Source organism: Streptococcus constellatus (assembly GCF_902167705.1).
GTDB lineage: Bacteria > Bacillota > Bacilli > Lactobacillales > Streptococcaceae > Streptococcus > Streptococcus constellatus_A.
Map to the genome: position 1 here is coordinate 172,649 of NZ_CABHMZ010000003.1, position 43,124 is coordinate 215,772.

A 43,124-nucleotide genomic window follows, 5' to 3' on the forward strand; every position below is an offset into this window, starting at 1 on the left:
AAGCTAGTGACTTTGTACGGGAAAAAGAAGGTCAGCTAGATGCAGTGGTAGAAACTTTTGGTCGGAATTTTTCCGGTGGTCAACGACAACGGTTGACGATTGCGCGAGCGATCTTACAAAAAGTACCTTTTCTTGTGCTGGATGATTCCACTTCGGCACTTGATTATTTAACAGAAGCCAAACTATTACAAGCGATTAAAGAACAATTAAAGAGCACGAGTTTGATTTTAATTTCTCAACGAACCAATAGCTTGCGGGCAGCCGATCAAATACTTGTCTTAGATAAGGGTCGGCAGGTAGCTCTTGGTGCACATGAAGATTTGCTTCAAACGAGCGCTATTTATCGAGAAATTCATCTCTCACAACATAGTAAGGAGGAAAAGCATGAAAACGAGGTATTCTAAAAGTGGTCTGAAACGCCTTGCAAGTGATTTATTGCAGCAGCAATGGCTTTTCCTACTAGCTACAATTGGAACGATTGTTCAGGTTGCCTTGACTATTTATTTGCCGATTTTGATTGGAAATGCAGTTGATAGTGTTCTACTTCCCGATGCAAGTCAGCATTTGCTTCCAATTCTTTCTAAAATGGGTCTGGTGATTGTTGCCAATACAGCGATTCAGTGGCTCAATCCTTTAATCTATAATCAGTTGATTTATAGCTATAGTCGGAAACTTCGGGATGCTGTCATTCAAAAAATTCATCGTCTTCCCTTAGCTTATCTTGATCGTCAAGGGAGTGGTGATTTAGTAAGCCGTTTGACGACAGACGTGGAGCAGCTAAATAATGGTCTGCTTATGGTTTTCAATCAGTTTTTTGTAGGCGTGTTGACTATTCTTGTAACGATTGTGACAATGGCAAGTATTGACTTTTTCATGATGATATTAGTCTTGCTTTTAACCCCTTTATCTATGCTGATTGCTCGGTTTATTGCCCGTAAAAGCTACAAGCTGTTTCAAAAACAAACGACGGCACGGGGGCTTCAAACACAACTGATTGAAGAAAGTCTCTCTCAAGAAAGTTTGATTCAAAGTTTTAATGCTCAAGAGCAGTTCATTGAGGATTTTACAAAAGGCAATGAGAGCTATGCGGATTACTCTCAAGAAGCGATTTTTTATTCCTCTACTGTTAATCCAGCAACGCGCTTTGTGAATGCTCTTATTTATGCCATTGTTGTAGGATTTGGTGCAGTTCGTATCATCAATGGCTCCAGCTTTACGGTCGGACAATTAGTGACTTTTTTAAATTATGTCAACCAATACACCAAGCCTTTCAACGATATTTCGTCTGTTATGGCTGAACTACAAAGCGCCCTTGCTTGTGCAGAGCGCTTGTACATGATTTTAGATGAAAAAGAAGTTGTGGAAACTGGGAAAGAAGAACTTACGAGTGAGGCAGTACGGGGAGCGATTCGTTTTGAACATGTCCGTTTTGGTTATGAAAAAAATAACCCCTTGATTCACGATTTAAATATGACCATTCAAGCAGGAAGCAAAGTTGCTATTGTCGGTCCAACTGGTGCTGGAAAATCGACTTTAATCAATCTCCTCATGTGCTTTTATAATGTAGATGCGGGTAAGATTAAGCTAGACGACATAGATATTACAGACTACACCAGAGTCTCATTTCGCCAGCAGTTTGGTATGGTTTTACAGGAAACATGGCTGAAGACAGCGACGATTCATGAAAATATTGCTTTTGGGCGACCAGAAGCGAGCCGAGAAGAAGTAGTTGCAGCAGCTAAAGCTGCGAATGCTCATTTCTTTATTCAGCAATTGCCAAATAGCTATGATACCTATCTAGCAGATGCAGGGGATTCTTTGTCCCAAGGACAACGCCAGCTATTGACCATTGCGCGTGTTTTTCTAGCAGTTCCAAAAATTTTGATTTTGGATGAGGCTACTTCCTCTATTGATACGCGGACTGAAGTGCTTATTCAGGAGGCTTTTAATAAGCTAATGGTAGGACGAACCAGTTTTATTATTGCTCATCGCTTGTCTACTATTCAGAATGCAGATATCATTTTAGTGCTTGTTGACGGAGATATTGTGGAACATGGCAGTCATCAAGAGCTGATGCAAGCAAAAGGCGTTTATTACCAAATGCAGACAGCTCAAGGGAGCTTGGCTGTTTAGAGAACAAATTTATAGCTGTTCATTTCTGGCTTGCTCTAGTCCTGTTTCGGTCAAGCGATAGATTTTTTGACAGATTTCTTTTAGAAAAGTACGATCATGTGAAACGGTAATGATAGCGCCGCTATAGTCTGTAAAAAGTTTTCGTACTTGTGGCTGCGAAGTGGGGGAAAAGTTGCGTGTCGGCTCATCTAGCAACAAGACATTTGCTTGCTCTAATACCATTTTTAGAAGGAGTAATTTGGCCTTTTGTCCGCCAGATAGTTGAGAAACGGGATGTTGTACTTCATTGCGCGTGAATTGCAGACTGGCTAGGTGCGTGAGGATTTTTTCTCGCTCAATAGCCTCTCCTGTGGATGTTAGAAAATCTATTGGAGAATCGGCTTCGTTCAACATATCCTGATAATTTTGAGGCATATATCCTAGTGTAATGTCTCTTTTATTTTGCAATAGATTTCGTAGTTCTTTGAGAAAAGTAGATTTACCGACACCATTTTCACCAATAATCCCAATCTTTTCCTGCCCTAAGAGTTCAAAATTTATATTTTTGGCTAAGGTACGTTCCCCTACCTTCAAACACATCTGTTCGAGAATGACTACTCTTTTTGCAGATGGCAGAGGAGTGATAGTAGAAAATTGTAGATTGATAGTATCTGCCTGTGTAGGTAATTCTGTTATCTTGGCGCCTTCTCGTTCAAAACGTTTTTCTTGCGAGAGGACATTTTTCATTTTTTTAGCCACTAATCTTCCAGCCGTGCTATCATGGGTGTTGCGCAGCACATGCTCTACACTTTGCTTGACACGACGATGTTTTTCCATTGTTTTTTCATATTCTTCGCGTTCTTTTCTTGCGTTTTTAGTTTGCTTTTCAAATGCAGCTTGTCGTTGCTGGCTGTAATGTTCATAATCAAGATTCTGTACGGTCGTCCGAGCTTCTTGCTTTTTCTTAACCAATTCCAAATGTACGATTTTTGTCGCTGCATGACTTAAAAGACTTTCATCATGTGAAACAAACATAACTGTTTGAGGTGTATTTTGAAGAAAATTTTCCAGCCAAATCAGAGTATCTATGTCTAAATCATTGGAAGGTTCATCTAAAAAGAGCAGGTCACAAGAACTGGACAATTGTTTCAGTAACTGAACTTTCACAATTTCACCGCCAGATAGAGTTGCTAATATTTGCTGACTAGTAAAACGTTGACTGTCGAAATGTAATTCTTGAGCAAAGCGATAAAGTTTGCTGTAATCTAAATCTATGTTCAAATCTCCAAAGAAATAGTCGTTGAGGGAGAGTTTTCTTTCATTTTCAGGCAAAGTTTGGGGCAAATAAGCATAACGATGATAGTTTTTCTGAATTTCTCCTCTATAACTAACATAGTCTGAAACAAGTGCATCATTCATAAGTAGCTTGAGAAGAGTAGATTTTCCATTCCCTTCCTCCCCGATAATGGCGATTTTATCGCCTGCATTGACCGTGAGTGATAAATCGCTGACTAAGTCTTTCAAGTCTTTTAAATGGGTAATAGTTAAATGTCGAATTTGTAGCATACAAGTCTCCTTTTGATGTTCGTTGTTATTTTAGGGCTAAGAAAAACAGCCCTATTTTATCTAGTAGAGCTGTTCTTGTTTTTGGATTGCCAACAAACATTGCAAAACGGAGTAGTCTGCAACGAATAAATTATTATTGAGAAGTTTGAAAAAATTCTTTTATAAAAATAGGCAAGAGCATGACAAAAAATCTACTAGATAAAGTTTCCTTTAAGCAATAGATTTCTTGTACATAGACTCCTTACCTCCGAATTTTACTGATTTTAGTGTAGCAAAAAAGATATAAAATGTCAAAAGGATACCAAGACAAAAGTTTGTCACTAAGAATAAATGGAATGAAAGTGCAAAAAGGGAGTGGGACAAAAATTGATATTTCGTAAGGAATCGATTTTGTTGTCCCACCCCGCAAGGTTGAGTAAGTCTGTAAAAGCTGATAGATCAGCGCATTAAAGACCACTCAACTACTGCGTTATTGAGTTTTATTCTAGAAAGTAAACGAGTCTGGAACATTTTTGTCCCAGACTCGAAGTAGTATTACACGTTCAAAACTTTATCTAGGAAGTCTTTGAGGCGTGGGTGTTGTGGATTGTCAAAGATTTGGTCAGGTTTGCCGTCTTCTAAGAATTCTCCGTTAGCTGTAAAGATGACACGGTTGGCTACTTGACGAGCAAATCCCATTTCATGAGTCACGATAATCATGGTCATGCCTTGCTTGGCCAATTCTTTCATAACATTGAGAACATCTCCGACCATTTCGGGGTCAAGAGCGGAAGTCGGTTCGTCAAAGAGCATAATATCAGGACTCATAGCAAGTCCACGTGCGATCGCCACACGTTGTTTTTGTCCGCCTGAGAGACTATCTGGCATGGCATCAGCCTTATCAGATAAACCGACTTTTTCTAATAGTTCCATACCAAGTTTTTCCGCTTCGGTCTGTGTCATTCGCTTGTGTTCGACAGGTGCAAAGGTGATATTTTCCAAAACGGTCATGTGAGGGAAGAGATTGAAATGTTGGAAAACCATGCCGATATTTTCACGAACCAAGTCGACATCTGTTTTTTTGTCAGTTAGGTCGAAACCGTCCACGGTAATAGAGCCACTTGTAACTTCTTCAAGCAGGTTTAGGCTACGTAGAAAAGTTGATTTTCCGGAACCAGAAGGGCCGATGATGCAGACCACATCTCCTTCGTAGAATTTCGTTGTAATTCCTTTTAGAACTTCATTTTCCCCGTAGTATTTATGTAAATCATTGACATCAATTTTTAATTTAGCCATTATTTAATCCTCTTTTCTAAGCGTTTTGCAAGTCTCGTTAAAAGAGTGATGATAATCAAGTAAAAGACTGCTAGGATAGCGTACATTTTGAAACTTTGGTAGTTACGAGCAATGATGATTTTCCCAGTTTGGAAAAGTTCGACAAGACCGATAGCAGAGACGATTGTAGTATCTTTCAAAGCGATAACAAATTGATTGACGAAGTTTGGCAACATAATTTTTGTTGCTTGTGGCAAAATAATCTTTCTCATGGTTTTTGAGTAAGAAATACCAAGGCTTCGGCTGGCTTCCATTTGTCCAACTGGAACAGCTTGAATCCCACCACGGACGATTTCTGCAATATAAGCGCCAGCATTGAGAGAAAGAGCAATCGTACCAGCCACAAAATCGTTGATTGGACTTTGATGCCCTGTCATCGATTCGATGAAGTTAGGAATACCCCAGAAGATAAAGGCTGCGAGAATCATAAGCGGGATTCCACGAATAACATCCACGAAGAGTTCTGAAATGATGCGGAGTGCTTTGACGGGACTCACGCTAAACATTCCAAAGATAATTCCAATTACCATAGCAATAGCAAATGATAGAAGCGCAAGAGCAATGGTGATACCAAGTCCACTTAACAATTGTTTATAGTTGTTTTGGAGAAGCCCCCAAATGGTAGTTTCATCAACTGTACTGTCTGAAGAGCTGGTATTTGAGTTTGATTTCTTTAGATACTTATCAAGAATTTTTTGATATTGACCATTTTTCTTGATATTTGCTAAACCATTATTAAACATTTGAATCAATTCAGGATTACTACCTTTTTTCACTGCAAAAGCAGTATCTCCGATAGGGGTTCCCTTGATTGGAGTTTTTAGTTTTTGACCTTGGCTAATGGAGTATTTTACAACGGGTTCGTCGTCCATAACAGCATCCACAGAGCCAGAGTTTAAACTGTCATACATAGAAGAAGCGTCAGCGAATGTCTTGATTTTATAGCCATACTTGTTTTGATTTTCTGTTAAGAAGGTTTGCGAAGCAGTACCATTTTTAACTCCGACTGTTTTGCCTTTCAAGCCTTTGTATGAAGTAATTGTGCTGGATTCTTTGACAGCAAGGATTGCATTGGCTGTATAGTATGGTTCTGAGAAATCAAAGGTCTCTTTACGAGCATCTGTCACAGACATTCCTGCAATCATTCCATCAGCTTGTCCAGATTGTACAGCATTTAAAGCAGCATCAAAACCGGGATTTGTGATTTCAATTGTGAAACCTTGGTCTTTGGCAATGGCTTTTATCAAATCCATGTCAATCCCAGTATATTTGTTATTACTATCTTGAAAAACGAATGGTGCAAAGGAAGAGTCGCTTGCAATCATATATTTAGATTTTACTGGAGTTGCTTTTTGACCAGCAGGAGTAGTGGTTTCTGGAGTAGAACTAGTTGCTTTCGTCGTTGTAGAGCTTGTCCATTTTGTGATGATTTTGTCAAGAGAACCATCTTTTTTCATTTGAGCAAGTGCTTCGTTAAATTCTGTTATCAGATATTCATATTTGCTTCCTTTTTTTACACCAAAGGCAAAGCTACCAACGGCTTCTCCTTTCATAGAGATTTTTAAGTTTTGCCCCTGCTTGATAGCATATTCGATAACCGGTTGGTCGTCCATGACTGCATTAACAGAGCCAGCAGAAAGGCTATTATACATCAAATCTCCTGTATCAAATGTTTTCAGATTGAATTTATATTTGTTTTTGATTTTTTCAAGGAAACGTTGGGCAGCAGTTCCGTTTTTAACTCCAACAGTTTTTCCTTTTAATTGCGAATAACTGCTGATTGTATTGGCTTTAGTCGTTGCAATGACAACTTTTGTATCATAATAAGTATCAGACATGGTGAAGACTTTTTCACGGTCTTTGGTTTTTGTCATCCCAGCCATAATAGCATCTGCTTGACCGGATTGAACGGCGTTAACGGCTGCATCAAAGCCAGGGAAGGTCATATTGATATCCCAACCTTTTAGTTCCGCAACTTTATTGATAATATCCACGTCAATACCTTTGTAAGTTTGATCGGAATCTTTAAATTCAAAAGGTGCGTAAGCTGTATCAGATACTATTTTGATTGTATCAGCATGAATAGTTGTTACAGCAAAGAGTGGTAGTAAAGCTAACAAAAAAGCTATAATTTTTTTCTTCATGAGTCTCTCCTTTAAAGAATATTTTTAAATTATACCAAAAATATCTTCCAAAGGCAAATATTTCGTATTTTTATGTTAGATTTTATAACATACAATTAAAAATTATTTTATATTTTCGTAAAATAAATATGATATAATAATAAAAAATAGAAAGGAAATTTTATGTTTAAATCTCGTATGCTTGATAATGTGGAACAGTCCCGTTACATTCCGTCTATTTGGTTGGCAGTTATCCTCTCGATTGTTTTTGTTTATGGAGGTGAAATTGTCGGCGGGCTTGCACTGGTTCCAATTTCGATACTGCTTGGTCTTGTGCTTGGTCTTGTTCATTCTGGGACAGGCTTTGTAATGATACAAGAACTGATATCGCATTATATGATTTTCATCCAACTCTTCCTCTTTTCCTTTATTTCTTTGGCTCTCTTTCTTTGGGTGAAATGCGTTGAAAAAAGACCTTTTTCAAGTCTTGGTTTTTTTAAGGAAAATTGGTTTAAAGAACTAGCAAAAGGTTTTTTGATTGGAGGGGCACAGTTTTCTCTCATAGTTGTCTTACTTTTGGTGACAGGTGTAGGTAGGTTAGAACTCAACTATCTTAGTTTGGAGCCCTTTCTCTTTATTATCGCCTTGATTCCGTTTTGGATTTTACAAGGAGGAACAGAAGAATTGGTGACGCGTGGCTGGCTATTTCCTACAGTTACTGCCAAGTCAAATATTTTGGTCGGTATTTTAATCTCTGCTAGTCTATTTGGTGCTCTCCATTTATTAAATCCTGGAGTGACGCTTCTTTCAATTGTCAACATTATTCTTGATGGTATTTTTGCTTGTTTTTATATGCTAAAAGCGGACAATATGTGGGGTCTGGCTGGTATTCACGGTGCTTGGAATTTTGTTCAAGGTAACATTTATGGTATTCAGGTCAGTGGTCAGGGAGCAGAAGCTTCTGTCTTTGCCTACAATACGAAATCCAGCGTAGATTGGCTTTCGGGTGGGGCTTTTGGCGCAGAAGGTTCTATTTTCACCAGTCTGGTGTTAATTCTCAGCATTGCTTATTTATATTGGACTCTTAAAAAAGAAGAAAAATTGCCAGCAGCATTGCAATTTAGAAAATCAAATCTCACTTAGTTTTACTAGGTGAGATTCTTTATATCCTAAGTCAGTGATATTTTAAGAATTGTGATAAAATAAGAGAAGATTGTATAGAGGAAAAGAATAATGATAAATAGAATTACGGACAATAAATTTAAATTAGTTTCCAAGTATGAGCCTTCAGGAGATCAACCACAGGCGATTGAGCAATTAGTGGATAATATAGAGGGTGGTGAGAAAGCTCAGATTCTCATGGGAGCGACAGGAACTGGGAAGACCTATACTATGAGTCAGGTCATTCAAAAGGTCAATAAACCGACCCTAGTCATCGCTCATAATAAAACCCTGGCTGGTCAGCTCTATGGCGAGTTTAAGGAGTTTTTTCCTGACAATGCGGTTGAATACTTTGTGTCTTACTATGACTATTACCAACCAGAAGCCTATGTGCCTTCCAGTGATACCTATATTGAGAAGGACAGCTCGGTCAACGATGAGATTGATAAACTTCGTCACTCAGCAACCTCGGCTCTTCTGGAGCGCAACGATGTGATTGTAGTGGCGTCAGTCAGCTGCATTTATGGTCTGGGGTCACCTAAGGAATATTCTGATAGCGTGGTCAGTCTGCGACCTGGTTTGGAGATTTCGCGGGATCAACTTCTCAATGATTTGGTTGATATTCAATTTGAGCGCAATGATATTGACTTTCAGCGGGGAAAATTTCGTGTGCGTGGCGATGTTGTGGAAATCTTCCCAGCTTCTCGCGATGAACATGCTTTTCGGGTGGAATTTTTCGGGGATGAAATTGACCGTATTCGAGAAGTAGAAGCATTGACCGGTCAAGTGTTGGGCGAAGTAGACCATTTAGCCATTTTTCCTGCCACTCACTTTATGACCAATGACGAAAATATGGAAATTGCCATTGGTAAGATTCAAGCGGAATTAGAAGATCAGCTAGCCTTTTTTGAAAGGGAAGGGAAGCTTTTAGAAGCTCAGCGTTTGAAACAAAGAACCGACTATGATATTGAAATGTTGCGGGAGATGGGCTACACGAATGGTGTAGAAAATTATTCTCGCCACATGGACGGACGGAGCGAAGGTGAGCCTCCTTACACTTTACTGGATTTCTTTCCAGATGATTTTTTGATTATGATTGACGAAAGTCACATGACTATGGGGCAGATTAAGGGGATGTATAATGGTGACCGTTCACGGAAGGAAATGTTGGTCAATTACGGCTTCCGTCTGCCATCAGCTTTGGACAATCGTCCGCTACGTCGGGAAGAGTTTGAAAGTCATGTCCACCAGATTGTCTATGTATCTGCGACACCGGGAGACTATGAGCGGGAGCAAACGGATACGGTGATTGAGCAAATTATTCGACCAACTGGTCTGTTGGATCCAGAAGTCGAAGTGCGTCCGACGATGGGACAAATAGATGATCTTTTAGGCGAAATCAACGCACGTGCTGAAAAGAATGAGCGGACCTTTATCACGACTTTAACCAAGAAAATGGCGGAGGATTTGACCGACTACTTCAAGGAAATGGGTGTCAAGGTCAAGTATATGCACTCAGATATCAAGACTCTAGAGCGGACAGAAATTATTCGAGATCTGCGGCTGGGTATCTTTGATGTTTTAGTCGGAATCAACTTGCTGCGTGAGGGAATTGATGTGCCAGAGGTTAGTCTGGTTGCCATTCTTGATGCAGATAAGGAAGGCTTCCTCCGCAATGAGCGTGGTTTGATCCAGACCATTGGTCGGGCTGCCCGTAACAGCGAAGGACACGTCATCATGTATGCTGATACTGTTACTGAGTCTATGCAAAAGGCTATGGACGAGACTGCCCGCCGTCGTCAGATTCAAATGGCTTATAACGAAGAACATGGTATTGTACCGCAAACAATCCAGAAAGAAATCCGCGATCTAATCAGCGTGACAAAAGCTGTTTTACCAGATAAGGAAGAAGTGGTAGATATTGAAAGCCTCAATAAACAAGAGCGTAAGAATATGATTAAGAAATTAGAAGGTCAAATGCAAGAAGCTGCTGGTCTTCTGGACTTCGAACTCGCCGCTCAAATTCGGGATATGATTTTGGAGATTAAGGCGGTGGATTAGAAAGACAAACAAATCAAGAAGGGAAGAAGAATGCGTTACACACTCTTACTCCGCGGCATCAATGTCGGCGGGAAAAACAAGGTTGACATGTCAGACCTGAAGGCTGATTTGGCGGAGCTGGGTTTTGAAAATCTTGTCTCCTACATCAACAGCGGCAATCTCTTTTTTGACAGCAGTGAGCGGGAGGGGGAGATTGGCGAGCGACTGACAGCTTATTTCAGGCGATCCTATGACTTTCCAATCCCCTTTGTCTTGATTAGCTCTGCTATTCTTCAAGAAGAAATGGCAAAACTGCCTGCTTGGTGGCGGGATGAAGCAGCCTATCGGCGCGATGTCCTTTTTTACCTGCCGGAAGCCAATCGCGAGCAGATAGAGGCAGAGGCAGGGCGCTGGGCAAATGACAAGGAGCTGCTGCATTTTGGTCAGACAGCCTTCTTTTATAGAAATAGCGACCAGGCTGACTACCTCAAGTCCAACTACCACAAAAAGCTGCTTAAATCCAGCTTTTACAAGTCTTTGACTATTCGAAATGGGAAAACCTTTCAGAAGATTTTGGAGTTGGCAGATGCGATTCAAAGATGAATAGTTGATTGATTTTTATTCCTTACTCAATAAAAATCAAAATCAGACTAGGAGGTAAACAGTGCGTGCCATCATTTCGATTTTAGAATGTATCAATTATTTTAACTTATATATATTTGTAAAAAGTAGAAGATAGCTTCTTGCTTTTGGTAGTATGATCTGAAAATTTTCAGTAGATAAGGAGAATTTATGATTGAGTTTAAAGATGTTACAAAAGTGTACGATGACAAGATAGCGTTGAATCATCTGAATTTAACGCTTCAAAGTGGAGAAATTGTAGGCTTAATTGGACACAATGGTGCTGGAAAATCAACAACGATTAAATCATTGGTTAGTGTGATTAATCCAACGAATGGTCAAATTTATGTGGACGGAAAGGAATTAGCAGCCAATCGGTTGGAAATAAAGAAAAAAATTGGTTATGTATCGGATTCGCCAGATTTATTTTTACGTCTGACAGCAAATGAATTCTGGGAATTGGTCGGAACTTCTTATGATATGAGTCCTTCAGATTATGAGAGTTGTCTGTCTGACTTACTGGAATTATTTGATTTTACAGCTCATCGCTATGAAGTCATTGAATCATTTTCGCATGGAATGCGACAAAAAGTATTTGTCATTGCTGCTCTTTTATCTGACCCTGATATCTGGGTATTAGATGAACCTCTAACTGGCCTGGATCCGCAGGCTGCTTTTGACCTTAAACAAATGATGCGAGAGCATGCAGATAAAGGAAATACTGTTTTGTTTTCCACACATGTTTTAGAAGTAGCAGAGCAGTTGTGTGACCGTATTGCCATTCTCAAAAAAGGGGAACTGCTATTTTACGGTACGATTGAGGAATTGAAAGGTCAACATCCTGAAAAATCCTTAGAAAGTATTTACCTCAGTTTGGCTGGTCGTAGAGAAGAGGTGAGTTCTGATGCGTCTTAAAGCGATTCGCTCTCTCATTCATGCAAATATCATATATACGACGCAATCAACTAGGCTTGCTAGTTATCGTAAAAAGCAGCAAAAAAATCCACAGAAAAAAGGAAATGTTGCTAGAAATCTAGTGATGAACTATCTCTATGCTGGAATTTTGTATGCTTGTATATTTGGTGTACAGGGTGCTTTTTTACCACTTGCTCAGAATCCAGGCTTATTTTCAAATTTTGTCAGCGTCTTTTATCTATTCATCTTTGCACAAGGATTTCTTTCTTTTTACAATGTCTTTTATGAAAGTAAAGACTTGCAAGCTTACCGGCCTTATGCCTTTAGTGAGAGCGAAATTATGGTTGGGAAAGGATTTTCTGTTCTTTTAACTACTTTAATGGGAGTTTTTCCGATTGTTATTTATTTCATTAGCTTGCAAATGCAATCGGGTCAACCAATCTGGCTTGCAATCCCTATTTTGCTAATTTCGTTAGGGGTTTTATTTTCAACGCTAATTTTCCTTCTTTTGGTTGGTGTTCATTTTATTACGAAAACGGCTATTTTTAGGAAATACAAAAAGCTTGCCTCTAATATTTTATTGGCTCTTGCTACAATAATGGCTTTTGGTGCGATTTTATTAGTGAATTTGCAAAATAACTCTAACGTTAAAAACGCAATATTGCAGGATCAACCTGCTTATTTTCCACCGATAACGATTTTTCATACTTTCAGTATGCAACCTTTTGCTTTGAATTCCTTGCTTGGAATGGGCGCTTGGATAGTCGTAGCTTTATTTTTATTCATTATTGTTAAGCAAAAGGTTTTACCAGAATTTTATGAAGCAGCACTGACGACAACCGCGGTGGTTAATAGACAAAAACGAACGAAAATTTTCAAGGTGAATGGACTTAGAAACTTTCCGCAGTTTGTGTGGCGTTATCAATTAAATCTAATTAGTGATGGCTCCGTCTTATTACAAACTCTTTTGATGTCTAGTGTGTTACCTTACTTTATTTTAATTCCAATGACTGCTGGTTTTTTGCAATATCGAGAGACTATTTCTCCTTATCTAACGACTAAATTCGCTTTTCCTTTGATGTTGATAGCAACATTTGTGGCAAGCTTAAATACGGGTGGCGCAAATTTAACAGGAATTGGCATCTCACTCGAACGTGAAAATTATGATTATTTGAAAGTATTGCCCTTTGACATGGCGCGTTATCTTAAACTCAAGTTTTGGAATTTATTTGTCATTCAATCCATTTTTCCATTCATTTTGTTAGCAATCTTTTCCTTTGTGGTTGGTGTACAACCTGTTGCTATTTTATTGATGCTAATCGCTTGGTTATTGACTTGTCTAGCTTGGAGTGCTTGGGGATATCATCGTGATAAACGCTTGCTAGTGACCAATTGGTCGAATGTGACGGAATTATTTAATCGCGAAAATAATTCACTAAAGATGATTTTGGGCATTGTTGCTATGATTATTTACATAATCATTATTGCAGTGAGCGCTTATTTCATTTTGCTATCACCAGATTTAGTGGGCTATTTGTTAGCGGGTGTTTTTCTGATTGCTCTGGCAATGATGGCATTTTTATTGACAAATCATTATTTGAAAAAAGTTCAAGCTGAAGTGGAAAATTAGGCTGAAAGTTTTTGAATACTTACTATGTTTTTATTGCTTAGCAAAAATATATTGATAAGAGTCTATAAATTTTGGTGTGAACTTTGAAACATCTATATACTAAATTTATGCTATAATAAATACTATGCACACCAAACCAACTTCTGCTTATGTACACATTCCGTTTTGTACTCAAATTTGTTATTATTGTGACTTTTCCAAAGTTTTTATCAAAAACCAACCTGTCGATGCTTATTTGGTGCATTTGATTCAGGAGTATAGGTCTTATGATATAAAAAATCTGCGAACGCTCTATATTGGCGGTGGGACGCCGACGGCACTTTCAGCGCAGCAGCTGGAGTTTTTGCTAGCAGAACTGACGAAAAGTTTGGATTTATCATGTTTAGAAGAGCTAACGATTGAGGCCAATCCAGGTGATTTGGATCCAGATAAGATTGCTGTTTTAAAAGATTCGGCTGTTAACCGAGTGTCTTTGGGTGTCCAAACGTTTGACGATCGCATGCTCAAGCAAATTGGGCGCAGCCATTTAGAGAAAGATATTTATGAAAATATCACCAATCTGAAGCAAGCTGGTTTTGATAATATTTCCATCGACCTGATCTACGCCCTGCCCAAGCAGACCATGGACAATGTGCGGGAAAATGTGGCCAAGGCTATTGCACTAGACATCCCTCACATGAGTCTTTACAGCTTAATTTTAGAGAATCACACGATCTTTATGAACCGAATGCGGCGAGGAAAGCTGCCTTTACCGAAAGAAGACTTGGAAGCAGAGATGTTTGAGTATATCATTGAGGAGTTGGAAAAGGCTGGTTTTGAACACTATGAAATTTCCAACTTTTCCAAGCCAGGCTTTGAGAGTCGACACAATCTCATGTACTGGGATAATGCAGAATACTTTGGTATTGGGGCTGGAGCTTCTGGCTATGTTAACGGGGTTCGTTATAAGAATCATGGACCGATTCGTCATTATTTAGAGGCGGTTGAAAAAGGCAATGCGCGTGTGAATGAAGAACATCTGAGTAAGCAAGAGATGATGGAAGAAGAAATGTTTCTAGGCTTGCGTAAGAAGTCAGGTGTTTCTAAAAAGCGTTTTGAAGGAAAATTTGGTATTTCTTTTGATCAGCAGTATGGTCATGTAGTAACAGAATTGACTGAGCAAGGACTCTTAGTTCCTGATAAAGAAATCGTCCGTATGACTAAAAAGGGCCTTTTTTTAGGTGATACGGTCGCAGAGAAATTTATATTGGGGTAAATCATGGGTTTAACTTATCAAATGAAAATGAAAATTCCTTTTGATATGGCAGACATGAACGGTCACATCAAGCTACCTGATGTTATCCTGCTGTCCTTGCAGGCGTCAGGCATGCAGTCTATCGAGCTGGGCATCAGCGACAAGGACATGCTGGAGCAGTATAATCTGGTCTGGATTATCACTGACTATGATATCGATGTCATCCGCCTACCTCGTTTTGCTGAGGAGATCACCATTGAGACAGAAGCCCTGACCTACAATCGGCTTTTCTGTTATCGCCGCTTTAGCATTTTTGATGAGGCAGGTCAGGATCTGATCCAGATGATGGGGACCTTTGTCCTCATGGATCGGGACAGTCGTAAGGTTCATGCCGTTGAGCCGGAGATTGTGGCTCCGTACCAGTCAGATTTTTCCAAAAAAATGCTGCGCGGTCCCAAGTACTCAGCCCTGGAAGAGCCGGTTTCCAAGGACTATCATGTCCGCTTTTACGATCTGGATATGAATGGCCATGTCAATAACAGCAAGTATTTGGACTGGATTTTTGAGGTTATGGGTGCTGATTTTCTTATGAAACACATTCCTAAAAAAATTCATCTTAAGTATGTCAAGGAAGTACGACCTGGCGGGCAAATTACTTCTAGCTATGATTTGGAAGATTTAGAGAGCAATCATCAGATTTCTAGCGACGGTGATGTCAATGCACAGGCGATGATTACTTGGCAAGAAATTTCACAAGAGAAACAATAGAAAAGAGAAGTATGACCTACAAAGGATATTTAATTGATTTAGACGGGACAATTTATAAGGGAAAAGAGCGCATTCCTGCGGGTGAGGTTTTTGTTCACGAGCTACAACGGCGCAACATTCCATATTTATTTGTGACGAATAATACAACACGTACACCTGAAACTGTTCAAACTATGTTGGCGGAACAATTCAATGTTGAAACACCTATTGAAACGATTTATACAGCAACTTTGGCAACGATTGATTACCTAAATGATAAAAATCTAGGAAAGAAAGTCTATGTCATCGGTGATGTTGGTCTCAAACAGGCCATTGCAGAAGCTGGTTATGTTGAAGATACGGATAATCCAGATTATGTAGTCGTGGGATTGGATTGGGAAGTGGATTATGAAAAATTGTCAATTGCTACGTTAGCTATCCAAAAAGGGGCTCATTTCGTAGGAACCAATCCAGACCTTAATATTCCGACAGAACGTGGTCTTATGCCTGGAGCGGGTTCGATTATTACTTTGATTGAAGTAGCAACTCGTGTTAAACCTGTTTATATTGGCAAACCGAATGCAATTATCATGGAAAAGGCGGTGGAGCATCTAGGGCTGCCGCGCGAGGAAGTGATAATGGTCGGGGATAATTATCTGACGGACATTCGAGCTGGGATTGACAACGGTATCCCTACACTTTTAGTGACAACTGGATTTACTCGTCCAGAAGAAGTAGCAGGATTGCCAATCCAACCCGATTATGTACTTTCTAGCTTAGCGGAGTGGGATTTTGATGCGCACTAAACTGACCTTTTGGCTGAGCATGCTCTGGTTTTTAGCAGCTGCGATTCTGTTGACTATTTATCTTGTTTGGTTGTTTTATCCTTTGGAAATTTCTTGGTTCCAATTAGAAAATCAAGTTTATCTCAAATCCACAACGATTCAGCACAATTTTAATATTTTGATGAATTACCTAACCAATCCATTTCAGCAAAGGCTCGCCATGCCCAATTTTCGCTCATCAGCAGCAGGTCTGCACCATTTTCAAACAGTAAAATATCTTTTTCATCTGACACAAGCTATTTTTCTAGTGACTGCGCCAGCAGTTTACTTTTTGAAAAAAGGGATTATTAAAAAAGGCTATTTACCTGTTTTTTCAAAGGCTATTTTGAGCATCATTTGGCTTCCAATTATGATTGGAGGTATAGCCTTTGGGATAGGATTTGATGCGTTTTTCACTCTCTTTCATCAGATTTTATTTGTCGGAGACAATACTTGGCTCTTTGACCCTGCGAAAGATCCAGTGATTTGGATTTTACCAGAAGAATTTTTCCTCCATGCTTTTCTGTTATTTTTTGCCCTTTATGAAGGATTCGCATTGTTGCTCTATCGTTGGAGTAAAAAAAGTTATTTGAAAAAGGAAGGACACTGATGCAAACAAATCAGCAAGTACGAAAAGACATCGGCCTATTCTCTGCTTTATGTCTACTTTATGTGGTCGTAATGGCAATGATTAGCCTGATTTATCAAACGATTGTAACCTTGTTTCAAGCCATTCGTTATTCTGGCAATCTTGAAAGAATTCAAAAAGCGACGGAAAAGTTTATGGCACAAGATGGCAGTTATTATTTGATTGCTGTCTGTGCAGGGGTTTTTATCTTTTGGTTGTATCGAGATGGAAAATTATTTAAGTCCGATTTACGAACACAGAAAAGAACCATGACTCCAAAAATGTTTGGAATAGTCCTGTCTTTCTTGCTTTTAGGTCAGTTAGGTTTTGTGCTTTTTAGCCAAATTTTTGAAACAATCTTTAATGTGTTTGGTTTTACCATGTTTGAAGCTGTTGAATCAGCCTCAGCAGGATCAGATAGCGTGACCATGTTTTTATATGCAGGCTTTTTTGGACCTGTATCAGAAGAATTGATTTTCCGTGGGGCTGGCTTACGAACATTTGAAAAATATGGCAAAGTATTTGCGATTGTGATGTCTTCGCTTATATTTGGTCTGTTTCATGGGAATCTCCCGCAATTCTTTTTTGCAACTTTTGTTGGAATGATCTTTTCGTATGTGACCTTGGAGTATTCGATTCTCTGGGCAATGGTTTTCCACGTTTTTAATAACTTGGTCATCGGAGATGGGCTAACTTATTTGTATTCGTTTTTGCCAGATGATGTAGGTGGTCTCTTACACTTGTTTATCCTGATAATTGGTGCAAGCATCGCAGTATTTTTCTTGTTTAAAAATAAAATAGATATTCAAATGTATATGCAGGAAAATCGTGCACTTTCAGGTACCTATCAGCAAGCCTTTCGCTCTGTCTGGTTTTGGGTGTTCGCAATTTTTATGTGTTTAACGTCATTGACACTAATAAGTCACTTGTAAAAGAAGATTTATGAAAGGACTTTCAACTTTCTTTCATTTGTGATAAAATAAAGGTAACAAAATAGGAGCGTGTCAATCATGGAACAAACATTTTTTATTATAAAACCAGACGGCGTAAAACGCGGCTTGGTTGGAGAAGTGCTAAAGCGAATAGAACAGCGTGGTTACAAAATTGAACGATTAGAAATGCGAACCGATGTTTCAAATGAGTTAATTGATCAGCATTATGAAGCTCTATTGACGAAAGATTTTTATCCGCCAATCCGTGATTTTATGACAAGTGGGCCTTTGATTATTGGTATTTTGTCAGGAAATCAAGTCATTTCGGGTTGGCGTCACATGATGGGCGCTACCCGTCCAGAGGAAGCTCTACCAGGAACTATTCGTGGAGATTTTGCGCAAGCAGCTAAAGCCGGTGAAACAATTCAAAATGTTGTTCATGGTTCAGACTCTGAAGCGTCAGCCAAACGTGAAATCGCTCTTTGGTTTGGCAAATGAAATAATAATATAAATGTGAAGTTGAGAGAATAGGAACGTTAATCGTTTTTATCCTCTCTTTTTTTACTGTGAGAATCATGCTTGGTGTGTTATAATAAAAAGGAGTTGAAAATGCTTTAATATACTGAAAATTGATTGTTTTATCAAGGAGGAGATATGTCAGATAAAAAAATTCATTTGGTAATTGTAACGGGAATGAGTGGAGCGGGGAAGACCGTGGCCATTCAGTCTTTTGAAGATTTGGGCTATTTTACGATTGACAATATGCCTCCTACACTGGTTCCTAAATTTTTGCAGTTGATTGAAACGACACAAGATAATGATAAGATTGCAATGGTTGTGGACATGCGCAGTCGTTCCTTCTTTTCTGAAATTCAAAAAGTTTTAGATGAGATTGAAAATAACGATGGACTTGACTTTAAAATTTTATTTCTGGATGCTGCAGACACAGAATTGGTCGCTCGTTACAAGGAAACGCGGCGTAGCCACCCCTTAGCAGCAGATGGTCGTATTTTGGACGGGATTAAGTTGGAGCGGGAATTACTTGCGCCGCTGAAAAATATGAGTCAAAACGTGGTAGATACGACTGAATTAACACCGCGTGCACTGCGTAAAACAATTTCTGAGCATTTTTCAGATCCGACGAAACTCCAATCATTCCGCATTGAGGTGGTAAGTTTCGGCTTTAAATATGGTATTCCGCTAGATGCCGACCTTGTTTTTGATGTGCGTTTTTTACCAAATCCTTATTATCAGCCAGAACTTCGCAATCAAACAGGGCTTGACAAACCAGTTTATGATTATGTAATGAATCATACGGAGTCAGAAGAATTTTATCAGCACTTGGTGGCTCTTATCAAACCTATTTTGCCTGGCTATAAAAAAGAAGGAAAATCAGTTTTAACAATTGCGGTTGGTTGTACAGGCGGTCAACACAGAAGTGTAGCTTTTGCACAACGCTTAGCAGATGATTTAGCTAATGATTGGACTGTTCATTCGTCGCATCGAGATAAAGACCGCAGAAAGGAAACGGTAAATCGTTCATGAGACGACCAAAGATTGCTGTTATCGGTGGTGGAACAGGAATTTCTGTAATTTTAGATAGTTTGCGCAAGAAAGATGTAGACATTGCAGCTATTGTAACAGTTGCCGATGACGGAGGAAGTTCAGGTGAATTGCGAAAAAATATCCAACAATTAACACCTCCTGGTGATTTGCGAAATGTTTTAGTGGCTTTGTCGGACATGCCGCACTTTTATGAAAAAGTCTTTCAATATCGTTTCGCAGATGAAGACGGTGCTTTAGCGGGACACCCACTTGGAAATTTAATTATTGCCGGAATTTCAGAAATGCAGGGTTCTACTTACAATGCCATGCAGCTGTTAACCAAATTTTTTCACACAACTGGCAAGATTTATCCGTCTTGCGACACACCCTTGACGCTTCATGCTGTATTTACTGATGGAAGCGAAGTTGCTGGAGAAAGTCACCTCGCAGAACACCAAGGTATGATTGAACGAGTTTATGTCACCAATACCTACAATGACCAAAAACCAACTGCTAGTCGCAAAGTGGTAGAGACGATTTTAGAAAGTGATATGGTCGTTTTGGGACCAGGATCCTTGTTTACCTCTATCTTACCCAATATGGTGATAGAAGAAATCGGTCAAGCACTCTTGGAAACCAAGGCAGAAATCGCTTATGTCTGTAATATCATGACGCAGCGTGGTGAAACCGAGCATTTCACAGATAGTGACCACGTGGCTGTTTTGCATCGTCATCTTGGGAAAGCATTTATTGACACGGTTTTAGTAAATATTGAAGAAGTTCCTCAAAAATATATGAATTCCAATAAATTTGATGAGTATTTGGTGCAGGTTGAGCATGATTTTAAAGGTTTGAAGAAGCAAGTACCTCGTGTCATTTCGTCTAATTTTCTTCGCTTGGAAAACGGCGGAGCCTTTCATGACGGCAAGTCTGTGGTAGATGAACTTATGAAGATTATACAGGTGCGCAAATGAGTTTTACCATTAAAGTGAAAGAAGAGCTGCTCGGTCTAGGCAGAAAAGATAAAACGGAATTATCGGCTATCATTAAGATGTCAGGCAGTTTAGGAATTTCTAGTCAAGGCTTAACATTGTCTATTACGACAGAAAATGCAAAAATCGCTCGTCACATTTATGAATTGCTTGCGGCTTTTTATCAAGTCAAATCTGAAATACGTCATCATCAAAAAGCAAATCTTCGGAAAAACCGCGTTTATACTGTTTTTTTAGACGAAGGTGTGGAACAAATTTTAGCTGATTTGCACTTGGCGGACTCCTTTTTTGGAATTGAAGCAGGTATTGACCAAGCTATTTTATCAGACAATGAAGCGAGTCGAGCTTATTTGCGGGGAGCTTTTTTGTCAACTGGCAGCATGCGTGACCCAGAGTCTGGGAAATACCAGTTAGAAATCTTATCGGTCTATTCTGATCATGCGGAGGATTTAGCAGCTTTGATGCAAAAGTTTTTACTAGACGCAAAGATAATTGAACGTAAAAAAGGCTCGGTGACCTATCTGCAACGAGCTGAAGACATTATGGACTTTTTGATTGTGATTGGTGCTATGAAAGCAATGACTGAGTTTGAATCGGTCAAACTTTTGCGAGAGGCTAGAAATGATCTGAATCGGACAAACAATGCAGAAACGGCGAATATTGCTCGAACGGTGACAGCTAGCATGAAAACCATTCATAATATTAGCAAGATAGTTGATACGATTGGTTTAGAGAGCTTGCCCGTTGATTTGCAAGAGGTAGCTTATCTGCGCGTGAACCATCCTGATTATTCTATCCAGCAATTAGCAGAAAGCCTTAGTAAGCCTTTGACAAAAAGCGGTGTTAATCATCGCCTGAGGAAAATCAATAAAATCGCAAATGAATTGTAAGAAATACAAAAAAGTATAGCTTATATATTATAGGTGGAATCAATTTGAGGATTTCCGTGAAAACTTTACGGTTTTCTCTTGAAGATTTTCAAAAAATGTGATATAGTTATAAAAATTAAATAATCCTTTAAATCTGTCCCGTGAGGCAGACAAGGAGTCAAAGCATAAGATGGTGTAGCACAGTGAGGCTGTTAGCAGTTTCTCTATGCTTGCCTAGATTTTCTGAAGTCTCCTTGTGAAGGAGACTTTTTTATATTTTTAAGGAGGCTTTCTATGAAAACGAAAGAAGTTGTTGATGGTTTGACAATGAAACGTGCGATTACACGGATTACTTATGAAATCATTGAGCGCAACAAAGAGCTAGACAAGATTGTCTTAATCGGCATAAAAACGCGGGGTGTTTACATTGCGCAGCGGATTCAAGAACGATTGGCACAGCTTGAAAAGATCGATGTGCCTATTGGTGAGTTGGATACCAAGCCATTCCGCGATGACTTTAAAGTGGAAGAAGATACGACACATGTTCCAGTTGATATTACAGACTGTGAAGTTATCTTGGTGGATGATGTGCTCTATACAGGACGCACCATTCGGGCAGCGATTGACAATTTAGTTAGTTTGGGACGCCCGTCACGTGTAAGCTTGGCTGTTTTGGTAGACCGTGGTCATCGTGAATTGCCAATTCGAGCAGATTATGTTGGGAAAAATATTCCGACAAGTCGAACAGAAGAGATTATTGTAGAAATGGTAGAACAGGATGGTCAAGACCGTGTCTTGATTGCGGAGGAATTATAAGAAAATGAGTCAAGATGTAAAATACGACGTTCATGATATGCCAAAAGCAGGGTTGCTTGTAGGTTTGTCATTTCAGCATTTGTTTGCCATGTTTGGAGCGACAGTTCTTGTTCCGATTCTGGTTGGAATTGACCCAGCAGTTGCCTTGTTTTCAAGCGGTTTAGGAACCTTAGCGCACTTAACGGTTACCAAGTACAAAGTGCCAGCTTACATGGGGTCTAGTTTCGCTTACATTGCAGCTATGCAAATGTTGATGAAAACAGACGGTATCGCAGCAGTCGCTCAAGGTGCCATTACTGGTGGTTTGGTTTACTTCATTGTAGCTCTTATTGTGAAGTTCGCTGGGAATGCTTGGATTGATAAAATTTTGCCGCCAGTTGTTGTGGGACCAATCATTATGGTTATCGGACTAAGTCTAGCTAGTACAGCGGTGAACGATGTCATGCTAAAAGACGGCAAATACAATTTAACTTATTTTATCATTGGAATTGTCACTCTCTTTGCAGTCATTCTCTTTAATATCTATGGTAAAAAGATTGTGGGAATTATTCCCGTGCTGTTGGGCTTGATTGTCGGATATGTCTTCGCGCTCATTCTTGGAGTGGTAACAGGAGAAGAAATTATTTCCTTTGCAAAAGTTTCTCAAGCTTCATGGTTTCACGTTCCACCTATGCACCTTCCATTCTTAGACTATAGTTTAAAATTCTATCCAAGTGCAATTTTAACAATGGCTCCAATTGCCTTTGTGACGATGACAGAGCATTTTGGTCATGTTATGGTATTGAATAGCTTGACTGGAAAAGATTTCTTTAAAGACCCAGGATTGGATAAAACTCTTGCTGGAGACGGTCTTGCACAAGTTATAGCTGGGATTTTCGGTGCCCCCCCAGTAACGAGTTATGGTGAAAATATTGGTGTAATGGCTTTGAACAAAATCTATAGCGTCTATGTCATTGCAGGTGCGGCAGTGCTTGCGATTGTGATGAGTTTTGTCGGGAAAGTATCTGCTCTCTTGCAATCTATTCCAAGTCCAGTTTTAGGTGGAATTTCCATTGCACTCTTTGGCGTCATTGCCTCTAGCGGCTTGAAAATTTTGATTGAAAAGCAAACAGACTTTGACAATAAGAAAAATCTATTGATTGCTAGTGTGATCTTAGTCGCAGGAATTGGTGGATTAACGCTTCAACTTTCAGGTTTGCAAATTTCAGGAGTTGCCTTGTCAACCGTTCTTGGGATTGTGCTCTACCTTATCTTGCCAGAACCTAAAAACTAGGCTCAGCACATTCTTAAATTTTTGTCTACTATTTTAAAAATAAAAAGGAGTTAACTATCATGTCATCAAATCAAATCGCACTTAAAAATCTTGTTTCTATGGAAACTCTTAGCAATGAAGAAGTAATGGCGCTCATCAAACGCGGAATCGAATTTAAAAATGGCGCAAAAGCTCATTATGACGAACAACATATTATCGCTAATCTCTTCTTTGAACCTTCTACTCGGACACACAAGGCTTTTGAAGTGGCAGAATTGAAACTTGGATGTGACCTGCTTGACTTTGATGTCAAGACAAGCTCAATCAACAAGGGAGAAACGCTTTACGATACAATCTTGACCATGTCGGCAATTGGGGTAGATGTCTGTGTCATCCGTCACCCTGAGGTAGATTACTATAAAGAACTGGTAGAAAGTCCAACTATTACAACTTCTATCGTCAACGGTGGTGATGGTTCTGGTCAACACCCAAGCCAAAGTTTGCTGGATTTGATGACAATTTACCAAGAATTTGGGCATTTTGATGGCTTGAAAGTGGCGATTGCTGGTGACTTAGACCACTCACGCGTGGCTAAGTCCAATATGCAAATTCTAAAACGTCTTGGAGCAGAGCTTTTCTTTGCTGGTCCAGATGAATGGAGAAGCGATGAATTTGCTGATTACGGGAAATTCGTAACTATTGATGAAGTGATTGATCAAGTGGATGTGATGATGTTTCTTCGTGTGCAACATGAGCGCCATGATTACGATTCAATTTTCTCTAAAGAAAATTACTACAGATTGCATGGTTTGACACAAGAGCGTTATGATCGAATGAAGGATACTGCTATTCTCATGCACCCAGCTCCAGTCAATCGTGATGTGGAAATTGCAGATCATCTGGTAGAAGCTCCAAAATCTCGTATTGTAGAACAAATGACCAATGGTGTATTTGTCCGAATGGCAATTATTGAGTCTGTCTTAAATGGACGGAAAAAACAATAAACACTAACATGTTGCTGCAATCATAAACGGAGGGGAAAGATGGAAAAACGCTTGTTAATTCTGGAAGATGGGACAGTATTTGAAGGAGAAGTATTCGGGGCTGATATTGATGTGACCGGAGAAATCGTCTTTAATACAGGTATGACCGGTTATCAAGAATCTATTACAGATCAATCATACAATGGGCAAATTTTAACCTTTACCTACCCGTTAATCGGAAATTATGGAATCAACCGCGACGACTATGAATCGATCACTCCCACTTGCAAGGGAGTGGTCGTTTATGAGTGGGCACGCCGAGCGAGCAATTGGCGCAATCAGATGACCCTAGACGAGTTTTTAAAGGTCAAGAAAATTCCAGGAATTGCTGGTATTGATACGCGGGCATTGACGAAAATCATTCGGCAGCATGGAACGATGAAAGCAACACTAGCCAATGTGGGCGACCAAATGGTGCATTTGCAAGACCAGTTGAAAGCAACTGTTTTGCCGACTGATAATATCAAACAAGTCTCAACGAAAACGCCATATCCAGCACCGGGCTCAGGTCCTAGTATCGTGTTAGTTGATTTTGGTTTGAAACATTCGATTCTTCGTGAATTAGCGGCACGCAATTGTAATGTGACAGTTGTTCCCTATGACACAAGTGCAGCAGATATTCTCCACCTTCATCCTGACGGAGTCATGTTATCCAACGGTCCAGGAAATCCAGATGACGTACCGCAAGTGCTAGAAATGATTCGAGGGATTCAAGGGAAAATTCCTCTTTTTGGTATCTGTATGGGACATCAACTTTTTTGTAAGGCAAATGGAGCTCAGACTTATAAAATGAAATTCGGTCATCGTGGTTTTAATCATGCTGTCAGAGATATTGCGACAGGGCGGATTGATTTTACCAGCCAAAATCATGGTTATGCTGTTAGTCGTGAAAATTTTCCGAGCGAGTTGCTGATTACGCACGAGGAAATCAACGATAAGTCTATTGAAGGTGTGCGGCATCGATTTTTCCCTGCTTTTTCAGTGCAATTTCATCCTGACGCTGCACCGGGACCGCATGATGCCAGTTATCTCTTTGATGAGTTTATGGAAATGATTGATGCTTTTAAACAACAGCATAGTTCATTTTAATCAATGGATTAGGAAATAGGAGAAAGACATGCCAAAACGTACAGATATTCAGAAAATTATGGTGATTGGATCTGGTCCCATTATCATTGGACAGGCTGCTGAGTTTGATTACGCAGGAACGCAGGCTTGTTTGTCTTTGAAAGAAGAAGGCTACACAGTCGTTTTAGTTAATTCCAATCCTGCAACCATTATGACAGACAAGGAAATTGCTGATAAGGTTTATATTGAGCCAATTACGCTGGAATTTGTCACTAGAATCTTACGGAAAGAGCGACCAGATGCACTTCTGCCGACATTGGGTGGGCAAACAGGACTCAATATGGCAATGGAATTATCTAAAGAAGGTATCTTGGATGAGCTAGGTGTCGAACTTTTAGGAACTAAGCTGTCGGCTATTGATCAAGCTGAGGATCGTGATTTGTTTAAGCAACTCATGGAAGAGCTGGAACAGCCGATTCCAGAATCTGAAATTGTAAACACAATCGAAGAAGCAGTGGACTTTGCAACGAAAATTGGCTACCCAGTCATTGTTCGCCCAGCTTTTACCTTAGGGGGAACTGGCGGCGGAATGTGTGCCAATGAGGAGGAATTGCGAGAGATTGCTGAAAATGGTCTGAAATTATCTCCGGTGACTCAGTGTTTGATTGAGCGCTCTATTGCCGGCTTCAAGGAAATTGAGTATGAAGTCATGCGCGATGCAGCTGATAATGCTTTAGTGGTCTGCAATATGGAAAACTTTGATCCAGTCGGTGTGCACACAGGTGATTCCATTGTCTTTGCACCAACGCAAACCATTTCGGATTATGAAAATCAAATGTTGCGGGATGCTAGCTTGAAAATTATCCGTGCTCTAAAAATCGAAGGAGGCTGTAATGTGCAGTTGGCTTTGGATCCTCATAGCTTTAATTACTATGTCATTGAAGTCAATCCGCGCGTGTCTCGTTCGTCAGCTCTGGCTTCTAAAGCGACGGGGTATCCTATTGCTAAATTGGCTGCAAAAATCGCTGTTGGCTTGACACTAGATGAAGTTATCAATCCAGTCACAGGTACAACTTATGCTATGTTTGAACCAGCTCTGGATTATGTGGTAGCGAAGATTCCACGTTTTCCTTTTGATAAATTTGAACATGGTGAACGTCATCTAGGCACGCAGATGAAAGCAACCGGTGAAGTCATGGCTATTGGTCGTAACATTGAAGAAAGTTTGCTCAAAGCCTGTCGTTCTCTGGAAATCGGTGTTGACCATAATGAAATGCCAGAACTAAATCAAGTGGCAGATGATGATTTACTGGAAAAGGTTGTCAAAGCGCAAGATGATCGCCTTTTCTATGTATCTGAAGCCATCCGCCGCGGCTATGCTATTGAAGAAATTGCAAAACTAACCAAGATTGATTTGTTCTTTTTGGATAAATTGCTTCACATTCATGAATTAGAGCAGAAGTTAATCACTCATGTCGGAGATGCAAACCTGCTCAGACAGGCTAAGCAAAACGGTTTTGCAGATACTAAATTAGCTCGGCTTTGGAAAATGACAGCAGAGGAAATACGTCAATTTCGTAAAGAAGAGCGGATTCTTCCGGTCTATAAAATGGTTGATACCTGTGCAGCTGAGTTTGAGTCGAGCACGCCATATTTTTACTCTACCTATGCTTTTGAAAATGAATCAATCAAGTCAGAAAAGGAATCTGTTCTGGTGCTGGGCTCTGGACCTATTCGGATTGGTCAAGGAGTAGAATTTGACTATGCGACCGTGCACTCGGTCAAGGCTATTCAAGCTGCTGGCTATGAAGCAATCATTATGAATAGTAATCCTGAAACGGTCTCAACAGATTTTTCGGTTTCTGACAAGCTTTACTTTGAACCCTTGACTTTTGAAGATGTCATGAATGTCATTGAACTGGAAAAACCTAAGGGAGTTATCGTTCAGTTTGGTGGACAAACCGCTATCAATCTAGCTGAGCCATTGTCAAAAGCTGGTGTGAAAATTTTAGGTACTCAGGTGGCTGACCTTGACCGTGCAGAAGATCGTGATCTATTTGAACAGGCTCTCAAAGATTTGAACATTCCGCAGCCACCAGGTCAGACAGCGACGAATGAAGAAGAAGCGGTAGAAGCCGCTCGTAAGATTGGCTTCCCAGTCTTGGTGCGTCCTTCTTACGTTCTGGGCGGTCGAGCTATGGAGATTGTCGAGAATGAAGCAGACCTTCGTTCTTATATGCGAACGGCTGTCAAGGCTAGCCCTGATCATCCGGTGTTGGTGGACTCTTACATTGTTGGCAAAGAATGTGAGGTAGATGCCATTTCAGACGGTCGTCAGGTCTTAATTCCAGGGATTATGGAGCATATTGAACGGGCTGGAGTTCACTCAGGTGATTCTATGGCTGTTTATCCTCCGCAGACTTTATCTGCTCAAGTCCAGCAGACTATCGCAGATTATACTAAGAAATTGGCAATCGGACTTCATTGTATCGGTATGATGAACATTCAGTTTGTTATCAAAGATGAAACAGTTTATGTCATTGAGGTCAATCCGCGTGCAAGTCGAACCGTCCCTTTCCTTTCCAAAGTGACTAATATTCCTATGGCGCAGGTGGCAACTAGACTGATTTTAGGTCAAACTTTGGCGGAGCTAGAGTATGAAGACGGCCTTTATCCAGAAAGCAAACAAGTACATGTAAAAGCACCAGTCTTTTCCTTTACCAAATTAGCCAAGGTGGATAGCTTACTAGGACCTGAAATGAAGTCGACTGGTGAGGTTATGGGAACGGATTTTACCCTTGAAAAAGCTCTCTATAAAGCTTTTGAGGCCTCTTATCTACATCTTCCAAACTTTGGAAATGTCATTTTTACGATTGCGGATGAAAATAAGGAAGAAGCTCTCGCATTGGCAAAACGTTTTGCAGCTATTGGGTATAGTATTTTAGCAACACAGGGCACAGCGCAGTTCTTTAAAGAAAATGGTGTTTTGACACAATTGGTTGAAAAATTCGGTACAGATGATCGTAATGACATTCCAGCCTTTGTTCGCAAAGGCAAGGTTCAGGCGATTATCAATACCGTTGGAACGAAGCGAACGGCAGATGAACACGGTCAGGCTATTCGTCGTTCTGCTATCGAACATGGGATTCCACTTTTTACGGCACTTGATACAGCCAATGCCATGCTTCGGGTCTTAGAAAGCCGTAGCTTTATGACAGAAGCAATTTAGAGTAGCATTCTTTTTGTCATGATATATTAAGTTCTATGCAAACCTTTTCAATTCTTAAATAATTTGTTATAATGAAAATGAAAAAAAGTTATTAGAGGAGAATAGAATGTCGAAAAAAATTATTGGGATTGACTTGGGTGGTACATCTGTGAAGTTTGCGATTCTGACCCAAGAAGGAGAAGTTCAAGAAAAATGGTCTATTAAGACAAATATTTTAGATGAAGGCAGTCATATTGTGGATGATATGATTGAGTCAATCAATCATCGTTTGCATTTATTAAACCTTTCAGCTGAAGATTTCATTGGAATCGGCATGGGCTCGCCTGGCGTTGTGGACCGTGAAAAAGGAACGGTTGTCGGAGCTTACAATCTCAACTGGAAAACTCTGCAACCTGTAAAAGAAAAAATTGAGAAAGCGACTGGCATTCCTTTCTTTATTGATAACGATGCGAATGTAGCTGCACTTGGCGAACGTTGGAAAGGTGCTGGTGAAAACCAACCAGACGTCGTCTTTATGACACTTGGAACAGGTGTCGGTGGTGGCATTGTTGCTGAAGGAAAATTACTGCATGGTGTAGCTGGAGCAGCTGGAGAGCTGGGACATATCACAGTTGATTTTGATCAACCAATTCTTTGTACTTGTGGCAAAAAAGGCTGCCTAGAAACAGTAGCTTCTGCAACGGGTATTGTTAATTTAACGCGTCGTTATGCTGATGAGTATGCTGGTGATGCAGAGCTGAAAAAACTGATTGATAATGGCGAAGATGTCAATGCGAAAATTGTTTTTGATTTGGCTAAAGCTGGTGATGAATTAGCTCTCATTGTTTATCGTAATTTTGCACGTTATCTTGGTATTGCTTGTGCCAACATTGGATCTATCTTAAATCCGTCAACGATTGTCATCGGTGGAGGCGTCTCTGCAGCAGGTGAATTTTTACTAGACGGTGTTCGTAAGGTCTATGAAGAAAATTCTTTCCCTCAAGTGCGTACGTCAACAAAGCTTGCACTTGCAACTCTTGGAAATGATGCAGGAGTCATTGGAGCAGCTTCATTGGTTCTTCAATAATTCTGCTAAAATAGAAAAATAATCCAAATAAGGCATTTACAATTATTATAAAATTTGTTATGATATTAGTTAGTGCGTAATGGAAGCACTAGAAAACGACTAATCCGCTGTGGTCTTGAACTATAAGATTAGTAAGATAGGAGAAGAAAAATGAATCCATTAATCCAAAGTTTGACTGAAAGTCAACTTCGTACTGATATTCCTGCATTCCGTCCTGGTGATACTGTTCGTGTTCACGCGAAAGTTGTCGAAGGAAACCGCGAACGTATCCAAATCTTCGAAGGTGTGGTTATCGCTCGTAAAGGTGCTGGTATTTCAGAAAACTATACTGTTCGTAAAATTTCTAACGGTGTAGGTGTTGAACGTATCTTCCCACTTCACACACCACGTGTTGAAAAGATTGAAGTTGTTCGTTACGGTAAAGTACGTCGTGCGAAATTGTATTACCTTCGTGCATTGCAAGGTAAAGCAGCGCGTATTAAAGAAATCCGCCGTTAATGTAGAAATAACTCTGTCTCTCGGCAGAGTTTTTCTCTAGTCCCCTTAGTTCAATGGATATAACAACTCCCTCCTAAGGAGTAGTTGCTGGTTCGATTCCGGCAGGGGACATATTCCAAAAGCTTCAAACGTTGATAAATCAGCGTTTCTTTTATTTTTGTTCAAAATTTGTTCAAAATAGTTTCTACTGGCTTAAACCGTGGAAAAAGTCACGGATTTTATTGTCTTCACGGATAGCTTTTTCTTTGATTAAATGCCCGTAAGTCTCACTGATTTGTTGAATATCTTTATGTCCCATATTCTTGGCGATGGCCCAGATGTCTATATCCATTGCTAGAAGTGTGCTTGCGTAAGTATGTCTTAAACCTGTACTAGTCATATTTGAAGGAGTAATAGACAATTCAGATAGTATCTGCTTTAATTGTTTATTGACTGCTGAATTTGTAGGTAGTCCAGATTGTTTATCAAAGAACAAACATTTGTCTGAATTAGAAACTTGATGGCTTCTTAAAACATACCTTTGTTCAGCTTTTAGTTTTTGTAAAATAGAGACTGTAGTATCATCAATCGGAACGTCACGGATAGAAGTTTCTGTTTTAGCTTTTGTCCAGCGTTTTCTTGTGCAATCATAGCGTCTATATGTTTTAATGGTCTTATTTTCAATATTGATACAATCCCAAGTTAAGCCAAGGACTTCTCCAAACCGCATACCTGTTTTCAGTTGGATATATAAGAGGTATGGAATGACGGATTCTTGATAATCGAGGAGATATTCTAGATACTGACAAAGTTTTTTATAATCTTCTAAGCTATGGATATATCTTTCATTCTTAGACTTTGGTGATTCTCTGCCAGATAGTACAACTCCTTCTGTGAATAAATCTATACTGAGCTTATCTTGCCTAGCAAAAATAAGGACACTTCGTATCTCTGCATTTAGGCGGCTGACATTATCACGACAATTTGTTTCAGCGTATTTATTGATAAATGCTTGATATTGGCTTGATGTGATGGATACAGCGGGTGAGTCTCCAAAGTATTTTTGAATAAACTTTCCACGCAAGCGATGCTTGTTTTGTGTAGAATCCATTTTATTGAGTGGGATAATTTTTAAATGGTACCATTTTTCCCACAGTTGAAAGAGACTGATGTTTTTATCAATGACCTTTCCTTGATGTAATTTAATTTCTTGGGTCAAACCTTCAATTTCAGCTTCTCTTTTGGTCTTAAATCCTGATTTTGATGTAATATAGTTTCCTTTTTTGTCAGTGATACGATAAGACCACTTCCCTTTTTTCCCTCCGCGTTGCGTAATGTATAGTGACATGATTACCTCTTTTCTAAGAAATCGATAACCAAGGTTTTATCTTGGTTATCTTATCATAATTCAAAAATTTTTGCAAAATGTTCCTCAAAAAATTCTTTGGCTTTGCTTGCCAGAAAGTAATAGCGTCCACCTTGACTGTTTGGATATTTCACAAAGCCATTGCTATTTTTATCAATGTCAATTTGCTTACGAATTTCAGGCTTATAAAGCACGTTTTCGAGCAGCCATGGACGAGAGACGGAAAGCAGTTCTAAAACCTCAGAGAGCGTTAGATAACGCCCTTTTGAGGAGATTTTTTTGAGTTCTTCATACTCGGAACGGTCAACGATAATTTTATCGGGTGGTAGTTGTATCGTAATATTTTTTAAGTCAATTTGTAGGGTGGTTGGTTTCATAAGCAGTTAGTCCGTATCCATTTCTTGGTCAATGATGGTCACGTCTTTGATGTGTTTACTTGCGCGATAGCGTTTTGATTCTATAAATTTTGTAAAAAAGTAGGTACGGTTCATAATCAATGTGAGCAGGCGAGGGTCATTGTGTCTTGCATAGATTACTAGGTCTTGAAATTCGGTAAAATTGTAATCGTTAATAAGGTCAATGACTTCATTGATAAAGCGCCCAGATTGTTGCTCAACGAGGAACTGATCGAGGTCAAACCCTGCACCACTTTCAATGTCTTCAGCGTTATAAGGTGTTTTGTCTGAGTTTTGTGCATGGGTGAAATAGTCAAGCATCCCCTTTGGAGATAAGACAATTTGCACCTTTTTAGGAGTGTTTAGATTTTCGGTAAGAAGTTCTGATACTTGCGTATAGCTCTTCAAAGAATCAAAGAAGAGAGCCCCGTGTTTGTGGGCTTTTAATAGTTCACCCGTTTTTTTGTCCACGTCTTGGTCGTGCCATGGGCTCAAAATATAAGGGACTTGCATTTCTTCTAAAATGTCAATATAGTTTTCGGGCGCACTTTCTTTGTAGAGGAGAAAAGCCCACTTGTTAGAACGTTTTGTTAGAGGCATAATATATCAACCTTTCTAATGATTTGATTATTGATTATTGAACTCATGGGGGTCGTAGTAACCCCCATGAGTTCCTATCACAATTTCCCGCTGATAGCGGGAACCGCCCTTCTAGCTCGGCGGCTGCGCTAGGAACCGTCACCAGAATAGAAAAGACTACGCTATTTCTATCCTGCTTCCTGTTTGAAATGGGGTGCTTTTCTGCGGCTCTTTGTCTGTTCCGACAAAGCCGCAGAAGCACCTATTTAGTGCGAGTGCCAATGGCTTGATAAACGCGGTAGCTTTCAAGCGTGAAGTCGTTAAAGCTATAAGCCGGGTCTAGCTCTGTCAGATGACTTTTAATGTCGGGCAATAACTCTTTGACCATTTTCATGGCTTTATGATTGGCAGGTAACTTTATAGAAGTGATGATTTTATCTTCTTCACATTCGACTGTTAAAGACCATAAAGAACGATTGGCAAGACGCTTATCAGCAACGCTGTAAGGAATCTTATTTTGTCCGATATTCAGAGGCTTTTCAGAGGTGGTATATGCAAATTTTCTGATTTTATTTGTGTAATAAAGAGATTTCCACATATTGAGTTTTTGATTTGGCAACCATTTTATCGCTGTTATCCCAACAAGTAATAGAATCAGTCTCAATGCGAGAGCTAACAGTTTAGCAGAAAGAAAAGTAAAGATATTGGTGATTAGTATAGGTGTTTGAAAAACAACTAAGAATAATTTGAGTAAAAGACCGCTTCCACCTGTTAGAAGTAGAGCAAGACTTAAAAGATAAAAAGTATTATAGAAATTAAAGTTTTTAAAATAATATTTAAACATAATGTAAATGTACCTCGTTAATAAGTGGGTGTTAGTAATGGCATAATGTGATTGTTGTGCTGATCATCTGTAAACTTGATGATACCCGTCCCAATGCCAGCTGGGACAACAATATGGTCAATATTTGCATGAGGCAATAAGAACTGCGTTGTATTCGTGTTGATGTCACCTAAAATAATAGCGCAATTGATTTGTTCTCGAACGGCTGTATTTCCACCAAAGGCAGTTGCGTCAAAGCGTTGAGAGATAAGAATCAAGCTGACTTGTGTCTCACGCCCTAAAAGGGCAATTGTTCCAAGCAATTGAGAGAAAGTATCTCTTGCTTGCTTCGAGCTACCTTGCACCAATGCAAGGAGTTCATCAATTACAACGTAAATCTTTGAAAAATTTGTAGTAGGATTGATGAGCAATTTTTGTTGCCGCTCATAAATCTTGTTTATCACTCGTCCTAAAAGTTCGTTGACTTCTGTAATAAAGCTATTGAGGTTAGAGCCGAAGGTCGGAGATAGAACTTCTAAGTTTAGCTCTCTTCCTAATTTATAAATTTGAGATAATTTTGGATCAACGAGCAAGAGATGAGTAGCAGTATCAGCGTTTAAGCATCTAATTAAATATTCAGTGAATTTTGATTTTCCCGAACCAGACGACCCGCTAACGGCTAGATGAACAATGTTGTCCATATTGAGGCTGACCTTGTTTGCCATAATCGGAATACGGTTGCTGGTTACTTCTGTAGCGATAAATTGGTCAATATTTTCAATCATCAAGCGCTCTGGAATCCCGTCAACCCAAGGGAAAAAGAGGGCTCGTGCAAGGTTGGGCTCTTCGGGGTCATAAGGAACAAAGTAAGCATTAGTTTGCGGTAAAAGGGTTTTGTAGGGGTATAGAATTCCTGAACAAATCGCATAGATTTTCATATAAAGTTGATTGTCAAGGGAGTAGGAAACGGGCAGATTTGGCAGATAGAGAAAGCCTCGGTCATTGCCAGCCAGACGGATCATAAACGAATTTGTGTAGCTCGTCTCACCGTTCACATCAAGGGCGTTATTTAAGTTTCGTTGAATAAAAGTGCATAACTCATGAGGGTCACGGAAGGCCCCACTAGATGCGGTTGGCTCTAGTGGGTTTCGTGACGGTTGAGCCTGCTTTTGATGTTGCATGCTCAAACTCATGATTTCACCTCATGCACTTCATCAGCGCGGAAGTAGATATTGTAGCGGACTTCGCAAGCTTCCAAGTTGTCAAAGTTGACGGCAGACAAGTAGCTTGGTAGCGCAATCTTTTTAGCGAATTTCACCGTGAAAGGTGGAAGCCCCTCTTGGGTGAACCAAGCACGATAAGCTACAATCTCATCTGTACGATGATTATTTTCAAAACGATATTGCGGTTCTAGCTCTGTACTCAAGAGATAAATCTCTTTGTTTGAATCAAGTGTATGATTAGCGAGTTCTGAACTATAACCGGATTGAGTTATTTTCCTCATAATAAGAAAATCTTCCTTTCTATTGAGTGCTTAGGACAGAATGCCCTTCTAAAGGACTAGCTCCCCTTTCCTTTGACGCTAAAAAAAATAAAAAAACGTCTTCATCTATCATGATAAGACGAGGAAAGGAGAGCATAGTAAGCGGACTGTTGGCATGCCATGTAGCTCGGTTTAACGTCATGAGCTGGACGCAGGAGGGACATAAACTATTTGTAATGAATTTGTAACTTGACAAGTTGGTGAAATCATCTTATAATTCCCTTTAGGGAAATACGATGCATGCGGCATGCGGGCGCGGGCGGCGATGGAATCACTATATATAGTTTAAATTTAATTTTTTTTTAAACAAAGATATTGTTTTTGTATCTGTGATGAATCAGAACGCAATGAAACTTTTACTCTCCATTCATTGATTTAGCGCAAGCTTTGTTGGGCGACTTGAGCCCAACAAAAAAATATGGGTACTCTACCCATATTAAATTCAGTATCTCTGTTTTTTATTAGTTGAAAAATCATTTTGTCTCATACTTGAAAGATGGGCACCCTGCCCTCGGAAACTTATATATTATAGTTTTTGTAAATAAAAATTACCGCCAAAAATGACGGTTTTTTTATTATTCAAAACTCAACTCTCTAATAATACGGTAATGGCATCAATCACTTTCTTTTGTTTTTCTTGTGGGAGTGATTTCAGATGTTGCACCAATTGGGTCAAATCATCTTCTTTTTCCTTATCTGGTACCATATCAAAAAAGGTTTCAATATCAACTTCTAGGGCTTCCATCACCCTTTCAAGAGTGTTGATTTTGACATTTGGGGCAAGATGTTCTAATTTATAGACGTAATTTGTACCCAAATCCGCTCGTTCTTCCAGTTGTTCTTGGGTCATTCCTCTTTCTAATCTTAAAAGGCGGATTCTTTTCCCAATGTAATCTCGTAATAATTCTTTCATATCGTACCTCTTTTTCTCCATGATACCGATTTTTAGGGAGAAAGATAACTTCTCAAAAGGTTGATGAATAACTTTACAAGATTAGTTTTAGGTGCTATAATCAATCTGTGACAACTTTTTAAGGTTGGATAGGGGAGTGTTTTTCTCAAAAATTTTTCAAAAATCATGCTAAATACTTGACAAAAATGCTTGTTATACTACATATAACAAGGCTTGACTTTGTAGTCAAGCCTTCCTAAAAGTTAAAAAACAGGAGGAACTATGGGAAACAAGGTTATTAAAAGTACGGCAACAGGGGCTATAGCACTAGCTGCGTTTGGTGTAACTAGTGGGGCAACTGTGCAAGCAGAAGAATTGACCAAATCGTCAACTACTCTGTCTTCTGATGTAACAGCACCCAAGGCGCACAATATTAAAGTCTTAGACGGTGTTCTATTGACAAAGGATGGTGCTGCGGTCACCACCACCCCAACAGAGAAGACGGTTGAGGAAGCGCATGGGATTAAGCAACAAGCAGACCAAGCGGTGACCGACCAAGCCGGGAAAGTGGCTGAAAGTGCTCAAATTGAAGCGAACAGCCAAAAGGCAGTAGAAGATGCTACCGCAAAAGTAGCCGAAGCGGAAAAGAATAAGGCTGCCGCTACACCAGATGCGATTGCCCAAGCGGAAAAAGGCGTAGCTGATACGCAAAAAGAGATTGCACAAAATCAAAAAGCAAGTGATACTGCAGCTAACGCCACACAAAAAGCGACTGACGCGGCTACTACCCAAAAACAAGCGGTAGAACAAGCCCAAAAAGGGGTAGAAGCTGGACAAAAAGCAGTTGATACGGCTAAAAAAGGTGTCGATACCGCCAAAGCAGCGCTCGATGGCACCGGCGAACAAAAAGCTCTTGATGAACAAAAAGCAGCCAATAAAAGCTTAGAAGATGCCAAAAAGGCAGAAAGCGATGCTACTCAAAAATTGGCAGCCGCTAAAAAGGCAGATGCCGACCGTCATGCCCAAATCAAGGACTTGAAAGACCAAGCAACCACTCAAAGCAAAACGGCAACCGACACCACAACCGATGCTGCTGCGAAAAAGGCAGCCGATAGCGCAGCTAAAGCAGACGTTAACACCGCTAAAAAGGCAGTAGAAACAGCTCAGGCAGCCCTTGACGGGACGGGTGCCCAAAAGGTCTTGGATGAACAAAAAGCTGCTGAGAAGGCTCTTTCTGACGCCAAAACCAAAGAAGTGGAAGCCGCTCAAAAATTGAACGAAGCCAAGAAAGCAGATGCCGATCGTGATGCCAAAATCAAAGACTTAACCACAAAAGAAGCAGAACAAACGGTCACTAAAACAGATGCCGAAAATGCCCTTGCGGAAGCCAAGAAAAATGCCGAAGCCAAAAAAGCAGCCAAAGAAGCAGCCGAAGCCAAACGTGATGCGTTGCGGAAAGAATTGGATGCTAAGAAGAAGTTGTCGACGATTACCGTACCACAATATGTGATTGATGCTTATAAGAAGTATTTGAATTCTGACCGTGAAGAAGCCGATAAAGATGCACTTCAAGAAGTCTTCAATAAGTGGATTGCAGAAGGTGCTTACGATATTGAGCGTAATGGAAATGTACCAATTGATCCATCAACGGTTGATCCAGCTCATATGACACGTGAACAAGCAAAAGCTTTAACCCAATATTATGCACACTTACTGACAGCAGTGCGTCGCCAATTCTGGGGTACTAAGGTGAAGACTTACACCACCGAAGAAGCGATGGATTACGTGCAAAAGGTTGCCGAAGCGTATGCCAAAGAAAACAAACCATGGTCATCTGGTCACAGTCATGCCGCACTGGCTGCTGGTGAAACACCTTCATCAAAACTAACATGGATGAATGAAAATATCTCTGGTATGCGTACTGGTACCACAACCATGACCGAAATGTATCGCTTTATTGCAGGATCAATCATCGGTATGATGGTAGATGATTACCATAGCGATTTTGGTCACATGTCTAACATGCTTGGTAACGAACAAGATGACGATGCAGTCGGTGTCGCATCTAGCGTAACACCAAACGGACTTGGTCGCATGCACTATGTAGGATTCAGTGATAAATATGCTGGTCAAGCCCTTCCAGACCCATATGACACGACACAATTGGAAAAAGACTTGGCACAAGCCGAAAGCGACTTCCAAGCAGCTCTTACAGCCTTCAATGAAGCCAACGGGGTTCTGACTGCTAAACAAGCTGCTTTTGATGCAGCTCATCAAGCACTGAGCACGACACAAAGCGAATTGGCTACTGTACGCAACCAAGCGCTCCAAACACCTAGCGCTGAAATGGCACACCGTGCAGCAGTTGCAACGCGTACTAGCGCAGAAACCCGCAAAGCGAGTGCCGACAAAGCGGTTACCAACCTCAACGCATCGATTCAAGAAAAACAAGTTGCATTGCAAAAAGCGCAAGCGGTCTTGGCTGCCAAAGAAGAAGCGGCTCAAAAGGCTGCTACCGCCCTTCGTGAAGCAGAAAGCAAAGCAGTGGAAGCGCAACAGATGCTCAATGCCACCAAAGCCAAATTGGCAGCACTTACCGGGGTGAAAGACGCTACACCAGCTGCTAGTGAAGCCCTTGAAAAAGCAACGACTGCTCGCAAGGATGCACAAGCTCGTAAAGATGCGGCAGACAAAGCGGTTGCCAACTTGAAAGCATCTATCAAAGAAAAACAAGCGGCACTTCGTACCGCAGAACAAGCCTTGACGGCAGCTGAAAACAACTTAGCAACCCTGAAAGCAAGCAAAGTGAGTGAAGATGCCAAATTGGTAGCCGCTGAACAAGCGGTGGCAGCTGCTAAAGCCGTGGAAGCTAAATTGGTGGCGGAAGCGAGGGCGCTTGAAAGTAAGTTGAACAATCAACAAAACTTGCTGGCCATGTATAAGAATGCTGATAAGCTGTTGAGTGAAGCGGTGTCAAGACATTTAGAAGCAAGTGAAAAGCATAAGGAAGCTGTTGCAGCCACGTTGGAAGCACGTAGCAAGCTGGCTGTGTTGTTGAAAGATCAACGGGATGCGAATAGTCAGTATGAAGCGGTGAAGAAGGCGTATGAGGAGTGGGTTGCCTCTAAGAAAGCAGCAGAAGAAAAAGCACAAGCTCTTTCAATGCGTCAAGCTGCTAAACCAATGACCTCAAGCAAAAAGATTCGCCCAACCATTCACTCAAACTATATTTATAGCCGAACTGACAAACAACTCCCACAAACTGGAGAAAAAGGCTCATGGCTGGCATTGTTAGGCATGGGTATCTTAGCAAGTCTCAGCTTTGGGGCACGTAGAAAACATGGAAGAAAAGGATAAAGGAATATGACAGAAGAAAAGTTAGCTGTTAGTGATTTTAATAGAGAAGAATTGCTTAATATTTTGACTTTGCTTTATGTACAAGGGGATAAAATTGTAACTCTTAACAATAAAATGCAAAACACAATTAAAGCAAACCGTCAACTGAGACTACAACAAGCAACTAAAAGAAAAAAGAACAGAATAGCCAATATAACTGGAATTGTTTTTGTTGTAGTATTTTTTGCCAGTTCAGAGAGCAATTTCTTTATTACTATACTACAGCTCCCAATAGGATATATAATAGGGCAGGTGATTGCGAGAATATTCATGTTTGTAACTGAAAAGATAAATGAAATAGCTAAAAATGAAAAACAATCTCCTTTTTTCCCAAAAATTACAATTAGTTATGGTTTAACACGTAAACAAGCTGAGAAAGTGTCAGAAGAAGCAACTCTTGAAGCAACAAATACAACGCAATATCAATCGTATAATCAAGAAAAACAAGATTTGGAAAACGATCCAACCTTCTCATATTTCATTTCTCTTATTCCTGATAATTTTTGTAAATTAGAAGACTTTGCAGGAATGATTGTTCTTTTGAAAGATTACCGTGCAATGAATTTTCAAGAAGCAGCTAATCTATGGCGTACAGAACAACATCAACAACAAATGTTACAACAACAAAAACAATTAGAGAGACAATTGCATCAAAATTATGATCAAGTCATGGCAGAGGTTCGCGAATCTGCGAATCGCTTACGGCAAGACATGCAAAATGCTCGAAATGAATCTTCAAAAATCAATAGAAACCTTGAAGATATTAGACGTAGTGGGGTAGGTATTAAATCAAGATTGATATAGCATGTAAAATAAAACTGACTTAATGTGGGAAAAAGTCAATAAAAAAGCTCTGGTATCTAAAAATACTAGAGCTTTTAAAATATAATAAAAATTTTTAGCATTCTCATTGGTTACTAGGCCCAATGTACTCATAGCCTTCATATTGATTTTCAACTAATATTCAACTCCTTTCATCTATTGATAGCATAAGTTTTTAAATCCATCACATCTTGAATAGTTGGTTCATAATTTTCAATCATTGATGACCCGATAGCATACCAGACGATATTAAAATCTGAAAATTATCAAAGGGAATTTATAAAATAGGATAAATCCATCCTATATTTTTGCTTTTGTTGCTTAAAAATGGTATGATAAACAAAAGGAGGCGATGACAATGCAAATTAATCTTGAAAATTTAATTCCAATCACGGAGGCAAATCAAAATTTTTCTAAAGTTGCTCGTATGGTTGATAGTAAGGGTACAGCTGTTATTTTGAAAAACAATAAACCTAAATATGTTTTAGTTGACTATAATACCTTGGTTCAAGAAGAACAGACAGAAGCTGTTGTTGCTGATCAAGCTAGTGTTGATGAGGTGGCAAGTTCTATCTTATCACGCCACCTAGAAGCCTTTAAGGAATTAGCCAAATGAAGCGATTAACCGTTGAACAGGTTGTTGCCTTACATAGTCAATTGATTATAGCTTCGGGAGGAATGGATGGTGTACGAGACAAGGGGTTAGTTGAGGCCTCACTTTCAAATGTTTTTGACACTTATTTTGGAGTTGATCAATATCCAACTATTGAAGAAAAGGCTTCTAGACTTTGTTATTCTTTGATTAAGAATCATGCTTTTTTAGATGGAAATAAGAGCATAGGTATTTTTGCAATGCTTGTGCTACTAGAACTTAACGATATTGTGCTTGATTGTACTGATGAAGAGTTGGTTCATCTCGGATTAGGTATAGCAGCATCAGAATTAACCTACGAAGATATTTTAGATTTTGTAAAAAATCATTGATATAAAAGCAAGTGACTACTAAAAATCACTTGCTTTATTTTTTTAATTATTCTAAGATAATAATGGTGTGGACTTTTGGTATTTTTAGTTCAATTCGTGTATTCGTTCTCAATTTCGTCTAAGCCGCCTCTCCAATTTTTCCCCAAAATTTCATCAACAGTCAGATTTTTACGAATACTAATTTCAAAAGGTATCTTTTGCTCGGTTAAAATTTTTCTGAAATAGATATTGATAGCAGTTGTGTAGTCTAGTCCCATTTCTGATAAAATTTTCCCTACATTTTCTTTTAGGTCGGAATCAATATTTAAATTTAATCTTGACTTATTTTTTGCGAGAGCTATTTTTGCACCTCCTTTTATATTACGAGGACACTATACACCCAATATTTTCATCTGTCAATTTTAACATAAAAGACCCTTGAAAATGTTATTCATAGGCCTTCTTTATACGACATCTAAAAGCTGATATTAGCCAATGTTAATGGTGAGTTTTTGATTCAGTGCAAAAGCAATCTTGCTCATGGTTTCAATGCTGGTATTATGTCCCCGTTCAATTCTAGCAATGGTGGATTGCGGGACATGAGATAGGTCAGCTAGTTCACGTTGTGTCAGTCCAGCATTTTGTCTAGCGTTAAAGACGGCAATTGCACTTTCTAAGATGCTTTTTTCTGCTAAGTAACCAGCCTTAAAATCTTCTTGTTTTAGTTCATCTTGTAAAAAATCATCAAATTTAATAGTTGTCATGATTATGCTCCTCAAATTCTTTTTTCAGTTCTTTAGCATGCTTGATTTCACTAGTAGGTGTTTTCTGTGTCTTTTTGGTAAATCCGTGTGTGATGATGTAGCGGTCACCAATCACATGGAAGTATAAGGCGCGTTGAATATTAGAAGATACTTTTGAGCGAATTTCAAAAATATCATTATCAAGTTTCTTCACCCATTCCATGCGTTGTGCGATAAGCAAACCGTGCTCTTGTATCAGGCTAATCGTAGCAAGAAGCTTTTGTTTGTCTTTTAGAGGTAAGGTTTGTAAAAACTCAATAAATTCAGTACGCCCATTTAAGCGCGTATAAAATTCAAATTTTGGTTGTTTCATTATGTCTCCATGATAGCATATATTGTTCAAAAATGCAATTGATAATACTAAACTATTGTTAGCAATTTTGCCAGCTCTGTTTTTACTTTTTGAGAATTGATAGTTTACAAAGTTTGTTCAAAATCTGTTCAAAAAATTGTTTTTTTATATTCTAAAGCAAGTGATAAAACCTTGATTTCATGCGATTTCTGTTTTTTATTTTAACTTAGTTTAACGTAATTTTACTGGCAGGGGACATAATGTGCCCACAAAAGTCCTTGTTGTTAAAGGGCTTTTGTGTTTTTGAGTTCAATATTTGCTTATTATTATCAATAAAATATAAAAGTAAAGTTTGCTTTGGAAACATCTGACTGAAAGGATGAGAATATGAAGGCTTATTTTATTGGAGGACTAGGCTGCAATTGCTATTATCCTCAGGACTTTTTTAATGCACTGTCTTTTCCAGTTACTTATCTAGATATCTATGATTCTAGGTTGGAAGAGCAACTGATTTCATTAGAAGCATTGAAAGATTGGTTTATGGCACAAGTTGATATGGATGATGATATTCTGTTAATAGCCCATTCTTTGGGAGCAGATTTAGCAGTTTATCTAACAAGTATTTATGATAAAATTACACATCTCGTCTTGCTAGACGGTGGATACATTAATATGGACAAAATTTGCCCTTTGAATGTAGAAATTGAAGATTCTCTGAATTACCTTCAAACGAATGTTTACGAGAGCCTAAAGAAAGCTGTTATAACTGAAAAACAAAGCTCTGCTGTATGGTCAGAAAATTTGGAGAGGGCGGCCAAAGAAAGTTTTGCTTTTGATAAAGTTCAAAAGCATTGGTATTTAAGCTTATCTGAAAAGTTAATGATTCATTTATTGACAATAAGACGGCAAGCTTTTAGAGATTTATCTTTTTTGAAAAGATAAATTGTAAAATATAGTTCAACAAAAAATCTCATAGCGTTTCATTGGTGTAAACTGTAAGTAACCACACAAACAGAACCCGAGGAAAAACTATGAGCTACTCCCAT

Annotated in this window: 41 protein-coding genes and 1 tRNA gene (1 of these 42 cut by a window edge); 29 read left to right on the top strand and 13 right to left on the bottom strand. The window is 39.4% G+C overall.

The annotated features are described in order from the left end of the window. Positions 1-404 carry the final stretch of an ABC transporter ATP-binding protein gene (locus FQ204_RS01100; RefSeq protein WP_144207573.1) on the top strand. It extends 1,342 nt beyond the left edge of the window, so 404 of the gene's 1,746 nt are visible here — the last part of the coding sequence; its start codon lies beyond the left edge, outside the window; the stop codon is at positions 402-404. Then, positions 385-2,133, top strand: a complete 1,749-nt coding sequence (locus tag FQ204_RS01105) for an ABC transporter ATP-binding protein (RefSeq protein WP_144207576.1) — start codon at positions 385-387, stop codon at positions 2,131-2,133. Before FQ204_RS01100 ends, FQ204_RS01105 begins: the two co-directional genes overlap by 20 nt. A 9-nt stretch (positions 2,134-2,142) precedes the next feature. On the opposite strand, the gene FQ204_RS01110 is transcribed toward FQ204_RS01105, so the two are convergent. The 3 genes from FQ204_RS01110 to FQ204_RS01120 form a co-directional block, all read right to left on the bottom strand. Beyond that, positions 2,143-3,678, bottom strand: a complete 1,536-nt coding sequence (locus FQ204_RS01110) for an ATP-binding cassette domain-containing protein (RefSeq protein ID WP_144207579.1) — start codon at positions 3,676-3,678, stop codon at positions 2,143-2,145. A 534-nt stretch (positions 3,679-4,212) separates the two neighbouring features. Further along, positions 4,213-4,953 carry an amino acid ABC transporter ATP-binding protein gene (locus tag FQ204_RS01115; RefSeq protein WP_144207582.1) on the bottom strand — a complete coding sequence of 247 codons (741 nt, stop codon included), beginning with the start codon at positions 4,951-4,953 and terminating at the stop codon, positions 4,213-4,215. Beyond that, positions 4,953-7,136, bottom strand: a complete 2,184-nt coding sequence (locus FQ204_RS01120; protein ID WP_144207585.1) for an ABC transporter substrate-binding protein/permease — start codon at positions 7,134-7,136, stop codon at positions 4,953-4,955. Before FQ204_RS01120 ends, FQ204_RS01115 begins: the two co-directional genes overlap by 1 nt. Before the next feature lie 162 nt (positions 7,137-7,298). Here FQ204_RS01120 and FQ204_RS01125 point away from each other — a divergent pair, with 162 nt between their 5' ends. The 22 genes from FQ204_RS01125 (at position 7,299) to FQ204_RS01230 (ending at position 30,336) form a co-directional block, all read left to right on the top strand. Continuing rightward, complete coding sequence (locus FQ204_RS01125; protein WP_144207588.1) at positions 7,299-8,258, top strand: CPBP family intramembrane glutamic endopeptidase; 960 nt, start codon at positions 7,299-7,301, stop codon at positions 8,256-8,258. Between the two features lie 90 nt (positions 8,259-8,348). Beyond that, entirely contained in the window at positions 8,349-10,337 is a 1,989-nt protein-coding gene (uvrB, locus tag FQ204_RS01130) for an excinuclease ABC subunit UvrB (protein WP_144207591.1), read from the top strand. Between the two features lie 30 nt (positions 10,338-10,367). Beyond that, on the top strand, positions 10,368-10,919 hold the full coding sequence (locus FQ204_RS01135; protein ID WP_144207594.1) for a DUF1697 domain-containing protein: 552 nt from the start codon (positions 10,368-10,370) through the stop codon (positions 10,917-10,919). A gap of 189 nt (positions 10,920-11,108) precedes the next feature. After that, entirely contained in the window at positions 11,109-11,852 is a 744-nt protein-coding gene (locus FQ204_RS01140) for an ABC transporter ATP-binding protein (RefSeq protein WP_144207597.1), read from the top strand. After that, positions 11,842-13,482, top strand: coding sequence for a hypothetical protein (locus FQ204_RS01145; RefSeq protein WP_144207600.1), 1,641 nt, complete (start codon positions 11,842-11,844; stop codon positions 13,480-13,482). Before FQ204_RS01140 ends, FQ204_RS01145 begins: the two co-directional genes overlap by 11 nt. A gap of 124 nt (positions 13,483-13,606) precedes the next feature. Then, positions 13,607-14,737 (top strand): radical SAM family heme chaperone HemW, encoded by a 1,131-nt coding sequence (gene hemW, locus FQ204_RS01150; protein WP_144207603.1) that lies wholly within the window; start codon positions 13,607-13,609, stop codon positions 14,735-14,737. A 3-nt stretch (positions 14,738-14,740) separates the two neighbouring features. Further along, positions 14,741-15,484 (top strand): acyl-[acyl-carrier-protein] thioesterase, encoded by a 744-nt coding sequence (locus FQ204_RS01155; RefSeq protein ID WP_144207606.1) that lies wholly within the window; start codon positions 14,741-14,743, stop codon positions 15,482-15,484. Positions 15,485-15,495: 11 nt separating this feature from the next. Next, a complete protein-coding gene (locus FQ204_RS01160) occupies positions 15,496-16,269 on the top strand; it encodes a TIGR01457 family HAD-type hydrolase (RefSeq protein ID WP_144207609.1) in 774 nt (257 codons plus the stop codon). Beyond that, positions 16,259-16,897: a TIGR01906 family membrane protein gene (locus FQ204_RS01165; RefSeq protein ID WP_144207612.1), complete on the top strand. Its 639-nt coding sequence runs from the start codon at positions 16,259-16,261 to the stop codon at positions 16,895-16,897. The genes FQ204_RS01160 and FQ204_RS01165 overlap by 11 nt, the downstream gene beginning before the upstream one ends. After that, positions 16,897-17,847, top strand: coding sequence for a CPBP family intramembrane glutamic endopeptidase (locus FQ204_RS01170; protein WP_144207615.1), 951 nt, complete (start codon positions 16,897-16,899; stop codon positions 17,845-17,847). The genes FQ204_RS01165 and FQ204_RS01170 overlap by 1 nt, the downstream gene beginning before the upstream one ends. Before the next feature lie 78 nt (positions 17,848-17,925). Then, complete coding sequence (gene ndk, locus FQ204_RS01175) at positions 17,926-18,345, top strand: nucleoside-diphosphate kinase (protein ID WP_144207618.1); 420 nt, start codon at positions 17,926-17,928, stop codon at positions 18,343-18,345. Positions 18,346-18,501: 156 nt separating this feature from the next. Continuing rightward, positions 18,502-19,392, top strand: a complete 891-nt coding sequence (rapZ, locus tag FQ204_RS01180) for an RNase adapter RapZ (protein ID WP_144207622.1) — start codon at positions 18,502-18,504, stop codon at positions 19,390-19,392. Then, on the top strand, positions 19,389-20,366 hold the full coding sequence (locus FQ204_RS01185) for a YvcK family protein (RefSeq protein ID WP_144207625.1): 978 nt from the start codon (positions 19,389-19,391) through the stop codon (positions 20,364-20,366). The genes rapZ and FQ204_RS01185 overlap by 4 nt, the downstream gene beginning before the upstream one ends. Next, positions 20,363-21,274, top strand: a complete 912-nt coding sequence (gene whiA, locus FQ204_RS01190; protein WP_144207628.1) for a DNA-binding protein WhiA — start codon at positions 20,363-20,365, stop codon at positions 21,272-21,274. Before FQ204_RS01185 ends, whiA begins: the two co-directional genes overlap by 4 nt. A 273-nt stretch (positions 21,275-21,547) precedes the next feature. Next, positions 21,548-22,069, top strand: a complete 522-nt coding sequence (gene pyrR, locus FQ204_RS01195) for a bifunctional pyr operon transcriptional regulator/uracil phosphoribosyltransferase PyrR (RefSeq protein ID WP_144207630.1) — start codon at positions 21,548-21,550, stop codon at positions 22,067-22,069. Positions 22,070-22,073: 4 nt separating this feature from the next. Continuing rightward, positions 22,074-23,342, top strand: coding sequence for a uracil-xanthine permease family protein (locus FQ204_RS01200; protein WP_144207633.1), 1,269 nt, complete (start codon positions 22,074-22,076; stop codon positions 23,340-23,342). A 59-nt stretch (positions 23,343-23,401) separates the two neighbouring features. Beyond that, on the top strand, positions 23,402-24,325 hold the full coding sequence (locus FQ204_RS01205; protein ID WP_144207637.1) for an aspartate carbamoyltransferase catalytic subunit: 924 nt from the start codon (positions 23,402-23,404) through the stop codon (positions 24,323-24,325). A gap of 39 nt (positions 24,326-24,364) precedes the next feature. Beyond that, positions 24,365-25,453, top strand: coding sequence for a carbamoyl phosphate synthase small subunit (locus FQ204_RS01210; RefSeq protein WP_144207640.1), 1,089 nt, complete (start codon positions 24,365-24,367; stop codon positions 25,451-25,453). 28 nt (positions 25,454-25,481) lie between these two features. Further along, positions 25,482-28,661, top strand: a complete 3,180-nt coding sequence (gene carB / locus FQ204_RS01215) for a carbamoyl-phosphate synthase large subunit (RefSeq protein WP_144207643.1) — start codon at positions 25,482-25,484, stop codon at positions 28,659-28,661. 106 nt (positions 28,662-28,767) lie between these two features. Then, positions 28,768-29,727, top strand: a complete 960-nt coding sequence (locus tag FQ204_RS01220) for an ROK family glucokinase (RefSeq protein WP_144207646.1) — start codon at positions 28,768-28,770, stop codon at positions 29,725-29,727. A gap of 150 nt (positions 29,728-29,877) precedes the next feature. Continuing rightward, positions 29,878-30,225 carry a 50S ribosomal protein L19 gene (gene rplS / locus FQ204_RS01225; RefSeq protein WP_144207648.1) on the top strand — a complete coding sequence of 116 codons (348 nt, stop codon included), beginning with the start codon at positions 29,878-29,880 and terminating at the stop codon, positions 30,223-30,225. A 39-nt stretch (positions 30,226-30,264) separates the two neighbouring features. Continuing rightward, a tRNA-Arg gene (locus FQ204_RS01230) sits at positions 30,265-30,336 on the top strand. A gap of 73 nt (positions 30,337-30,409) precedes the next feature. Here the strand turns inward: FQ204_RS01230 and FQ204_RS01235 are convergent. From FQ204_RS01235 to FQ204_RS01265, 7 genes are all read right to left on the bottom strand, one after another. Further along, complete coding sequence (locus tag FQ204_RS01235; RefSeq protein ID WP_144207651.1) at positions 30,410-31,552, bottom strand: site-specific integrase; 1,143 nt, start codon at positions 31,550-31,552, stop codon at positions 30,410-30,412. A gap of 53 nt (positions 31,553-31,605) precedes the next feature. Next, on the bottom strand, positions 31,606-31,947 hold the full coding sequence (locus FQ204_RS01240; protein WP_144207654.1) for a DUF771 domain-containing protein: 342 nt from the start codon (positions 31,945-31,947) through the stop codon (positions 31,606-31,608). A 6-nt stretch (positions 31,948-31,953) separates the two neighbouring features. Then, the gene (locus FQ204_RS01245; protein WP_144207657.1) at positions 31,954-32,565 is read right to left on the bottom strand and encodes a replication protein; all 612 of its coding nucleotides are present in this window, start codon (positions 32,563-32,565) and stop codon (positions 31,954-31,956) included. Between the two features lie 241 nt (positions 32,566-32,806). Continuing rightward, positions 32,807-33,388: a hypothetical protein gene (locus tag FQ204_RS01250; RefSeq protein WP_144207661.1), complete on the bottom strand. Its 582-nt coding sequence runs from the start codon at positions 33,386-33,388 to the stop codon at positions 32,807-32,809. Between the two features lie 17 nt (positions 33,389-33,405). Beyond that, on the bottom strand, positions 33,406-34,560 hold the full coding sequence (locus tag FQ204_RS01255) for a helicase HerA domain-containing protein (RefSeq protein ID WP_144207664.1): 1,155 nt from the start codon (positions 34,558-34,560) through the stop codon (positions 33,406-33,408). Continuing rightward, on the bottom strand, positions 34,557-34,874 hold the full coding sequence (locus FQ204_RS01260; RefSeq protein WP_411572729.1) for a hypothetical protein: 318 nt from the start codon (positions 34,872-34,874) through the stop codon (positions 34,557-34,559). The genes FQ204_RS01255 and FQ204_RS01260 overlap by 4 nt, the downstream gene beginning before the upstream one ends. A gap of 622 nt (positions 34,875-35,496) precedes the next feature. Beyond that, a complete protein-coding gene (locus FQ204_RS01265) occupies positions 35,497-35,823 on the bottom strand; it encodes a helix-turn-helix domain-containing protein (protein ID WP_144207669.1) in 327 nt (108 codons plus the stop codon). Positions 35,824-36,084: 261 nt separating this feature from the next. On the opposite strand from FQ204_RS01265, the gene FQ204_RS01270 reads away from it, so the two are divergent. From FQ204_RS01270 to FQ204_RS01285, 4 genes are all read left to right on the top strand, one after another. Continuing rightward, positions 36,085-39,159, top strand: a complete 3,075-nt coding sequence (locus tag FQ204_RS01270; RefSeq protein ID WP_144207672.1) for an SEC10/PgrA surface exclusion domain-containing protein — start codon at positions 36,085-36,087, stop codon at positions 39,157-39,159. A 6-nt stretch (positions 39,160-39,165) separates the two neighbouring features. Next, entirely contained in the window at positions 39,166-40,002 is an 837-nt protein-coding gene (locus tag FQ204_RS01275; protein ID WP_144207675.1) for a hypothetical protein, read from the top strand. Between the two features lie 376 nt (positions 40,003-40,378). Next, on the top strand, positions 40,379-40,636 hold the full coding sequence (locus tag FQ204_RS01280; RefSeq protein WP_144207678.1) for a type II toxin-antitoxin system Phd/YefM family antitoxin: 258 nt from the start codon (positions 40,379-40,381) through the stop codon (positions 40,634-40,636). Then, on the top strand, positions 40,633-41,004 hold the full coding sequence (locus tag FQ204_RS01285) for a type II toxin-antitoxin system death-on-curing family toxin (RefSeq protein WP_144207681.1): 372 nt from the start codon (positions 40,633-40,635) through the stop codon (positions 41,002-41,004). Before FQ204_RS01280 ends, FQ204_RS01285 begins: the two co-directional genes overlap by 4 nt. A gap of 89 nt (positions 41,005-41,093) precedes the next feature. Here the strand turns inward: FQ204_RS01285 and FQ204_RS01290 are convergent, their stop codons facing one another. The 3 genes from FQ204_RS01290 to FQ204_RS01300 all read right to left on the bottom strand — a co-directional run bounded on the left by FQ204_RS01290 (position 41,094) and on the right by FQ204_RS01300 (position 42,099). After that, on the bottom strand, positions 41,094-41,363 hold the full coding sequence (locus FQ204_RS01290; RefSeq protein ID WP_313906365.1) for a type II toxin-antitoxin system RelB/DinJ family antitoxin: 270 nt from the start codon (positions 41,361-41,363) through the stop codon (positions 41,094-41,096). A gap of 108 nt (positions 41,364-41,471) precedes the next feature. Further along, the gene (locus FQ204_RS01295) at positions 41,472-41,747 is read right to left on the bottom strand and encodes a multiprotein-bridging factor 1 family protein (protein WP_003024346.1); all 276 of its coding nucleotides are present in this window, start codon (positions 41,745-41,747) and stop codon (positions 41,472-41,474) included. Next, positions 41,734-42,099 (bottom strand): type II toxin-antitoxin system RelE/ParE family toxin, encoded by a 366-nt coding sequence (locus FQ204_RS01300; RefSeq protein ID WP_144207687.1) that lies wholly within the window; start codon positions 42,097-42,099, stop codon positions 41,734-41,736. Before FQ204_RS01300 ends, FQ204_RS01295 begins: the two co-directional genes overlap by 14 nt. Positions 42,100-42,465: 366 nt before the next feature. On the opposite strand from FQ204_RS01300, the gene FQ204_RS01305 reads away from it, so the two are divergent. Next, positions 42,466-43,020 carry an alpha/beta fold hydrolase gene (locus FQ204_RS01305; protein WP_260843521.1) on the top strand — a complete coding sequence of 185 codons (555 nt, stop codon included), beginning with the start codon at positions 42,466-42,468 and terminating at the stop codon, positions 43,018-43,020. Positions 43,021-43,124 lie beyond the last annotated feature (104 nt).

Bases quoted from the DNA above. Each gene is read 5' to 3' on its own strand.
- FQ204_RS01125 (WP_144207588.1), top strand. From the start codon at position 7,299: ATGTTTAAATCTCGTATGCTTGATAATGTGGAACAGTCCCGTTACATT.
- FQ204_RS01170 (WP_144207615.1), top strand. From the start codon at position 16,897: ATGCAAACAAATCAGCAAGTACGAAAAGACATCGGCCTATTCTCTGCT.
- FQ204_RS01250 (WP_144207661.1), bottom strand. From the start codon at position 33,388: ATGTTTAAATATTATTTTAAAAACTTTAATTTCTATAATACTTTTTAT.
- whiA (WP_144207628.1), top strand. From the start codon at position 20,363: ATGAGTTTTACCATTAAAGTGAAAGAAGAGCTGCTCGGTCTAGGCAGA.
- FQ204_RS01135 (WP_144207594.1), top strand. From the start codon at position 10,368: ATGCGTTACACACTCTTACTCCGCGGCATCAATGTCGGCGGGAAAAAC.
- carB (WP_144207643.1), top strand. From the start codon at position 25,482: ATGCCAAAACGTACAGATATTCAGAAAATTATGGTGATTGGATCTGGT.
- hemW (WP_144207603.1), top strand. From the start codon at position 13,607: ATGCACACCAAACCAACTTCTGCTTATGTACACATTCCGTTTTGTACT.
- FQ204_RS01275 (WP_144207675.1), top strand. From the start codon at position 39,166: ATGACAGAAGAAAAGTTAGCTGTTAGTGATTTTAATAGAGAAGAATTG.
- FQ204_RS01140 (WP_144207597.1), top strand. From the start codon at position 11,109: ATGATTGAGTTTAAAGATGTTACAAAAGTGTACGATGACAAGATAGCG.
- FQ204_RS01220 (WP_144207646.1), top strand. From the start codon at position 28,768: ATGTCGAAAAAAATTATTGGGATTGACTTGGGTGGTACATCTGTGAAG.
- FQ204_RS01165 (WP_144207612.1), top strand. From the start codon at position 16,259: ATGCGCACTAAACTGACCTTTTGGCTGAGCATGCTCTGGTTTTTAGCA.
- FQ204_RS01210 (WP_144207640.1), top strand. From the start codon at position 24,365: ATGGAAAAACGCTTGTTAATTCTGGAAGATGGGACAGTATTTGAAGGA.
- FQ204_RS01280 (WP_144207678.1), top strand. From the start codon at position 40,379: ATGCAAATTAATCTTGAAAATTTAATTCCAATCACGGAGGCAAATCAA.
- FQ204_RS01105 (WP_144207576.1), top strand. From the start codon at position 385: ATGAAAACGAGGTATTCTAAAAGTGGTCTGAAACGCCTTGCAAGTGAT.
- rplS (WP_144207648.1), top strand. From the start codon at position 29,878: ATGAATCCATTAATCCAAAGTTTGACTGAAAGTCAACTTCGTACTGAT.
- FQ204_RS01285 (WP_144207681.1), top strand. From the start codon at position 40,633: ATGAAGCGATTAACCGTTGAACAGGTTGTTGCCTTACATAGTCAATTG.
- rapZ (WP_144207622.1), top strand. From the start codon at position 18,502: ATGTCAGATAAAAAAATTCATTTGGTAATTGTAACGGGAATGAGTGGA.
- FQ204_RS01270 (WP_144207672.1), top strand. From the start codon at position 36,085: ATGGGAAACAAGGTTATTAAAAGTACGGCAACAGGGGCTATAGCACTA.
- FQ204_RS01110 (WP_144207579.1), bottom strand. From the start codon at position 3,678: ATGCTACAAATTCGACATTTAACTATTACCCATTTAAAAGACTTGAAA.
- FQ204_RS01185 (WP_144207625.1), top strand. From the start codon at position 19,389: ATGAGACGACCAAAGATTGCTGTTATCGGTGGTGGAACAGGAATTTCT.
- FQ204_RS01265 (WP_144207669.1), bottom strand. From the start codon at position 35,823: ATGAAAGAATTATTACGAGATTACATTGGGAAAAGAATCCGCCTTTTA.
- uvrB (WP_144207591.1), top strand. From the start codon at position 8,349: ATGATAAATAGAATTACGGACAATAAATTTAAATTAGTTTCCAAGTAT.
- FQ204_RS01200 (WP_144207633.1), top strand. From the start codon at position 22,074: ATGAGTCAAGATGTAAAATACGACGTTCATGATATGCCAAAAGCAGGG.
- FQ204_RS01295 (WP_003024346.1), bottom strand. From the start codon at position 41,747: ATGACAACTATTAAATTTGATGATTTTTTACAAGATGAACTAAAACAA.
- FQ204_RS01120 (WP_144207585.1), bottom strand. From the start codon at position 7,136: ATGAAGAAAAAAATTATAGCTTTTTTGTTAGCTTTACTACCACTCTTT.
- FQ204_RS01155 (WP_144207606.1), top strand. From the start codon at position 14,741: ATGGGTTTAACTTATCAAATGAAAATGAAAATTCCTTTTGATATGGCA.
- FQ204_RS01245 (WP_144207657.1), bottom strand. From the start codon at position 32,565: ATGCCTCTAACAAAACGTTCTAACAAGTGGGCTTTTCTCCTCTACAAA.
- FQ204_RS01205 (WP_144207637.1), top strand. From the start codon at position 23,402: ATGTCATCAAATCAAATCGCACTTAAAAATCTTGTTTCTATGGAAACT.
- FQ204_RS01145 (WP_144207600.1), top strand. From the start codon at position 11,842: ATGCGTCTTAAAGCGATTCGCTCTCTCATTCATGCAAATATCATATAT.
- FQ204_RS01160 (WP_144207609.1), top strand. From the start codon at position 15,496: ATGACCTACAAAGGATATTTAATTGATTTAGACGGGACAATTTATAAG.
- FQ204_RS01300 (WP_144207687.1), bottom strand. From the start codon at position 42,099: ATGAAACAACCAAAATTTGAATTTTATACGCGCTTAAATGGGCGTACT.
- FQ204_RS01115 (WP_144207582.1), bottom strand. From the start codon at position 4,953: ATGGCTAAATTAAAAATTGATGTCAATGATTTACATAAATACTACGGG.
- FQ204_RS01235 (WP_144207651.1), bottom strand. From the start codon at position 31,552: ATGTCACTATACATTACGCAACGCGGAGGGAAAAAAGGGAAGTGGTCT.
- FQ204_RS01240 (WP_144207654.1), bottom strand. From the start codon at position 31,947: ATGAAACCAACCACCCTACAAATTGACTTAAAAAATATTACGATACAA.
- FQ204_RS01255 (WP_144207664.1), bottom strand. From the start codon at position 34,560: ATGAGTTTGAGCATGCAACATCAAAAGCAGGCTCAACCGTCACGAAAC.
- pyrR (WP_144207630.1), top strand. From the start codon at position 21,548: ATGAAAACGAAAGAAGTTGTTGATGGTTTGACAATGAAACGTGCGATT.
- FQ204_RS01305 (WP_260843521.1), top strand. From the start codon at position 42,466: ATGAAGGCTTATTTTATTGGAGGACTAGGCTGCAATTGCTATTATCCT.
- ndk (WP_144207618.1), top strand. From the start codon at position 17,926: ATGGAACAAACATTTTTTATTATAAAACCAGACGGCGTAAAACGCGGC.